The organism is Solimicrobium silvestre (genome assembly GCF_002976435.1).
Taxonomy (GTDB): Bacteria; Pseudomonadota; Gammaproteobacteria; order Burkholderiales; family Burkholderiaceae_D; genus Solimicrobium; species Solimicrobium silvestre.
Genome location: NZ_PUGF01000013.1, coordinates 1 through 57,671 on the forward strand (window position 1 = coordinate 1; position 57,671 = coordinate 57,671).

At 45.4% G+C, this 57,671-nt stretch carries 54 protein-coding genes (1 of these 54 running past the window's edge); 26 read left to right on the plus strand and 28 right to left on the minus strand.

Going from position 1 to position 57,671, the window contains the following annotated elements; translation table 11 throughout:
* Window positions 1–224: 224 nt before the first annotated feature.
* From S2091_RS13745 to S2091_RS13760, 4 genes are all read right to left on the minus strand, one after another.
* A complete protein-coding gene (locus S2091_RS13745) occupies window positions 225–578 on the minus strand; it encodes a hypothetical protein (RefSeq protein ID WP_105532522.1) in 354 nt (117 codons plus the stop codon).
* 129 nt (window positions 579–707) lie between these two features.
* The gene (locus tag S2091_RS13750; RefSeq protein WP_165794989.1) at window positions 708–1,271 is read right to left on the minus strand and encodes an RDD family protein; all 564 of its coding nucleotides are present in this window, start codon (window positions 1,269–1,271) and stop codon (window positions 708–710) included.
* A gap of 69 nt (window positions 1,272–1,340) precedes the next feature.
* A complete protein-coding gene (locus S2091_RS13755) occupies window positions 1,341–1,778 on the minus strand; it encodes a hypothetical protein (protein WP_105532524.1) in 438 nt (145 codons plus the stop codon).
* Window positions 1,769–1,993 (minus strand): hypothetical protein, encoded by a 225-nt coding sequence (locus S2091_RS13760; RefSeq protein WP_105532525.1) that lies wholly within the window; start codon window positions 1,991–1,993, stop codon window positions 1,769–1,771. The genes S2091_RS13755 and S2091_RS13760 overlap by 10 nt, the downstream gene beginning before the upstream one ends.
* Before the next feature lie 600 nt (window positions 1,994–2,593).
* Between S2091_RS13760 and S2091_RS13765 the strand changes: the two genes are divergently transcribed.
* Complete coding sequence (locus S2091_RS13765; RefSeq protein ID WP_105532526.1) at window positions 2,594–3,715, plus strand: ATP-binding protein; 1,122 nt, start codon at window positions 2,594–2,596, stop codon at window positions 3,713–3,715.
* A 107-nt stretch (window positions 3,716–3,822) separates the two neighbouring features.
* Here S2091_RS13765 and aroG read toward each other — a convergent pair whose 3' ends face one another.
* Window positions 3,823–4,884 (minus strand): 3-deoxy-7-phosphoheptulonate synthase AroG, encoded by a 1,062-nt coding sequence (aroG, locus tag S2091_RS13770; RefSeq protein ID WP_105532647.1) that lies wholly within the window; start codon window positions 4,882–4,884, stop codon window positions 3,823–3,825.
* A gap of 317 nt (window positions 4,885–5,201) precedes the next feature.
* Between aroG and S2091_RS13775 the strand changes: the two genes are divergently transcribed.
* Window positions 5,202–5,669 (plus strand): GNAT family N-acetyltransferase, encoded by a 468-nt coding sequence (locus S2091_RS13775; protein ID WP_105532527.1) that lies wholly within the window; start codon window positions 5,202–5,204, stop codon window positions 5,667–5,669.
* A gap of 11 nt (window positions 5,670–5,680) precedes the next feature.
* Window positions 5,681–5,938 (plus strand): hypothetical protein, encoded by a 258-nt coding sequence (locus S2091_RS13780; RefSeq protein ID WP_105532528.1) that lies wholly within the window; start codon window positions 5,681–5,683, stop codon window positions 5,936–5,938.
* On the opposite strand, the gene msrA is transcribed toward S2091_RS13780, so the two are convergent.
* Window positions 5,925–6,446 carry a peptide-methionine (S)-S-oxide reductase MsrA gene (gene msrA / locus S2091_RS13785; protein WP_105532529.1) on the minus strand — a complete coding sequence of 174 codons (522 nt, stop codon included), beginning with the start codon at window positions 6,444–6,446 and terminating at the stop codon, window positions 5,925–5,927. The genes S2091_RS13780 and msrA overlap by 14 nt on opposite strands.
* Before the next feature lie 49 nt (window positions 6,447–6,495).
* Window positions 6,496–7,011: a cyclic pyranopterin monophosphate synthase MoaC gene (moaC, locus tag S2091_RS13790; RefSeq protein WP_105532530.1), complete on the minus strand. Its 516-nt coding sequence runs from the start codon at window positions 7,009–7,011 to the stop codon at window positions 6,496–6,498.
* Window positions 7,012–7,083: 72 nt separating this feature from the next.
* Here moaC and S2091_RS13795 point away from each other — a divergent pair, with 72 nt between their 5' ends.
* A complete protein-coding gene (locus S2091_RS13795) occupies window positions 7,084–8,622 on the plus strand; it encodes a M48 family metallopeptidase (protein ID WP_105532531.1) in 1,539 nt (512 codons plus the stop codon).
* Window positions 8,623–8,640: 18 nt separating this feature from the next.
* On the opposite strand, the gene S2091_RS13800 is transcribed toward S2091_RS13795, so the two are convergent.
* From S2091_RS13800 to S2091_RS13815, 4 genes are read right to left on the minus strand one after another with little or no spacing between them, the layout of a single operon-like run.
* Window positions 8,641–9,228 carry a DUF2946 family protein gene (locus S2091_RS13800; RefSeq protein ID WP_105532532.1) on the minus strand — a complete coding sequence of 196 codons (588 nt, stop codon included), beginning with the start codon at window positions 9,226–9,228 and terminating at the stop codon, window positions 8,641–8,643.
* 21 nt (window positions 9,229–9,249) lie between these two features.
* Window positions 9,250–10,206, minus strand: coding sequence for a hydrolase (locus S2091_RS13805; RefSeq protein ID WP_105532533.1), 957 nt, complete (start codon window positions 10,204–10,206; stop codon window positions 9,250–9,252).
* Window positions 10,207–10,215: 9 nt separating this feature from the next.
* Window positions 10,216–10,641 (minus strand): YybH family protein, encoded by a 426-nt coding sequence (locus tag S2091_RS13810; protein ID WP_105532534.1) that lies wholly within the window; start codon window positions 10,639–10,641, stop codon window positions 10,216–10,218.
* 42 nt (window positions 10,642–10,683) lie between these two features.
* Window positions 10,684–10,872, minus strand: coding sequence for a zinc-finger domain-containing protein (locus tag S2091_RS13815; protein ID WP_105532535.1), 189 nt, complete (start codon window positions 10,870–10,872; stop codon window positions 10,684–10,686).
* A gap of 128 nt (window positions 10,873–11,000) precedes the next feature.
* Between S2091_RS13815 and S2091_RS13820 the strand changes: the two genes are divergently transcribed.
* From S2091_RS13820 to S2091_RS13865, 10 genes are all read left to right on the plus strand, one after another.
* Window positions 11,001–11,792 (plus strand): AzlC family ABC transporter permease, encoded by a 792-nt coding sequence (locus S2091_RS13820; RefSeq protein ID WP_105532536.1) that lies wholly within the window; start codon window positions 11,001–11,003, stop codon window positions 11,790–11,792.
* Window positions 11,789–12,112, plus strand: coding sequence for an AzlD domain-containing protein (locus S2091_RS13825; RefSeq protein ID WP_105532537.1), 324 nt, complete (start codon window positions 11,789–11,791; stop codon window positions 12,110–12,112). Before S2091_RS13820 ends, S2091_RS13825 begins: the two co-directional genes overlap by 4 nt.
* 417 nt (window positions 12,113–12,529) lie before the next feature.
* A complete protein-coding gene (locus S2091_RS13830) occupies window positions 12,530–13,723 on the plus strand; it encodes a phosphoglycerate kinase (protein WP_105532648.1) in 1,194 nt (397 codons plus the stop codon).
* Window positions 13,724–13,758: 35 nt separating this feature from the next.
* The gene (gene pyk, locus S2091_RS13835; protein ID WP_105532538.1) at window positions 13,759–15,189 is read left to right on the plus strand and encodes a pyruvate kinase; all 1,431 of its coding nucleotides are present in this window, start codon (window positions 13,759–13,761) and stop codon (window positions 15,187–15,189) included.
* An 82-nt stretch (window positions 15,190–15,271) separates the two neighbouring features.
* Window positions 15,272–16,336 (plus strand): class II fructose-bisphosphate aldolase, encoded by a 1,065-nt coding sequence (gene fba, locus S2091_RS13840; RefSeq protein ID WP_105532539.1) that lies wholly within the window; start codon window positions 15,272–15,274, stop codon window positions 16,334–16,336.
* Window positions 16,337–16,374: 38 nt separating this feature from the next.
* A complete protein-coding gene (gene purE / locus S2091_RS13845; protein ID WP_105532540.1) occupies window positions 16,375–16,863 on the plus strand; it encodes a 5-(carboxyamino)imidazole ribonucleotide mutase in 489 nt (162 codons plus the stop codon).
* Window positions 16,864–16,885: 22 nt separating this feature from the next.
* Window positions 16,886–17,767, plus strand: a complete 882-nt coding sequence (locus S2091_RS13850; RefSeq protein ID WP_105532541.1) for a phosphoribosylaminoimidazolesuccinocarboxamide synthase — start codon at window positions 16,886–16,888, stop codon at window positions 17,765–17,767.
* Between the two features lie 460 nt (window positions 17,768–18,227).
* On the plus strand, window positions 18,228–19,283 hold the full coding sequence (locus S2091_RS13855) for an L-threonylcarbamoyladenylate synthase (RefSeq protein WP_105532542.1): 1,056 nt from the start codon (window positions 18,228–18,230) through the stop codon (window positions 19,281–19,283).
* 102 nt (window positions 19,284–19,385) lie between these two features.
* Window positions 19,386–19,811, plus strand: a complete 426-nt coding sequence (locus S2091_RS13860) for a hypothetical protein (RefSeq protein ID WP_105532543.1) — start codon at window positions 19,386–19,388, stop codon at window positions 19,809–19,811.
* On the plus strand, window positions 19,801–20,091 hold the full coding sequence (locus S2091_RS13865; RefSeq protein WP_105532544.1) for a type II toxin-antitoxin system RelE/ParE family toxin: 291 nt from the start codon (window positions 19,801–19,803) through the stop codon (window positions 20,089–20,091). The genes S2091_RS13860 and S2091_RS13865 overlap by 11 nt, the downstream gene beginning before the upstream one ends.
* Before the next feature lie 40 nt (window positions 20,092–20,131).
* Here the strand turns inward: S2091_RS13865 and S2091_RS13870 are convergent, their stop codons facing one another.
* From S2091_RS13870 to S2091_RS13890, 5 genes are all read right to left on the minus strand, one after another.
* Window positions 20,132–22,231 (minus strand): tetratricopeptide repeat-containing diguanylate cyclase, encoded by a 2,100-nt coding sequence (locus S2091_RS13870; protein WP_105532545.1) that lies wholly within the window; start codon window positions 22,229–22,231, stop codon window positions 20,132–20,134.
* 389 nt (window positions 22,232–22,620) lie between these two features.
* On the minus strand, window positions 22,621–24,705 hold the full coding sequence (locus S2091_RS13875) for a M13 family metallopeptidase (RefSeq protein ID WP_105532546.1): 2,085 nt from the start codon (window positions 24,703–24,705) through the stop codon (window positions 22,621–22,623).
* Between the two features lie 155 nt (window positions 24,706–24,860).
* Window positions 24,861–26,213 (minus strand): CoA-disulfide reductase, encoded by a 1,353-nt coding sequence (locus S2091_RS13880; RefSeq protein WP_207769709.1) that lies wholly within the window; start codon window positions 26,211–26,213, stop codon window positions 24,861–24,863.
* Complete coding sequence (locus S2091_RS13885; protein WP_105532548.1) at window positions 26,203–27,621, minus strand: cation:dicarboxylate symporter family transporter; 1,419 nt, start codon at window positions 27,619–27,621, stop codon at window positions 26,203–26,205. The genes S2091_RS13880 and S2091_RS13885 overlap by 11 nt, the downstream gene beginning before the upstream one ends.
* 201 nt (window positions 27,622–27,822) lie before the next feature.
* Window positions 27,823–29,124 (minus strand): MFS transporter, encoded by a 1,302-nt coding sequence (locus S2091_RS13890; protein ID WP_105532549.1) that lies wholly within the window; start codon window positions 29,122–29,124, stop codon window positions 27,823–27,825.
* A 224-nt stretch (window positions 29,125–29,348) separates the two neighbouring features.
* Here S2091_RS13890 and S2091_RS13895 point away from each other — a divergent pair, with 224 nt between their 5' ends.
* The 3 genes from S2091_RS13895 to S2091_RS13905 all read left to right on the plus strand — a co-directional run bounded on the left by S2091_RS13895 (window position 29,349) and on the right by S2091_RS13905 (window position 31,269).
* Window positions 29,349–29,783, plus strand: a complete 435-nt coding sequence (locus tag S2091_RS13895; protein ID WP_105532550.1) for a hypothetical protein — start codon at window positions 29,349–29,351, stop codon at window positions 29,781–29,783.
* A gap of 218 nt (window positions 29,784–30,001) precedes the next feature.
* Window positions 30,002–30,490, plus strand: a complete 489-nt coding sequence (locus S2091_RS13900) for a hypothetical protein (RefSeq protein ID WP_105532551.1) — start codon at window positions 30,002–30,004, stop codon at window positions 30,488–30,490.
* 293 nt (window positions 30,491–30,783) lie between these two features.
* Window positions 30,784–31,269, plus strand: coding sequence for a hypothetical protein (locus tag S2091_RS13905; RefSeq protein WP_105532552.1), 486 nt, complete (start codon window positions 30,784–30,786; stop codon window positions 31,267–31,269).
* Between the two features lie 37 nt (window positions 31,270–31,306).
* Here the strand turns inward: S2091_RS13905 and S2091_RS13910 are convergent, their stop codons facing one another.
* From S2091_RS13910 to S2091_RS13930, 5 genes are read right to left on the minus strand one after another with little or no spacing between them, the layout of a single operon-like run.
* The gene (locus S2091_RS13910; protein WP_105532553.1) at window positions 31,307–31,570 is read right to left on the minus strand and encodes a SemiSWEET transporter; all 264 of its coding nucleotides are present in this window, start codon (window positions 31,568–31,570) and stop codon (window positions 31,307–31,309) included.
* A complete protein-coding gene (locus S2091_RS13915) occupies window positions 31,570–32,073 on the minus strand; it encodes a flavin reductase family protein (RefSeq protein ID WP_105532649.1) in 504 nt (167 codons plus the stop codon). The genes S2091_RS13910 and S2091_RS13915 overlap by 1 nt, the downstream gene beginning before the upstream one ends.
* Window positions 32,074–32,100: 27 nt before the next feature.
* The gene (locus S2091_RS13920) at window positions 32,101–34,932 is read right to left on the minus strand and encodes an ATP-binding protein (protein ID WP_105532554.1); all 2,832 of its coding nucleotides are present in this window, start codon (window positions 34,930–34,932) and stop codon (window positions 32,101–32,103) included.
* A 10-nt stretch (window positions 34,933–34,942) separates the two neighbouring features.
* Window positions 34,943–35,575 carry a hypothetical protein gene (locus S2091_RS13925; protein WP_243405422.1) on the minus strand — a complete coding sequence of 211 codons (633 nt, stop codon included), beginning with the start codon at window positions 35,573–35,575 and terminating at the stop codon, window positions 34,943–34,945.
* Window positions 35,576–35,587: 12 nt separating this feature from the next.
* A complete protein-coding gene (locus S2091_RS13930; RefSeq protein WP_105532555.1) occupies window positions 35,588–36,922 on the minus strand; it encodes a hypothetical protein in 1,335 nt (444 codons plus the stop codon).
* 451 nt (window positions 36,923–37,373) lie between these two features.
* Here S2091_RS13930 and S2091_RS13935 point away from each other — a divergent pair, with 451 nt between their 5' ends.
* Complete coding sequence (locus S2091_RS13935) at window positions 37,374–38,669, plus strand: hypothetical protein (protein WP_133166917.1); 1,296 nt, start codon at window positions 37,374–37,376, stop codon at window positions 38,667–38,669.
* Window positions 38,670–38,774: 105 nt separating this feature from the next.
* On the opposite strand, the gene S2091_RS13940 is transcribed toward S2091_RS13935, so the two are convergent.
* From S2091_RS13940 to S2091_RS13950, 3 genes are all read right to left on the minus strand, one after another.
* A complete protein-coding gene (locus S2091_RS13940) occupies window positions 38,775–40,358 on the minus strand; it encodes a carboxylesterase/lipase family protein (protein ID WP_105532557.1) in 1,584 nt (527 codons plus the stop codon).
* 156 nt (window positions 40,359–40,514) lie between these two features.
* Complete coding sequence (locus tag S2091_RS13945) at window positions 40,515–41,675, minus strand: glycosyltransferase family 2 protein (protein ID WP_105532558.1); 1,161 nt, start codon at window positions 41,673–41,675, stop codon at window positions 40,515–40,517.
* On the minus strand, window positions 41,675–42,277 hold the full coding sequence (locus S2091_RS13950) for a glutathione peroxidase (protein WP_105532559.1): 603 nt from the start codon (window positions 42,275–42,277) through the stop codon (window positions 41,675–41,677). The genes S2091_RS13945 and S2091_RS13950 overlap by 1 nt, the downstream gene beginning before the upstream one ends.
* A 184-nt stretch (window positions 42,278–42,461) precedes the next feature.
* Here S2091_RS13950 and S2091_RS13955 point away from each other — a divergent pair, with 184 nt between their 5' ends.
* A complete protein-coding gene (locus S2091_RS13955; RefSeq protein WP_243405423.1) occupies window positions 42,462–43,349 on the plus strand; it encodes an MBL fold metallo-hydrolase in 888 nt (295 codons plus the stop codon).
* A 29-nt stretch (window positions 43,350–43,378) separates the two neighbouring features.
* Here S2091_RS13955 and S2091_RS13960 read toward each other — a convergent pair whose 3' ends face one another.
* The 3 genes from S2091_RS13960 to S2091_RS13970 all read right to left on the minus strand — a co-directional run bounded on the left by S2091_RS13960 (window position 43,379) and on the right by S2091_RS13970 (window position 47,667).
* Window positions 43,379–44,611: a hypothetical protein gene (locus S2091_RS13960; RefSeq protein WP_133166918.1), complete on the minus strand. Its 1,233-nt coding sequence runs from the start codon at window positions 44,609–44,611 to the stop codon at window positions 43,379–43,381.
* A 254-nt stretch (window positions 44,612–44,865) separates the two neighbouring features.
* Window positions 44,866–45,924, minus strand: a complete 1,059-nt coding sequence (locus S2091_RS13965; protein ID WP_165794990.1) for a tetratricopeptide repeat protein — start codon at window positions 45,922–45,924, stop codon at window positions 44,866–44,868.
* A 756-nt stretch (window positions 45,925–46,680) separates the two neighbouring features.
* Window positions 46,681–47,667 carry a DUF4265 domain-containing protein gene (locus S2091_RS13970; RefSeq protein ID WP_105532562.1) on the minus strand — a complete coding sequence of 329 codons (987 nt, stop codon included), beginning with the start codon at window positions 47,665–47,667 and terminating at the stop codon, window positions 46,681–46,683.
* 872 nt (window positions 47,668–48,539) lie between these two features.
* Between S2091_RS13970 and S2091_RS13975 the strand changes: the two genes are divergently transcribed.
* On the plus strand, window positions 48,540–50,735 hold the full coding sequence (locus tag S2091_RS13975) for a S46 family peptidase (protein ID WP_105532563.1): 2,196 nt from the start codon (window positions 48,540–48,542) through the stop codon (window positions 50,733–50,735).
* Between the two features lie 212 nt (window positions 50,736–50,947).
* Here S2091_RS13975 and S2091_RS13980 read toward each other — a convergent pair whose 3' ends face one another.
* Complete coding sequence (locus tag S2091_RS13980; protein WP_105532564.1) at window positions 50,948–51,928, minus strand: zinc-binding dehydrogenase; 981 nt, start codon at window positions 51,926–51,928, stop codon at window positions 50,948–50,950.
* Between the two features lie 94 nt (window positions 51,929–52,022).
* Here S2091_RS13980 and S2091_RS13985 point away from each other — a divergent pair, with 94 nt between their 5' ends.
* The 6 genes from S2091_RS13985 to S2091_RS14005 form a co-directional block, all read left to right on the plus strand.
* A complete protein-coding gene (locus tag S2091_RS13985) occupies window positions 52,023–52,925 on the plus strand; it encodes a LysR family transcriptional regulator (protein ID WP_243405424.1) in 903 nt (300 codons plus the stop codon).
* 148 nt (window positions 52,926–53,073) lie between these two features.
* Complete coding sequence (waaA, locus tag S2091_RS13990; protein WP_105532565.1) at window positions 53,074–54,348, plus strand: lipid IV(A) 3-deoxy-D-manno-octulosonic acid transferase; 1,275 nt, start codon at window positions 53,074–53,076, stop codon at window positions 54,346–54,348.
* Between the two features lie 107 nt (window positions 54,349–54,455).
* On the plus strand, window positions 54,456–54,770 hold the full coding sequence (locus S2091_RS13995; RefSeq protein WP_105532566.1) for a hypothetical protein: 315 nt from the start codon (window positions 54,456–54,458) through the stop codon (window positions 54,768–54,770).
* 7 nt (window positions 54,771–54,777) lie between these two features.
* Window positions 54,778–55,353 (plus strand): GNAT family N-acetyltransferase, encoded by a 576-nt coding sequence (locus S2091_RS24310; protein WP_207769710.1) that lies wholly within the window; start codon window positions 54,778–54,780, stop codon window positions 55,351–55,353.
* Window positions 55,292–55,879, plus strand: coding sequence for a peptidase C39 family protein (locus tag S2091_RS24315; protein ID WP_207769711.1), 588 nt, complete (start codon window positions 55,292–55,294; stop codon window positions 55,877–55,879). The genes S2091_RS24310 and S2091_RS24315 overlap by 62 nt, the downstream gene beginning before the upstream one ends.
* Window positions 55,880–56,068: 189 nt before the next feature.
* On the plus strand, window positions 56,069–57,671 hold the 5' portion of the coding sequence (locus S2091_RS14005) for a RimK family protein (protein ID WP_207769712.1). Its footprint extends 41 nt past the window's final position; 1,603 of the gene's 1,644 nt are visible here — the first part of the coding sequence; its start codon is at window positions 56,069–56,071; its stop codon lies beyond the right edge, outside the window.

A 57,671-nucleotide genomic window follows, 5' to 3' on the forward strand; every position in this document is an offset into this window, starting at 1 on the left:
CTCTTCGGTCACATAATCATCCAGCACCTCCGGCAGCAGCGTGCTTTGGGTGCGGTGCTCTCCTTGGATAAATCGCTTCATCAACGCTCCTTAACGTGGATTCGACTTTTTATATAACGCTTGAGAGATATTTCTGTTTACCTCGTTGACAGATTTTTTGAATTATTTTTTATTGCTTTTTAGGGTGCGTTTTTACACAGCCTCTGCCGAGTACGGCCACCTGATTAAGCGTCAATAGCCGACATTAAATCTTCAATTGATTGAAAATTTCTAAGATCAACGTCGAAGCTATACTCCATATCGATGGCATGAAGTGCGCAAGACATCATTCGTTGAAACTCCAATGCAAAATTTAATGATTCAACTCCAAGCCCTTCGACAGTTACGGTTTTTAATTCTTCCGAGATTCGCACGATTGTAGTTCTGTCCTGAAAAGTGTAATTGCACTCAAAAATCGCACCTATAAAATTTTCGAGTTTAGCATCCGATGTCCCAACAATAGAAGAAATCACTTCAGTTGTCCTAGCGACATCGAACTTTTCATTTTCGCCAATATAAATCAAAAGCTTGCTACTCATTTCGGCCTATCCTTTTCAGAAACCCGTTACGTACAACTTGAAGACCTTGTCAAATATTGAAGCTCTCGATGAACGACAGCAAAGTGCCGGATTGCGATGGCTAACCTGGCAAATCGGATTTTAATGTGACTACTTTAAAGTTGAATTACGAATAACGATTGTAGATCCAATTAAATCGTGAATCGTTTGTCGTTTCTTGGTAATGAACATAATCATTAACTCCATGAAGATTAGAGCAGCGAAGACTATTTGAACCGTGTTATGCCAATCTGGCCTAAGGCTTTCTAAGGTTATGCTATATAATTTTGGTTGAAGAAATAGTGAATGAAATTGCTCATTGGAGATCTGAGAAAGTGCAAACAGCGTTCCAATAATCCAAGGCAAACTTTCAAAAAATAACGGGATATTTCGGCGAAAGCTTTTTTGAAAACCAATTGGCTTTCCATCGTCGGAAACAACTTTTATACCCATTATTCGCTTGCCAAATGTTTGGCCATAGCTTGCGTGAAAAAATAGTGTGTATAAATAATAAGTCATCCCTTGAAACACAACAATTAATGCGGCTAATGACTTAATGCCCCCGCTCAACGAATCTGTAATCCAAAAGAAAACAACGATAAATATAACATCTAGAACATGCCCACTAAGTCTGCGCCAATAGCCAGAATAGATTATTGAATTTTCTTCCAACATTAACCTCATTTAAATTTGAAAAATCTACATACGTACGCAACGTGCCGCAATCAATCTTAAATAAGACTGTTAGGATTCAATTACAACATCTTTCGCAATTACCTCTAATGAACCAAATTCATTCACATAAGTTATGAAGTGATTCAAATCGAAGCTATTTTTGTGTTCGAGTTGAGTGACAGAACGCAATTCAATTACCCAGTCAGATTCAACAACCAGAGAAACATTATCAAAAACGTCCTTCACATGCCAACTTGTGCAATGACTCTCTGCCCTTTGTCGATAAGCACAAACATTAATAAATCGAACAGTAACGATCCTCTCACTACCTTCGACATCAAAGGGAATTTTTAGGTAAATGTCTGCCCCGATGCTTCTTAACTCTGTTCCATCAAGAACTGGTGAAGTTGGATACGGCAGCATGAGAACTTTTTGCTTGTTCATATTATTAATTATTTCGAATTCGTTTGGAATATCTGCGAGGTGCCGCAATGCGCCTATTGGCATTCATCAAATCCGAATTTGCTGCACAGCCACCCGACAAATGCGATCAATGCTCCAAATATTATCATCGAGCAGGCGGCCAAGATACCACCGTGCATCCCCTCTATAAGACCGGCAATTCCAAATCCTGTCACAAGCACACCAACCAGTAAAATACCAATTCCAAAGATAAGTGAAACAATTTCAAGCGCCTTGTTAATAGGATTTTGATTTTCCATTTGTACTCCTCAATGACACTTTTCGTACGGCGAATTGGACTTTCATTTAATTGAATACTTTATAGCGCCAGGTTAATTTGGTCTATGCCCAAAATAGAGCATTTGTGGCATCGTTTAGTGAAAATTGGTGGGCGTTGCGACTGGCGGAAATGTGCCGCCTACTGGCAGTCGCCCTCCGAGCTGGAACGGCTTCTAACCCAGCATTGCAGCCAAATCTTAACAAAAAGAATAACACAAAATTAACTTATGGAAACAAACACAGCGTGAGAAATACGGACTTTATTCCACCGATACAGACTTTATTTATCCGATCGCTAAAACAAATGCCCAACCAAAGAATTTGGTTGGGCAATTTTTGCGATGTCAATTTACGACTATATTGTTCTATTTACGACTTTAATGGCAAGGAATAATATATCGCCTGCAGACGGAACGAACTTCCCGTTAAGGGAAGTTTCCTTGGCGACCTAAGAGTGTTCAGCCTTGCTGAAGCAATTTTGCGAAAGCCCAAAAACGGATAAATCACCACTGGTATTTTGTAGTATTAACCAGTATTACAAAATATAATACTTACTAAATTTTAAAATAGTGAGTAATACCATGTCGATTAAGATTGCGCACAATAACTGGCATTTCGCCCGACCGCAGCTAGCGGATGCCTACCTGAACTCCTTTGAATTAGGGCTTTCTTCAGCACGCGGCCTGTTTGCACGGCGACGCATGGGTAAAACCGAATTTTTAAAACAGGACTTAATTCCGGCAGCGCAAACCAAAGGCTATGTCTGCGTGTATGTCAATTTATGGGAAATCCAAACCGATCCGGCCATCAGTTTGCTAGCCGCCATCCATAGCGCACTGAGTCCACGCGGCATCAGCAAAATGTGGAACAACTTGAGCGCACCACTTAAGAAAATCAAGGCATCGGCGAAAATGGCCGGAATCGAGGGTTCGCTGGAAGCCGAATTAAACGAAGCAAAACAACAGGCCGGTTCCTTATTGGTAGAAGCAATGGCCTTGTTTGACGCGGGCAAAGCCAACATGCTGCTAATTATTGATGAGGCCCAAGTGTTGGCCGACCCGCAACACAGTATTTTCACCCACGCGCTACGGGCCGCGCTGGACATACGCAAAGAGCGCATTAAAGTCGTCTTTGCCGGCAGTTCCGAATCCACTCTGCGACGTATGTTTGGCGTATCTTCCGAGCCGTTTTACAACTGGGCGCCGCTTGAACCATTCCCGCTATTAGGTGATGAATTCATTAAAGCCATGGTCAAAAAAGTGGCGACCATTTCCAAATTTCCGCTACCCTTACCTGACGCCTTAAACGCATTTGAAGAATTAAATCGCACCCCAGAATTTTTCCGTCGCTACTTAGATAATTACCTGACCAACCCGCTACCGGGCGCGCAACATGCGCTGGAACACACCAAAAATCTGCTGTTTAATGACGATGGGTTTATAACGCAATGGAATGAGTTACTGGCTACCGACCAATACCTGCTACTACAAATCGCCCATGACAACACCGATATGTATAGCGCCAAAGCGCTCCTGCAACTGGGTCAGCAACTCGGCTTGGATAAACCGGCCAGCAAAAGTACCGTACAAAATGCCTTAACCCGCCTGGCAAAGAAAAACATCGTCACCAAGATGGAGCGCAACTATCAATTTGAAGATATTGCGTTTGCTGAATGGTTGAAGAAAAGTGATTTTTTCGATTGAAAATTCCCTGCACAGTTCCTTGCAAACAAGGGCCCCCACAAGGGGTGCCCCTACATGGCATCAGAACTAAAACCAGATTTTCCACATTTTCCAGCACTTAAAACGACTTATTCATCGTCCTTTAAGCGGCGCTGTTTAACCGCCGCCGCCAACCCTTCCAAAACTTGCAAACTATCTTCCCAATGTATACAACCATCAGTGACCGATTGCCCGTACACCAACTCACGTCCGGCAATTAAATCCTGACGACCAGCCACCAAATTAGACTCAATCATCACACCTACAATACGACGATCGCCACCGGCAATTTGCTCAGCAATATTTGCGCACACGGGAATTTGATTTTGCGGATTTTTTGAGCTATTGGCGTGCGAAGCATCGATCATCAAACGCGAAGCAATTCCACTTCCGGCAATTTCTTTACAAGCCAGATCCACACTCGCTGCATCAAAATTCGGCGTTTTACCACCGCGTAAAATCACGTGACAATCTTCGTTACCGTTAGTCGACACAATCGCAGAATGGCCGCCCTTGGTCACCGATAAAAAGTGATGCGGTTGCGAAGCGGCTTTCATCGCATCAATCGCAATTTTAATATTACCGTCGGTGCCGTTTTTAAAACCAACCGGACAAGACAAACCAGAAGCCAATTCACGGTGTACTTGCGATTCGGTCGTGCGTGCGCCAATCGCACCCCAGCTAATTAAGTCAGCAATATACTGCGGACTAATCACGTCCAGATATTCGGTCCCGGCGGGCAAACCCAGTTGATTAATATTGAGCAGCAACTCACGGGCAATCCGCAAACCATCATTAATGCGGAAGCTGTTGTCCATGTAAGGATCGTTTATCAACCCCTTCCAACCGACGGTAGTACGCGGCTTTTCAAAATAAACCCGCATGACGATTTCCAACTCACCAGCAAAGCGTACCCGCTCTTGCGCCAACCGCTGGGCATATTCCATGGCGGCTTTAGTGTCATGAATTGAACAAGGGCCGATTACGACCATAACGCGATCATCTTGCCCGTGCAAAATCCGGTGCAAAGCGGTGCGTGAATTAGCGACCGTATTTGAGGCTAGATCGGTACACGCAAATTCACGAATCAGATGCGACGGTGGAACCAGTTCTTTCATTTCCCGGATACGTAAATCATCAGTGCGTAGCATATTTTCTCCAGATCGTATAACGTTCGAATTAACAATTAAATTAAGTAAAAAAAAACCGCCAACTTTGGCGGTTTTAGGAATTTGGTCTAGCACCTCGCGCGCTTACCTCTGTTCCACCGCCTTTGGGCAGGAATAGAAAAAGGTAAAATAAAAGAAGGAATGGTTCATTTGTGCGGTGCGAGGTAAATTTGTGTGGACTAATAATGCATTAATTCAACTGGCTTGGCAAGTTTTTTACAGAACATAATACCGAGCTCACATTAGCCGCAATTTGCTACTATGCTTAACGTAAATAACCTTTAAATCTAAACTACTTCATGACACAAATAATAAAATGGCAATGCGCCAGCTTTAATGAACTCACTGGAGCACAAATTTACGCCATTCTTCAAGCTCGTAGCGAAGTGTTTATCATGGAACAAAACTGCGTTTATCAGGATATGGACGGGCTTGATTTATCAACCCTGCACGTCATCGGATGGGCTGAAGATGAAAAAGTAGCTGCCTATTTACGGATAGTCGCGCCCAACATAAAATTCCCGGAACCGTCTATTGGACGTGTAATAAGCACTTCTGCATTTCGCGGCAGTGGCATTGGTCGGCAATTGATTACGGAAGGTTTAAAGCAATTGGAAGCGCATTATCCAAGCCAAGCCGTCAGAATTAGCGCACAAGCCTATTTACAGGAATTTTATAAATCGTTTGGTTTTGTCGCCGTTTCTGAAGAATACCTGGAAGATGATATTCCGCACATTGAAATGCTAAGGCCAGTTTCATCCAATTAGGAGCATATCCCATGAAATACGCGACCATCCTTTTCGTAGCAACGACTACTTTAAGCGGATGTTCGCTTATTTCCGGCCTATCCAACTCCTGCATGGAGAACAAAACCGATGGCAGCAAAATTTGCACCATGATCGACAGTAATCAAAATATAACTACCCGCAGCATAGAGCGCGATCACCGATTATTCATTTCCACCTGTAGCAATGGCAATTGCACGGAATTTAAAGAAGTGGACGGAAAAACCGTCGATAGCATCAACCAGAAATGAACATTTTGCGGAATTTGGCCACTTTGGTTGCCACCACAAAAGCGCAATAACCCTGATCGGGATGTTGCCGGTAATAGTTTTGGTGATAGGCTTCCGCGCTATAAAATGTCGGGACAGGGCTGAGTTCAGTCACTAACGGCGCATCCCAAACGCTGGCCATTTCGGCGATAACGTGTTTAGCCATTTCATGCTGTTCGTCCGCATGGTAAAACACCACCGACCGATATTGTGTGCCGACGTCATTGCCCTGTCGGTTCAAGGTAGTTGGGTCATGAATCGTAAAAAATACTTCCAGAATTTTGCGATAACTCACCACATCAGTATCAAAGCTAAGTTGCACCACTTCAGCGTGCCCGGTGGTTCCAGTACAAACTTGCTCATAAGTCGGATTAAGCACCGAGCCACCCGCGTAACCGGAAATAATCTGGGTTACGCCCTTTAATTCTTGGTACACGGCCTCGGTACACCAAAAACAGCCACCACCAATTGTTGCGATCTCGATTGCCATACATTCCTCAATAAATTTAGTGCTGTAAAAATCAGTATATATCAGTCAATTAAACTTGGGTATGAGGAATTTCAGCAACCCAATCGCCCGATTTTCCGCCATGCTTTTCCAGCACCCGGATATTCGTCATCACCATGCCGCGGTCAACAGCTTTGGTCATATCGTAAATTGTGAGCAAACCTATCTGCACGGCGGTCAGTGCTTCCATTTCCACCCCGGTTGGCCCGATAGTTTCAACTTGGGCGGTGCAGATGACACTATTATCAACAAGCTCAAAATCAACCGTAACACGCGTAATTGCCAAAGGATGGCAGAGCGGGATTAAGTCGCTGGTGCGTTTGGCGGCCATGATGGCGGCTATTTTTGCTACGCCTAAGACATCACCTTTTTTTGCGCTACCACTGGCAATCAGCGCGAAGGTAGCCGGTTGCATGGTGATGCTGCCGCTAGCTCGGGCGACTCGGTGCGTGGCGGCTTTGCTGCTTACATCGACCATGTGCGCTTGACCGCTGGCATCAAAATGAGTTAGTTCACTTTGGTCAGATTTAATGGGGGAATTTGACATGATGAGATTTAAATGCGTGAAAAAATTCAAAGGGAATAGTGAAAGAATACGCTAGAAGAGTATCATAGCGGGATGAAAAAAACCTCATTCAAAACACAGCTACCACGGTTAACCTTGGTAGCTGTTTTATTGGCGGGTAGCTACCTGACAGCACCCGCGCTACATGCTCAAAACTTACCGACTTTAGGCGACACTGGCCGCGAAGATCTTTCGCCGGTAATGGAACGCAAACTGGGTGAAGAAATCATGCTTGGCATTCGTGCCGACCCCGATTATATCGACGATGAAGTGGCCGCTGAATACTTAAATGATTTTGGTTCCAGGCTGCTAGAAGTGCATCAGGAAGCACGTGGCGATGCCAATTTTGATTTTTACTTTTTCACCGTGCGCGACCCAATGATTAACGCATTCGCTTTGCCCGGTGGATTTATTGCGGTGCATTCGGCGCTGGTTGTCCTGGCACAAAACGAATCTGAATTGGCATCGGTACTTGCTCATGAAATTGGCCACATTGCGCAGCGCCACATTGCCCGCATGATAGGTAACCAGAAACAAGATTTTTTAATCCCGATTGCCTCACTCATCCTAGCGGCATTAACCATGCGCTCTAATCCCGATGCAGCAATGGCAGTGGCCATTGGCGGCGAGGGATTAGCCGTACAGCGGCAATTGGATTTTAGCCAGAATGCGGAACGTGAAGCGGATCGGGTTGGACTACAGATTTTACGCGACGGTGGTTATGACCCAAGCGGAATGGTGGCGTTTTTTGAACGCATGCAAAGCTCCAGCCGCGGCTATTCGGATAATTTCCCGGCATTTCTGCGCACCCATCCAATGACCTCGGAACGGATTGCTGATATTCAATCCCGAATTCAATCTGAGACGTTCAAAAAACATATCGACAGCCCAGATTTCCAATTATTCCGCTCGCGTATCCGCGTATTACAAGACGAATCTGCACAAGCTCTATTAGAGACCAAAAGCTATTTTGAAGACCAGATAACACACGCAATTTCCTTAAAAAAGCCCTATCCTGCGGCCGAATACGGGCTGGCATTTATCGCCTTCAAACAGAATAATTTTAAAGAGGCGCAAGTTTATTTGGATAAGGCGCGTAAAGAATCGGGCAGAGAAACCGGCAACGATGTTTCGAGCCTATTTTTTACCAGTTTGCAGTTAGATATTTTATTGCGAAGCAAACAAAACCCAGCGGCATTAAAAGCGGCCGAGTTAGCCTTGCAGGAATTTCCTGTTTCGCGTGGAATTGGTCGTCAATATACTGATGCGCTGATCGCCAATCAACACGGCGAACAAGCCATTACGTATTTGCGCGATCAAACATTGTTGTATCGCAAAGACTTTGGTTTGCAAGAGCAACTTGCCAAGGCTTATGCAGCAGAAGGAAAAGAAGCATTGCAGCATTTGGCACTCGCCGAATCTTATGCGCTGTCCGGTGCAATTTCTCCTGCGTTAGATCAGCTTGACATAGCACGACGCTCGCCAGATGCCACTTATTATGACCACGCCATCATCGACGCACGCGAACGTGACTTAAGGGAACGCTATAAAGACGAATTGGAAGCGCTTAAAAAACAAGGTGATAAAAAATAAGTGCGAATAAACGCAAGATTACGGCTGCGGATGTGCCACAAAGGGATGTGTTTTAGCCAGCTCGGTCAAACTAGTTAGCGTGATCGGAATGGACTGCTGTTGAAAGCGAAATGTTAAGCCAGCATGCGGATTTTCCAGCCACGCCAAAACTTGTTCGTCGGATGCTGGCTGGTCATTTAAATAAACACAGGCCATTGCGTCAACCATATCTCTATCATCGACCTGCGCCAAAATCGCAGCACTTTGAAGCAGTAAATGACCGTCACTGGTCATCCACACCGCATCGCAATTTGTGAGCGCGGTTCCGGTATGCAGTACCCAGCCAGATTGGGGATCTGAATGCGCGATGTAAGGTGTACTTTGCAATTCAACATAAACCCGCTGCGGACCGTTTTGAAAAAAATAACGTCCTGCATCATCGGACTGATAATTTCTATCTATAAAACCACGCAGAATAACGTTGGCGATTTTACTTCCCAATAAATCCGACTCTTGCGCGTGCTGGTCACGCATCCGCCAGGCACCGCGCGCATCCAAACCTAGCCAACCGTAGCAATGCGGTACATTCGGCCATTTAGCCATGGCAAGTTGTACTTGTTTATCCATTAGGCAGTTGTCCTTAACGGCTTACGCGGGTTGGTACTGCTCAAAAAAATGTAGCACACGCTTAGGCAACCACATATTATCGGCTCGCCAGCTACCGCCGGCAAAACCAACGTGGCCGCCATGTTGCGGGTATTCCAAGGTGACGCACGACGCGGCATTTTCAGGCAAATAGCGACCAGGTAGAAATGGATCGTTTTTTGCGTTTAACACTAAGGTCGGTAACGTAATGTCACCCAAGATGTGTTTGGCGCTGGCGCGATTCCAATAGTCTTCGGTGTTTTTATAACCATGCAAAGGCGCGGTGACTACGTTATCAAACTCATATAAATTTTTTGCGTCCAGCATTGTTTGGCGATTGAATAAGTCAGGGTATTGCGCTAACTTTGCCAGACACTTCGGTTTTAAGGTGCGCAAAAATACCGTTGTATACAGCATATTAAAACCACTACCTAACGCAACGCCTCCCTGCGTTAAATCTAAAGGGGCAGAAACCGCGCAAGCTGCTTGTACGAAGCTGGCCTGGTTTTGACTCTCTCCCAACCAGCGCAATAAAGCATTACCACCAAGTGAAACTCCACACACAAATAAAGAACGTTGCGGATGTTGCTGATGAATTCGACGTAGCACCCAATTAATTTCTGTCGAATCGCCAGAATGATAAAAGCGTGGCCCTTGATTCATTTCGCCTGAACAGCCGCGAAAATGCACGACAACTCCAGCCCAGCCACGGCTTTTTACTTCCGCCATTAAAGCTCGCGCATAGTGACTATTGGAATTACCTTCCAGACCGTGAAATAGCACAACCAACGGCGCATCTGCTACGGCATCGACAAAATCAAGGTCAATAAAATCGTTATCGGGAGAGTTCCATCGCTCGCGCCGGTAACTCACCGTTGGTATGGTGAGTAACTTGGCGGGAATGATGGTTTGCAGATGTCCATTGGACATCCAAGCGGGTGAAACATAATTGGTCTGCATAATAAAACCTTAGTGCAGCATGCTTGCGCGGAACAATTCGCTTGGCGCACGCCCTGGCGCAACGGAGGCATGATGCAGCGTAATGCGCCAGCCTAAAGCAGTTTTAATATACACATTGGTGCACAAAATATGAATGTCTTGCGTCATTTCCGGCGTGCGCTGCACTTCTTCAATAATGTTATGTACTGCGGTCATCATGTTACGGCTGGCGTGCAATTGCACCGGTTGAATGTTGACCGAACCGCGTTCAAAGATAGCTTCAAACGAGGCGCGTATCGTTGCATGTCCAACCAAACGGGATGAACCGGGATGAACGCAAACAATTTCTTCATCTTCAGCCCAAAGAGCCATGAGCGCTTCAATATCGGCGCGGCTTAATGCGTCGTAAAAAGCCGCTTCAGTTTCATCCGCCGAACTAAGCAGTGGTGCGTGCATATTTTTCCTGTCTGGAATTGCCGTGGTAAATCACGGTGTAAATCAATGCGCTTTGAGCACAACACCGGCTTTTAATTGGTACTCGGTGCTGCAATAAGGGCAAGTTGCGTGGCCATTGTGCGATAAATCCAAAAATACCTTCGGGTGCGAAGACCATAAAGGCATGGCAGGATTTGGGCAATGTGCTGGCAAATCGGTTAAATCTAATTCAACAATATTTTTAGTTTGCATGTGGATAATCCGTAAAAATTCATAACTGAACGATACTAAGGCTCGATTTTAACGGATTCGCCCTGTGAATAAAATAATTACTCGGTAAAATACTGCCTTTAGTGAATCTGTAAATCAATTAAGTGCCAATGAATGCCTATTTAACTGCATCAAACCCGTCCAATTTACCTCCAGAACAGTTAGCAGAAGTCGAACAAAATGCTTTTCGCTCTGGAGTCAAAGCCTGCTCACCAACCTTAATCGGGATTGCTGCGTGGGGTCTGGTGGTGGGTGTGGCAATGATTAAAACCCACTTTACGATTATGCAGGCACTGGGTATGACGCTGTTTGTATTTGCCGGTTCGGCTCAATTAGCCGCCCTGCCCTTAATTGCGGTTGGTGCGCCGGTTTGGGTAATTTTTGTAACTGGCCTGGTTGTCAACCTGCGCTTTGTTATTTTTTCGGTAATTTTAGCGCCACACTTCGCCCATCTCTCATTCCGCCAGCGTGCTTTTTGGGGCTATATGACGGGCGATGTCTCCATGGTTTACTTCATGCAGCGCTATCCGACTGAGCAAGCGGAAGCCGGCAAATTTGCATATTTAAAAGGACTATTAATTCCCAATTGGGCAGCTTGGCAAATTGGTTCGATTGCGGGAATTTTTTTAGGCAGCCAAATCCCGGAAGAATGGGGCGTGGGCTTTGCCGGCAGTTTAGCTATTTTATGTATTTTATTGCCAATGGTGATGAACCGCTCAACTCTGATCGGCGTGATCGTCGCGGGTGCTATCGCTTTGCTAACCATCCACTGGCCGTATAAATTAGGCATGTTATTGGCGGTACTAATTGGCATGGCCGCTGCGATGATTTGGGAAGAATGGCATGAAAAAAGCAGTGCCGACAAAAAGCAGAATCAGGGAACGAATAAGGGAAACTCATGAGCGACTTAACACTCTGGATTGTCATCGCGCTACTAACGTTAAGTACTTTTATAACGCGCGCTACATTTTGGCTAATCGGTCATCACATCAATCTGCCTAAGCGGGTACATGAAGCATTACGTTTTGCTCCGGCCTGCGCATTAGCGGCGATTTTAATTCCTGATTTTTTAACTAATCATCATCAGATTGAGCTGAGTATCACTAATCCGCAATTAGTCGCTGGCGTCTGTGCTTCGGTATTTTTCCTGATAAAACCGAGTATGTTAGGAACGATATTCTTTGGCATGGCAGTGTTTACGACGGTTAGATTGCTCGCTTAATTCCCGGAATTTTCATTTTTTATGGCAATTTATAGCAGCCCTCACATACTCCGGCTATTTTTTTGAAAATTCCAACGCATCCAATGGGATTCCCATCGATAAAAAATCACTATTTAGATAGTATCTTTTAACTGCAAGGTAAATATTTACTAAAACTGACAAGAATAAAAAATAATACTAGGGTATTCATAATCTTAAATCTTAGTTTACTCACGCTTTCTTAGCTTACTTCGCATTATTTTTCCTGCTAACAATCATCTTTTTACCGCTCACAGGCTTACAGCTGCAACCCACAGTACGGTAAAATAGATGGTTTTCTATTTCGCTGAATTTCAATTTATTTTTACAGCGCGAATTAATCCAACTTTCTACCCCAATTTTTCACTCCACCTTTTATCTCTTTTACATCACTCTGACATGCAATTTATACGATTTAGCGATCTGGTCGCGCAAGGTAGTTTAGCTGGCAAACGTGTTTTTATTCGTGCTGATTTAAATGTGCCTCAAGACGATCAAGGCAATATCACCGAAGACACCCGCATCCGCGCTTCCGTTCCGGCCATTCAACAAGCGTTACAAGCTGGCGCCGCTGTCATGGTGACATCCCATTTAGGCCGCCCAACCGAAGGCACATTGCGCGCCGAAGATAGTTTGGCACCCGTCGCACATCGCTTATCTGAACTTCTTGGTCAGCCAGTTACATTGCTGCAAAACTGGTTAGACGGCGTACAAGTGCAACCCGGTCAAGTCGTGTTATTAGAGAATTGCCGCGTAAATATCGGTGAAAAGAAAAATAACCTTGAACTCGCCAAAAAAATGGCAGCACTGTGCGATGTGTATGTCAACGACGCTTTCGGCACGGCTCATCGCGCTGAAGCCACCACCCACGGCATCGCGCAATTTGCGCCGGTTGCCTGTGCTGGCCCGTTGCTCACCGCTGAATTAGATGCATTAGGCCGCGCACTTGGCCAACCGGCCCGTCCATTAGTGGCGATTGTGGCGGGTTCCAAAGTGTCTTCCAAACTGACCATTTTAAAATCACTGGCTGACAAGGTAGATAACCTGATCGTCGGCGGCGGCATTGCCAATACATTCATGCTGGCAGCTGGTTTGAATATCGGCAAATCATTGGCAGAAGCCGATTTACTCGACGAAGCCCGCGCCATTATGGAGATCATGAGCAAACGCGGCGCAACGGTACCAATCCCAGTTGACGTCGTCTGCGCTAAAGAATTTTCACCAAACGCAGTCGCCACCGTTAAATTAGTCGCCGACGTAGAAGCCGACGACATGATTTTAGATATCGGCCCGCAAACTGCTGCGCAATTAGCCACGCAAATTAGCACTGCTGGCACCATCGTCTGGAACGGCCCGGTTGGCGTGTTTGAGTTTGATCAATTCGGTCACGGCACCAAAACGTTGGCATTAGCCATTGCCAATGGCGCAGGTTTTTCTGTCGCTGGCGGCGGCGATACTTTAGCGGCAATTGCTAAATACGAGATCGCCGACAAAATCGGCTACATCTCAACCGGTGGCGGCGCATTCTTAGAATTTTTAGAAGGAAAAACACTTCCGGCAGTTGAAGTGTTGATGCAACGAGCGGCGAAATAAAGATTAATAAATAATCTAAAAACTTGGAGACACGAATGTATCGCGGAACAAAAATAGTTGCCACAGTAGGTCCTGCTTCAAATACCGTAGAAATCTTGACTCGCATGTTGCAAGCGGGTGTGAATGTGGTGCGCTTAAATTTTTCGCATGGCAAAGCGCAAGATCATATTGATCGCGCTGCCATGGTCCGCGAAGCCGCGTTAAGTTGCGGGCGAGAAGTGGCAATTATGGCCGATTTGCAAGGTCCAAAAATCCGTATTGGTAAATTTGAAAACGGCAAAATTGAACTGCAAAACGGCGAAAAATTTATTCTCGATGCTGAATGTACTTTAGGTAACCAAGGCCGCGTTGGTTTAGATTACAAAGCCTTACCGCGTGATGTGAAACCGAACGATCTCTTGCTATTAAACGACGGCTTGATTGTGTTGGTGGTTGATAAAATTGTTGGCGCTGAAATTTTCACCACCGTCAAAATCGGTGGTGAGTTGTCCAACAATAAAGGCATTAACCGCCAAGGCGGCGGCTTAACTGCGCCAGCGCTAACGTCCAAAGACATGGAAGACATTAAAACCGCCATGAGTTTTCAGGCTGATTACCTGGCGGTTTCCTTCCCTAAAAACGCTACCGACATGGAAATGGCGCGTCAATTAGCGAACATTGCTGGCGAGCCGTACAACCATAAGCCGATGATGATCGCCAAGATCGAACGTGCTGAAGCGATTCCGTTATTGCAAGAAATTTTAAATGCGTCCGATGGCATCATGGTCGCGCGTGGCGATTTGGCGGTGGAAGTCGGCAACGCTACCGTGCCAGCTTTGCAAAAACGCATGATCAAAATGGCACGGGCTTCCAACAAGCTAACCATTACTGCGACGCAAATGATGGAGTCGATGATCTTCAACGCAGTACCAACCCGTGCCGAAGTTTCTGACGTAGCGAATGCCGTGTTAGACGGCACCGACGCCGTGATGTTGTCGGCCGAAACCGCCTCCGGTAAATATCCGGTGGAAACGGTAGAAATGATGGCAGCGGTGTGCTTCGAGGCAGAAAAATCATACGAGTGCGAACTCGATGCTGACTTTTTAAATGCTCGCTTTACCCGCATCGACCAATCCATCGCTTACGGCGCGTTATTCACCGCTTACCACTTGCGAGTTAAAGCGATTGTGGCATTAACGGAATCCGGCTCCACCACACTGTGGATGAGCCGCCACAATATCGACATTCCTTTAATCGCACTTACCCCAAGTCGCACAACCCAACGTAAAATCGCGCTTTACCGAAATGTGCGCACTTACGAATTACCGTATCACTGCGACAAGGACACCATGTTAAACAACGTGGAACAGATTTTATTAGATAACAACGTAGTACAAAAAGGCGACACCATTGTTGTCACCTGGGGCGAACCAATGGGGCAAGTCGGTGGCACCAACGCACTGAGAATTGTGCGGGTCGGCGCTTAATTATTTAATGCATAGGCTGGGCTAGCGCATCACTTACCGAGCACTAACAAAAACAGATTTTATTTTTATCTTTGGAGGAAATATGGCACTCGTTTCAATGCGTCAATTACTTGACCACGCGGCTGAATACAGCTACGGCATACCCGCATTTAATGTCAATAACTTAGAACAAGTTAGCGCGATCATGCAAGCGGCCGACGAATCCGGTTCACCGGTGATTATGCAAGCGTCAGCTGGTGCACGTAAATATGCGGGCGAAGCATTTTTGCGCCATTTGATCTCTGCGGCCGTTGAAGCTTACCCACATATTCCGGTTGTAATGCACCAAGATCACGGCCAATCACCAGCAGTATGTATGGCAGCGATCAAATCCGGCTTTACTTCGGTCATGATGGACGGCTCTTTAATGCCAGATGGTAAAAGCGTCGCCAGCTATGAATACAACGTTGAAGTATCCCGCAAGGTAGTGGAATTTTCTCACTCAATCGGTGTAACGGTCGAAGCGGAATTAGGCGTACTCGGTTCATTGGAAACAATGATGGGCGATAAAGAAGACGGCCACGGCGCTGATGGCAAAATGACCCGCGAACAATTGCTGACCGATGTGACGCAAGCGGCTGACTTTGTTAAGCAAACCCAATGTGACGCATTAGCGATTGCTATTGGCACATCACACGGCGCGTATAAGTTTTCACGCAAGCCTACTGGCGATATTTTGGCGATTGATCGCATTCGCGAAATTCACGCCCGCATCCCAAATACGCATTTGGTCATGCACGGTTCCTCTTCAGTACCACAAGAATTACTGGCTGAAATTCGCCAGTTCGGTGGCGACATGAAAGAAACCTACGGCGTGCCGGTAGAAGAAATTCAAGAAGGTATCAAGCACGGAGTGCGCAAAATTAATATCGACACCGATATTCGTTTGGCAATGACTGGCGCAATTCGTCGTTATTTAATTGAAAACCCAACCAAATTTGATCCGCGTGATTATTTGAAACCAGCCAGAGAAGCAGCTATGCTGGTTTGTAAAGCGCGTTTCTTGTCGTTTGGTTGTGAGGGTCAGGCTGGCAAAATCAAGCCGATCCCATTAGAGAAAATTGCCGAGAAATACAAACAAGGCACTTTGGCACAAATCGTTAATTAATTTTTTTATTTATTTATTTATTTAGTAGGAGAATCTACATGGCTACTGTTGGAATCGTAATGGGCTCAACATCCGATTGGGATGTAATGAAAGAAGCCGCACAAATTTGCAAAGACTTTGGTATCAGCTACTCGGCACGTGCCTTGTCTGCGCACCGTACTCCGGTGGAATTAGAACAATGGATGGAAGAAATGGAAGCCTCCGGTTGCCAGGCATTTATCGCCGGCGCTGGTGCTGCTGCACATTTAGCTGGTGTCGTTGCAGCTAAAACTATTCTGCCTACCTTTGGCGTTCCAATTCCTTCCAAGTATTTAAAAGGCTTGGATTCGCTGTTGGCTATGGTGCAAATGCCTAAGGGTATTCCAGTTTCCACCTTGGCTATCGGTGAAGCTGGTGCAGCTAACGCTGGTTTGTCAGTGGTCGCTATTTTGGCGTTGCATGACGCTGATATGAAAGCAAAATTGATCAACTTCCGTGCTACACAAGCGGAAAAAGTACGCAATTCAGTACTGCCTGAATTGGCGTAATGGTTTAATTAAAGGAAATTGTATGTCAGGTATTTTAGAAACAAATTTAAAATCACTGCCGTTTTTACATCGCGGTAAAGTACGTGATATTTACGCAGTTGGCGAAGATCATTTACTGGTTGTTCAAACCGACCGTTTGTCCGCCTTCGACGTTATCTTGGATGATGCGATCCCAGACAAAGGTAAAGTTCTTACTACCATGTCTAATTTCTGGTTCAAAAAATTTGGTCACTTAATGCCAAATCATATGACCGATATTGATCCGTTGACCTTGGTTACCGCTGACGAACGCGCACAAGTTGAAGGCCGCGCTATTGTTGTCAAAAAATTCAAGCCATTGGCGATTGAAGCGATTGTACGTGGTTACATCATCGGTTCGGGCTGGAAGGACTATCAAAAAACCGGCATGGTATGCGGACATGTTTTGCCAGCTGGTTTGAAAGAAGGCCAGAAGTTGCCGGAAGTGTTGTTTACTCCGTCTACCAAAGCGCCGATGGGTCAGCACGATGAAAACATTTCTTTCGCTGAAGCGGAAGCAATTGTTGGTGCTGATATTGCTGCTAAGGTTCGCGATTTGGCGATTCAGTTGTATACCGAAGCGGCGGAATTTGCTGCTACTAAAGGTATTATTATTGCTGATACCAAGTTTGAATTTGGTTTGGATGCAGCAAATAACATTTATTTGATCGATGAAATTTTAACGCCGGATTCATCACGTTTTTGGCCTGCTGCTAGCTATCAGGTTGGGATTTCGCCGCCGTCATTTGATAAGCAATTTGTGCGCGACTGGTTGGAAACTCAGCCTTGGAATAAAAAAGCGCCAGCACCGCGTTTGCCGATTGAGGTTGCTCAGCAGACTGCGGATAAGTATGCTGAGGCATTGCGGTTGTTGACGGTAGCTTAATTGCTTCTTGCTTTACCGTTATACAAAAAACAGTGTTTATACACTGTTTTTTGTAAGAAAATCATTTTTCAGGCATTGAACGAATACGCTTAATTTCGTCATTCCCGCGTAGGCGGGAACCCAGTGGCACACAGTGCCGTTTTTGAATTGCCGTTTTAGTTCATTAAACGCCTGTAGGCCGGTGGTAGACCGGCGGCTACTTACCTTTTTTGCTTCGCCAAAAAAGTGTAAGCCAAAAAAGGCGACCCACTGCCGCTGAATTCCCGATTTTGTAGGCTAAAAATGGGAAAAGTTCGAAACTCGCTACGCTCAAACAGCGAACCTTTCTTATCCATTTTTAACCTACAAAAACGGCAGCGTCAGAATGGGAGTAGATCAACGTCAAAACCAACAACAAGTTCAAAAACAAATCAACTTCGATTAATCAACCATTCAACGCTCAAATAACTTTCAAATTTATATGCCCTCTCCTTCCCAAATAACCCAAGCTGCTGAAATTCTCGCTGCGGGTGGTTTAGTCGCCTTTCCTACTGAAACTGTGTACGGTTTAGGGGCGGATGCGGAGAATCCTTCTGCTGTAGCGGCTATTTATGCCGCTAAAGGGCGGCCGGCTAATCATCCGGTGATTGTGCATTTATCGCCGGAAGCTGATTTAAGTTATTGGGTTAAAGAGATACCAGAAGAAGCTAAAAAATTGATCGCGGCGTTTTGGCCTGGGCCACTTACGTTGATTTTAAAACGTGCTGACCATATTCCTGATGCAGTTTCTGGCGGTCAAGATAGTATCGGTGTGCGCTGTCCTTCCCATCCGGTTGCGCAAGCTTTATTGCGGGCTTTTAAAAATGGGCAAGGTGGGATTGCTGCACCTTCTGCGAATAAATTCGGGCGCGTTAGCCCGACTACCGCACAACATGTACGCGATGAATTTGCGACTGAATTACAAACAGGTGGATTGGTTAAAGCTGTGCTGGAAGGAGAACAAAGTGAAGTCGGGATTGAATCAACTATTTTAGATTTAACCCGCCTCGGTACGCACGGCCCCGTCTTACTACGCCCCGGTCATATCTGCATTGATCAATTAGCTGCAGTATTAGGTGCTATGCCGGTCTCTCCGGATGTCGCCAGCGACGTATCAACTCCACGTGCATCAGGCACATTAGAAGCGCATTACGCGCCGCATACGCCAGTTGTTATCGTCACGTCCGAACAACTAATCAGCACATTACAACAACTGCATAACGTCAATAAAAAAGTAGCGTTACTACATTACAGTACACAAAATCAGGGTAACTTATGTACTGAATTAAGCGCGGAAATTAATCTGCCAAATCATCCAGCAAAATATGCGCATGAACTCTACGCCAGCTTGCGCCAATTAGACGCCGCATCTGCTGATGTAATTGTGGTGCAAGCGCTGCCTGACACTACCGAGTGGCACGGAGTACGCGACCGCTTACGCCGCGCTGCGCATGATTCTTTAGGTGTATTAGCAAATTTATTAGCTAAGCAATCTTAAAATCTCCGACCTTATTTAAATAAAATACTGACAAAAATACAAATTTGACTCAGAAAATAAACGATTTATAATAAATCGTTTATTTTTAATTATTACACCCCCATGAAAACCTTCACTATTGAACAGGCACGCGCTGCTACTTCTTCTGGTGGCGTGTTATCAGTCAATTTAAAACCTATCGGCAGCATGTTTGCGCTTGAGTTCGTAACGCACAACGGACCGGCAATGCTGATTGCTGCGGTATCAAAGCAAGTACGTCGCTTTAGTAACCCAATTAAAGCATTCGAGATTGTCCGTGAATTAGGTTTGGAAGGCGGCCACTTTTCAGTCGCTGAGTGGCACCCAGAAGAAAAAGCGTTAGATCGACCAACTCGTCCCGACAAGGCCGCCGCGCTGAAAGCCGCGCATCAGGCAGCTGGACTGAAGCACTTATTGGATGAACGCGTCAACTTGGCTAATGCACCTGACGCAATCTGGCATGAAGCAGAAGATGTCTTTGCCGAGCTAGAAATCCGTAATGCGAATTAAGTTTCTTGAACAAGCCAAAGCGGATTTAGCGGAACACAACGACTACTACCGCAAGCTTGGTGGCGTGGCGCTCGCAAGCAAAATGATGGACAGAATTAAGGGACCCGTTTTAGCACTTAAAGACAATCCAGCAATAGCTCAGTCCTATGAACTTGCGCCCGACATGCGCCGACTCGTTGTTGCTCGTGGTGCATTCTTAGTATTCTATCGGGTAGATGTGGATATTGAAGTTCTCCACATCCTGCGAGCTGAACGCATCCCTCTCTCCGATCCGGAATAAAACTGCAAGAATGACAGGCGCCATATTGCGCCTCGCATAATCAACAAACAGCCTCTGCCTTTTGCAATGGCCCGGCAATTTGTTCGATGATGATTTTCCCCTGCTGGATCGCGTTCTCTAAATCACTCCGCAACAAAGCATCAAACTCTTCTTTTGGCACATTCACTTTTTTAATTCCGATCGCTTGATTACGGCCACGAGTTTTAGCCATGAACAACATTGAATCGGCAAGATTGAGTGATTTACCCCAGTTCAATTCCACGTCACTTGCCTCACCTTGATGTAATGAAATATAGCCTACAGAAATAGTGACTGGTATCGTATTTTTTTCAAACACAACCGGGCTTCCGCCAACGTTAATCAAGATACGTTCTATTACTTGTTGCAAGTTGCTAGTCGGCATGTGATTTAAAAAAATAAGGAATTCCTCGCCACCCCAGCGCATCAACATGTCGTTGTCGCGCATTACATGTGACAGCCGCTTACTCAACTCAACCAATACCTCATCGCCCGCAGCGTGACCATAATTGTCATTGATTCGTTTAAAGTGATCAATATCCAGCACCACCAAAGAATGTGGCGGAGTATCGCTGCTTAAAACGCGCCGATCGGTAATTTGTGTGCGGGATTGCATCGCGTCGTGGAAGGCACGACGATTTAATAAACCGGTTAAGGGATCACGATTCGATTGATGAGCTAACTTAGTGTTTGCTTGCTCCAAATTGCTATTAGCCTCTTTCAAATTGCGATTCGTTTCTCTCAACTTGCGATACAAGATAAGAATAGTCAACGCAACGGCGGCGGCAATGATGCTAAAAACTGTCGTGATTATCCATTGCAGGCTCTTATTTTTGATTTCGATACTTTGAATTTGATTTTTTTGTTCCAACACTTCAATTTGTTTTTCATGTTGGCTGGCATCATACCGGGCTTTCATTTCTGACACGACGCGATCGCGATCGGCATTAAACAGCTCAGTTGATAAAGCTAATTTTTCAACGATGACCTTATACGCTTCTTTATACATATTGGCTTTCTCAAAAGCCGTTGCCAACTGCCCCAGAATCTCCTCAATCGCAGGTTTAGCTTTAGATTGACGCAATATGTCTATGCCTTGATTAGCTTCCTTGGAACCCAAAATTACTTCGCCCAAACCCATGTGGCAGAGTCCAACATTAACAAGACTGTCAGCTTGAAGTACGCTATTTTCCAATTTATTTGCCAACTGCAGCGTTTGCTTCGCATAATGTAAACACAGGGAGTAATTTCCTAAGCCATAAGTGGCATCGGATAGGTTATTTAGCGCAGTAGCCTCACCGCGCCGATCAGCAATGTTACGAGAAATTTTCAGAGATTCCGCATAGGCTTTAACCGCGTCAGCTAATTTACCCTGATCGGAATACACATTGCCACGATTCAGATTCAGCATGGATAACATACTTTGCGCATCCCATTGTTCTGCCAGCTTGACGCCCTTATCGAAATACGCCAACGCCATTTGCGGATCTTTAAGTTTGGTATACAAATTACCAATATTATTTAGCGCATTGATACGGCGTAGATCGTCGTGCCTGGTGCCTTCGTCCAACGCCTCCATTGCGATCAAACGGTATTCCAGTGCCAATTGAAAATTGCCAAGTTCGCTGTTAATGACAGAAGCCGTGCTATAGACGCGACACGTTAACTTTTTTTGATTGACACTTTTTGCTAACTGCAACGCTTGCGCATTAACATCCTTAGCTTCATCCAGCTTTCCTTCAACTTTTAATATGGCAGCTTGAAAGTTCAGCGCAATCGCATTCGACCAGTTGTCATGATAGTGAACACCCAAACGACTAAGTTCCGCATTCAACTTACGCGCTTGCTCGGTTTGATCATCATTCAGATATAAACCAATCAATGTAATCAAGACTTCGCGCTGATCTTCCAACTTGGCATCAGGAGGCAAACTGCGTTGCAACGTGTTTAATTGTTGAATAGATTCTGCTACCTGGGTTTCTGCCAAATCTTGTATGCGGATAATTTCAGCAGAAATAGCTGAAGTGGCGGTTTCATCGGCTTGCGTTGTTCCAAAATTCAACAAAGCAAAGCCTGCAAAGCAGGCTCGAAGAAAGAAAGATCTATATACATGTATTTGCATAGGATGCTGCACCTTGGTAACACTTTATTTAACGATCCCGCTGTGCATACAAACACAGTATTTTTTGCACGCGCATAGAAACACATGATTTTTAGTTGCGTCTTAGTGACACCTTAATGTCGCCTCAGCTACTCCTTAACTACTTCTTACTTAGGCCACTTATCCCTTTGATGGAAATTTGATCTAAACCATAAAGGGCTAGCTTAGACAGCGTTAATCATTTCAAATCAGCAACAATGAACAATATCATCACTTACTGCACTGCACAACAAAAAACCAGCAAGCAATGTGATGAGGCAGACATATCAGCTTCTTACTTGAAGCCGCCACTCTAAAAAAAATCCCTCTGTTATTCAAATAACAGAGGGATTCACCTTCATCGCATCAACTTACCAGATCGTAATACGTTTCTCTGGCGCGACATACATAGCGTCGCCTTCTTTAACACCAAATGCCGAATAGAAGCCAGGCTGATTGGTCAACGTAGCATTACCGCGCACAGCGGCAGGTGAGTGCGGGTCGGTATTGATCAGACGGATGGTTTCCGCCTCACGGGCTTTACCACGCCAGACTTGTCCCCATCCCATATATAAACGCTGCTCGCCTGTATAGCCATCAATCACCGGGGCTGGTTTACCGCCGAGCGATATTTGATACGCTTTATACGCAATCGATAAGCCGGAATTGTCAGCAATGTTTTCACCCAAGGTCAACGCGCCATTCACGTTATAACCAGGTAACGGGCTATATGCGCTGTATTGCGCAGTCATGGCCGCCGTTAATTTACCGAAGTTGGCTTTATCTTCTTTAGTCCACCAATCACGCAAATTGCCGTCGCCATCCGACTGGCTGCCTGAGTCATCAAAACCGTGGCTGATTTCATGACCAATTACGGCGCCGATACCACCGTAGTTGACGGCATCATCGGCGGCAGGATTAAAGAATGGAGGTTGCAAAATTGCGGCAGGGAATACGATTTCATTACGACGTGAGTTGTAATACGCGTTCACCGTTTGTGGGCTCATCGACCATTCTTTAGTGTCAACCGGTTTGCCGAGTTTTGACAATTGACGCTGATGTTCAAATGCCCGTCCACGCATCACATTGCCAACCAAATCGTCTTTTTTAATCTCAAGTTTGCTGTAATCACGCCATTGGTCGGGGTAGCCGATTTTTGCAGTGAATTTAGATAATTTGATGAGCGCTTCTTTTTTGGTTTCAGGACTCATCCAATCCAACGTTTCGATACTTTGTTTGTAGGCGAGCGTCAGATTACTAACCAGTTTCTCCATACGCGCTTTATTCTCTGGTGGGAAGTATTTTTGAACATACAACTGCCCCAGCGCTTCAGACAGGTTGTCTTCAACGCGTGCCACACCACGCTTCCAGCGCGGTAAATTTTCAGGGATGCCGCGCAAGGTCACGCTTGTGAATGCAAAATCCTGATCAACAAAGCGTTTGGATAACAAGCTGGCATAAGCATCGAGCACTTTCCATTTGTAATACGTTTTCCATACGGCGACTGGTGTGTCGTTAATGATTTTGGTCAGGCCACTGATAAAATCAGGCTGGCGCACAATCACGTATGCAACTTTATTGCCCACGCCGGTGCCGACGAAATACGCATTCCAGTCAAAGTTAGGTAACAGTTCCGCCAATTTAGCGATTTCTACTTTGTTATAGGTTTTAACCGGATTACGATTTTCTACTTTACTCCATTGAATCTTTGCGAGCGCTGTTTCTAATGCCAGGATTTCTGCCGCAGATTTATCTGCATCTTTTTGCCCGCTCATTGCCAGCATTTTTTCCACATGCTTAACATAAGCATCGCGGAAGCCTTTCAGCTTGGCATCATCGTCTTTGAGATAGTAGTCACGATCAGGCAAACCGAGTCCGCCCTGGCCTACATAGACCGCATATTTACTTGAGTCGCGCGCATCTTGCCCAACATTAGACTGCACTGGCAATGACACGCCAAGCTTGCTTAATTCAGATATCAACGCTGGTAATTGTTCTTTTTTTGTCAGGCCGTCAATCCGTGCAAAAGTAGCATGCAAGGGTTTAATATCCAGTTTATCGGCATGCGCTTCATCCATATAACTGCTGTATAAATCAGCAATTTTTTGCTCATTACTACCAATTTTTTTGTGAGGTTCTGCCACCAATTCATCGATGATGGAATGTGAACGTTCTTCCGATAAGTCACGCAATTGATCGAAGGAACCAAATCTGGCGCGGTCAGCTGGAATCTCCACCGTTGCCAGCCACTTACCAGACATATATTGGAAAAAATCATTTTGCGGACGTACGCTGGTATCCAGCCATTGCAAATCTATGCCGGAGTTTATTGCGGCAATATTGCTTGTTTTATTAAGTGTTGCGCTAATTGGTGCGGGTGTTTGTGCGTAGCTGAGATTGGCGCCGCCGACAGAAATTGCGGCGAGAACGGCTATAGAAAGCAGTGTGCGTTGCATGTGAGAGTCCCTGGTTAGTTATTAAAATATGCAAAAGGTGCAGCGATGGGTGCAGCAAAGTCTCAGACACAAAAGCCAATAATTAGTTCGTTTGTGCAACAAATAACGTTCGATGTAGGGTGGGCACGGCATCATCGTGCCCACCCTACGCCCCTTCACTTAGCAACATTCCCCGCAATATTCAAAATTTCCCAAGTCCGTGCAAAAGGTGGGGCGTAAATAAAATCCATAAACCCTAACTCTTCTACAGTTAAACCGCTATACACCGCAACAGCTAAGGCATCAACCCGATGCACCGCGCCGCCCAAATAACGACCGCAAACCTGCCCACCCAATAATTTTCGCGACTGTTGTTCGTAAATCAGTTTCACCCACATATCGCTTTGCCCGGGCACATAATCGGTTTGGTTTTTATCTTTAATCACTACCGTGCCATAGTCGATGCCGAGCTGTTTGGCTTCTTCTTCGGTAATGCCGGTTCTGCCTGCTTCAACGTCAAATACTCGCACGCCGCTTGAGCCTAAAGTGCCGATGAAGCGACTGTCTTTACCCGCCATGACGTCACCGGCAATCCGGCCTAATTTATTTGCCGATGTAGCTAATGGAATATAGACATTGCCACTGATTTTATGCGGCACAGTGGCGCAATCGCCTGCGGCATAAATATCAGGGAGATTGGTTTTGCATTGATCATCAATGATAATCGCGCCTTCTTTAGAAAGCTTAATATCGGTGTTACGCAAAAACTCGGTATTTGGCTTAAATCCGGTTGCGACGATGACTAAATCCGCCGGATATTCATCCTTGTTGGTCAGGACAGAATGAGCAGCCCCATTTTCATGTTTAATTTCCAGCACGCTTTCATTCAGTTGCAAAGCTACGCTATGACGCTGCAAAGCATCTTCCACTTGCGGTGTGATTTCCGCATCAAAAGTACGTGCTAACACACGCTCGGCAAATTCAATTACCGTAACATTTTTCCCTTGCTCAGAAAAAGCCTCCGCCGCTTCCATCCCAATAAAACCAGCGCCAATAATCACCACATGCTGAATCTCGGGGAGCAAGTTTAAGATGGTGATTGCATCCGCTTTAGAATGCATAGTGTGGATATTTTTGGCAGCCAAACCTTTGATCGGTGGGGTTGTCGGTGAAGCACCCACTGCAATAAATAATTTATCGTAAGCCAAACTTACAGACTGATTAGTATTTCCGTTATGCGCTGTGACTTGTTTATTTAATGGATCAAGCCCGATTGCAGTATGGAAAAGTCGCACATCAATGCCGAGCTTAATAAAATCTTCTAATGGCCGCGCAGTCATTTGATTAATATCGTCAAATTCACCGGCGACATAATAAGGGATGCCGCACGAGCCGAACGACACCACATCGCTTTTCTCTAATACAGTAATTTTGGCTTGTTTATCCGACTTTAAAATGCGCACTGCCGCTGATAAACCGGACGCATTCGCACCGAGGATTAAGTAGTTTGTTGTAATCTTATTCATCATTATCCAATGTCGCATGCGGGTCATTAAAGACCGCCATATCCATAGTTCCCATCTCACGATCGGTAGCAATGGCCGCCGTCATGGTGCCGGAGACGTTAGTTAAGGTGCGCGCCATATCAATAATGGGATCAATCGCCAGTACCATACCAATCAGCGCAAAGTGTTCGCCCATGCCCATGCCAGAAAGCGCAATCGTCGCAGCAACAGTTGCCGTGCCGGGAATGCCGGCAATGCCAATTGAACCGATGGTGATGACGATTAACATCATGATATAAAACTGCGTATTAACTTCAATGCCAACCATGTGCGCCACCATCACCACGATCATGGCCGGGAAAAATCCTGCGCAGCCATTCATGCCGATGGTGCTGCCCAACGATCCAACTAAATTCGCTGTGCCATTATTCACGCCCATGCGGGTAGTTAAGGTTGCAATCGTCATTGGCAAAGTACCCACCGAAGAGCGACTGGTGAATGCCAATAACCATGTGCCCAAGGCTTTTTTTACATACATCAACGGCGAAACACCATGCAGTACGATGATGACAATGTGAATCGATACCATCACGGCAGTGGCAATGTAAATCGCCGCGACGAAACTGGAGACTTCAATGATGGCGGGAATGCCGTTAGAAATAATAGTGCGGGCCAGCAGTGCAACTACCGCATACGGCATGTATTTAATGATGGTCATGGCTATCGACATGACGATTTTGTACAGCGCTTGCATGAGTTTTTTGAATACGCCAATTGCCTCTGGATTTTTGTGTTCCATGCGGTTTGCCGCAATCCCGATCAATGCTGAAAAGATCACCAAGCCGACTATGTTTTCACCATTCATCGCCACAATAATATTGCTAGGGATGAGACGGATAAAGGTATCAACCAGGTTCGTATATTCGTTGACTTTCTCGGTAGGTGCCGAACTAACGCCAGCCCCTAAATGAAACAGGTTGGCTAAGATAATTCCTAAAACACAGGCAATGGCGGTCGTAAACAACAACCAGAAAATGCCGCGAACTGCAATTTGAGGTAAATCTCGTTTACCCGAAAAATCCAAAATCACTTTAACAATTGAAACAAAGATTAAAGGAATCACCAGCATACGAATAAAAGCGACAAAAGCACGCCCAACCAAACCGTACCAAATGGCTGTTTCTTTCATCCAGGTTGTTGCTTCTGCGGGAAAACCGACCAGTGCCTGAATACCCAAACCTAACAATGCACCGGCAACCAGGCCCACCAACATGCGAATTGAAAAATCAATTTTTTTATTTTGTAGTTGGTTCAAACCCCAAAAGCAAAGCAGCAATACGGCGATGCTAATTAAAGTTTGATAGTGCGTGATGGCTAAAAATTTTTCAAAAAAAACACCTTGAAACAGAGCAGGCTGCTGTGCATCGTTCATTAAAATTACCCCGTACTTTGATGATGTTGAGTGAATTAGACTAGATTTGCTATTTGGGAATATGTTACATGAAAACAATAAAAACTTGTTTGCGCAATTATTGCAAAAAAGAAATCGCCCTGCATGTTGCAGCCAGCATGCAGGGCGAAAACTTCGAAGTACGATGAAAAATTAATATGCAAATATCAAGAAAATCTAAAGCTACTTATTCACCATCTCCTTAGGAACCATCAGCGTCAACACAGCGCCGATAACTAACGATGCAGCCAGCAAATACATACCGGAGTCTGTGCTATGCGTCAGGTCTTTTAACCAGCCAACCAAATAAGGGCTAACAAAGCCGGCCAAATTACCCAAGGAATTGATTAACGCAATTCCAGCCGCTGCGGCCGCCCCGCCCAAGAACGCGGTTGGCAGACTCCAAAATAAGGGCAAGGTGGTTAATATACCGATGGTAGCCAGAGTTAAAGCGGCCATCGCCAATAGGGTGTTATGTCCATAAATGGTGCTTAGCAGCAGACCGGCACACCCTAATAAAGCGGGAATAACTACGTGCCAACGTCGTTCACGATTTTTGTCGGCGCTGCGACCGATCAGTACCATGCCTACTGCGGCGGCGGCATACGGAATTGCTGTGAGCAGGCCAATGTCTAAGGTGTCTTTGACGCCAGTGGCTTTAATAATGGTTGGCAGCCAAAAGCTGATGCCGTATAGGCCCATGATGAAGCTGAAGTAGATAAACGCCATGTGCCATATTTTGGGATGAGTCATCACTTGCTTAAAGCTCATTTCCTGTTTTGTAGCAGCTTCAGTTTGCACATTTTTTGCTAATAATTGCTTTTCATCTGCACTCAACCACTTTGCATCAACGATATGATTTTGCAGGTAAAAAATAACCACAACACCTAAAACCAGCGATGGTAGCGCTTCAATAATAAACATCCACTGCCATCCAGTTAAACCGTAAATGCCGGGCATGGAATGCATAACCCAGCCAGATACCGGTCCACCGACAACGCCAGAAATAGCAACGGCAGTCATGAACATGGCGGTTATTTTTCCGCGTCGTTCAGCTGGGTACCAATAGGTAAGGTAAAGAATCACGCCAGGAAAAAAACCTGCTTCTGCCACGCCGAGTAAAAATCGCATGAGATAAAACATAGTGGCTGAATTAACGAAGATCATCGCACCGGAAATAAGACCCCAGGTAATCATGATGCGAGCGATCCAAATTCGTGCACCGACTTTGTGCAGAATAATATTGCTGGGGATTTCAAACAAAAAATAACCGATGAAGAAAACGCCTGCACCTAAGCCATAAACCGTTTCGCTAAAATTCAAATCGGACAGCATTTGAAGCTTGGCGAAACCAACATTAACCCGATCCAAATACGCGGCTACATAACAGAGAAATAATATCGGCATTAAGCGCCAGGTCACCTTGGCATAAGTTGCCGCTTCAAACCCAGCAATATCGGCAGAATTTACGCGATTTTGATTCATGTTGCCCCCTTGATTATTAATATTTGAAGTGCTTAAGCGTGAAGCTTGACCTTACAGAGATTTACATCTAAAAATGGATCATCTTGCTTGAAATCGGACACAATATTGTGATGAATTATGGCAACTAGTTTAGGCGCTTTGAATTTAAGAGCAATAAATTAATTAAGTCAACGAATTACCCAGTCTCACGTTTAAGTATTAACACCTTATTTAGAAAGATCTCAATGAATCGTTTTTTAATCTCACTGGCGCTCCTAGCTTCGCCGTTACTAGCTAATGCAGGTCCTAATGTAGGTGTTTCTGTTAACATTGGGCAACCGGGATTTTATGGTCAGATTGAGCTAGGTAATGTGCCGCCACCGCCCGTCATGTATGGGACTCCGATGATTATTCAACCAGCACCGGTTGGTGTGGTTGTTCAACCGCTCTATTTGCGGGTTCCATCCAGCCATTACAGGAACTGGCGCCATTATTGCGGTAGATACAATGCCTGTGGCCGCCCTGTGTACTTTGTACAAGACAATTGGTATCGCAATACCTATGCGCCGCAATATCGCCATGAGCATGAGGGACGTGGGTACGAGCACCGTGACTACGATCACCATGATCATGACCGTCATGATGATCGCCATGAAGACCGTCACGATGACCGACGCTAAAACAAGGCTTGCAGTCTACTAAACCAACATGCCCAATGACTTGTCTTGGGCATGTTGCATTTGGAAGAGGAATAGAGAGTTCTTCTGTGAAATTTTGTAGCCGTAATGTAACTTACTTGCCGAATTACTCTCCAGTTGTAATACATTATGCCCAGTGTCAACGGCATAGAGGAAAATACCGTTTATTCACTATTAATATACTAAACAGGGATATTCAAATGAAACGCTTATTACTTGCCACATTACTTGCTGCATCGCCATTATTAAGCATGGCACAAGTTAGCGTAGGTGTGAACCTTAACATTGGCGACCCTAATTTTTACGGACAAGTTGATCTGGAAAATGGCCCGCCACCGCCGGTAATGTACTCGACTCCAGTGGTCGTTCAACCTGCGCCACCGGGCGTATATTATCCACCGGTGTATTTACGCGTACCGACAGTTTATTATCAAAATTGGCCGCAATATTGCGGTATGTACAACGCCTGTTACCAACCGGTTTTCTTTGTTCAAGAGAATTGGTATATGCACGTGTATGCACCGATGTATCGCAGCCGCTACCCACATGGCCGACCAGGATTTGCTCCGCGCGCTTTCTATAATCAACACGGCGGTCCAGGTCCACGTGTCGAAGAGCGCCGTGATGAACATGGCGGACAACGCCATGAAGACCGTCATGAGGAGCATCGGGAAGAAGATCACCGTTAATCAAGCTTAAACTCAAGCTGAAACTCAAGCTTGAGCATCAGACATAAACGGTTAAGTGCCAACCTTGCGGTTGGCATTTTTTTTAACTTAGTTATAGATAGTTTTCATGGCAAAAATAAATCCCGCCAACAATAAGGTAACGGCGTTGGAAATAATAATAGGCCAGGCTTGAATCAAGATGCCGTAGCACAGTCAGAGTGCAATTCCTACTGTAAAAATACATACTTCCCGTGTCAACGACATAGAAGAAAATAGCGTTTATTCACTTTCAACGACCCAACAGGAAGATTTAAATGAAACGCTTATTACTTGCCGCATTACTTGCTGCATCGCCATTATTAAGCATGGCTCAAGTCAATGTGGATGTGAACATCGGCGCCCCTAATTTTTATGGACAAGTTGACTTGGAAAACGACGCGCCACCGCCGGTCGTGTTCCTGACACCAGTCGTCGTTCAACAAGTGCCATCTGACGTATATTATCCACCGGTATATTTACGCGTGCCGGAAACTTATTACCAACATTGGCCGCAATATTGCGCTATGTACAACGCTTGTTATCAACCAGTTTTCTTCGTTCAGGAAAGTTGGTATTTGCAGGTATATGCGCCGATGTACCGTAGCCGTTATCCGTATGGCAGACCAGGATTTACTCCGCGCGCCTACTATGGAGCACCACGTTACGATTATGGACCACCACGCTACGATGATCGCCGGGATCACCGCAATGAGCGTCATGATGATCGCCGTGACGAACGTCGGGATGATGATCGACGTTAATCGCTGCAAAGTGCCAACCAACAGGTTGGCACTTTTTTTAGTTATAGATTATTTTCATAGCGAGAATAAAGCCCGCCAGCAGCAAGGTAATGGCGTTGGAAATGATGATGGGCCATACTTGAATTAAAATGCCGTAGCACAACCAAAGTGCAATCCCCACTGTAAAAATTACATACATGCCCAGCGATACTCCGTCCGCATGTTTATTTTTCCAGGTCAGCCAGGCTTGCGGAATAAATGCAGTAGTGGTTAATGAGGCGGCTAAATAACCCACCAGATCGGCATAATTAAGGTGGGTCATTAATTTCCTGATGAGAGTAATTGCCCACCGTGAAAAATCAGCGGCGTGCTTGGGTCAAATGCACAATCTTCGACTTCACCAACAAAAATCACATGATCACCTTCTGGATAGCGGCTGCGGTTATGGCATTCAAACCAAGCCGCTGCGCCCTTTAAAATCGGCAAACCGGTTGCCGACAAGGTAAATTCAACACCGGCAAAACGATCCGTGGCAGATTTGGAAAATTGCTCAGCCAACCAGGTCTGGTCAGCGGCCAACACGTTAATCACGTAATGACTATTGCCGGTAAATACCGGCAAACTATTGGCGCGCTCCGACAGGCTCCATAAAACCAGTGGCGGGTCTAACGACACGGAGTTAAACGAACTAGCGGTAATCCCCAAAAAACTGCCATTGGCTAAACGCGTCGTAATCACCGTCACACCCGTGGCAAATTGCGATAACGCGCTTTTAAAGTGGCGCGTATCGAAGGTTTTTTTGGAGCTTGGCTTAGATTTATTCATTGGCTTATGTGAGTTATCACTCTGCATTTAGGCTGCCGCTCCTTGCGGGCGACGCTGCAATACAAAAATAGGTTGCGCCCATTCCATTTCTTTTTTCTTTTTACTGGTAATTAACGTTAATTCAGAAGGATCGTACACATCCGTATTATGCGTCAATGGCGTGGTCATAAGATATTGCGCATCGGTGTTTTTTAAGAACTCACCCACCAATTGAATGTTACGAATATCCAAATGGGCGAAAGGTTCATCAATAAACACAAAACCGCCGCTGCCCTCTTCCGACTTTAACAACCCAATCAACAGAATTAACGATTTCATCACTTGCTGACCGCCGGACGCTTCGCCGTCATTCATGCCGATTACGCCTTTGCCGTCGAATTTAAACTTAACATGTAACCCTGCCTGGGCTAATTGCACATCATCGTTTTCCAAGCGTACCGGATCGGCATGCACTTCAATCCCAGCCAATTCGCCGAGTTGCTTAATGTTTTTAGCGTAGATTTTAATGGTATAGCGCAAACGTTCAATGTAAGCACCACGCGCATTCGACGTCGCTTCCATAGCGCGATTATTTTGATAACGACGCTCTTCGGTTTCTGCTTGCTGCCCAGCCAATTGATGATGCAAACGGTGATGTTGATCAACCACGGTGGCATCAGTCTCCCATTCCTCGCTGAGGATATCTTGCTGCAAACTTTTTAAACGTAATTCAACCTGACGCGCGTTATCGTATTTTTCAACCAGACTGTTCAGATAACCAGACTTCCGCCAACCCGCGGGCAGCTTGCTCCAGGTATGACGACTATCTTTAAGCACTTGAGCTTGTGCGCTGCGTTCTTGGGCCAATTTTTGTTCGTTATTCCGGCAATGCTGTTCTGAAACGCTCAAGTGCTTTTGAGCTTCTTGCCATGCAATTTCTGAGCGGGTTTTTGCAACAGTAGCTTGTTTTAATAAATCGCCTAATTCGCCCAATCTGCTGCCCACTTCAGTACGTAATTTTTTAAGCGGCACAACATTTCTGCTGGCTTCGGCAAATTCATCGATTCGTGCATGTAATTCTTTGGCGGCATCAACACCGGCCAAGCGGGTTTTCAAATTACTGACATTACTCGCCAATTTGCTAATGTCTAAAGTAAGCTGATCTTCTTGCTGCTCTAGCTTCAAACAACTTTTTTGCAAAGCGTCTAAACGTTGCGCACGACCTGCTTGCCCAAAACGATAACGCGCCACGTCCACAAATAAAGAACGTCCACCGCGTCGTTCGCTATGAAAGGCTTCTGGAGTAATCCATTCTTCCGCGCCAGACATTTGCATGCCTTGCGCAACAGTATCCACGCGCTGAATCCGTTTTAACTGATCAATTAACCAGCTCGGTACCGGCGCACTAAACTGCACTACGGCCAACAAACTTGCATCTTGTTTGCCATTGATTTTAGGTGCGGCAACCCGTTCCGGCACAATAAAATGCGGGTAACGCTGCTGCTCGGCTAACTTAAACGCTGCGGGTGCGTCGCTGGCATTTTCCAGCAACATCACATAAGAAAAACTTTTCAGAACACCCTCTACTGCGCCCTGCCAACGTGGTTCACTCACTTCGACAACATCGGCCAGCATCACATGCGCTATCTTGGCGTCAGCCATAGTGCGACGCATGCTGCGCACATTTTCAGGGTCAGGCAAACCGGTTTTACTCTGCAACGCAGCGATGGTGCTTTGTTGCTCTGAAATTTTTTCAGTAAGCTGCGCACGCTGTTGTTTTTGCTGGGCTAACTGGGTTTCCTGTTGTTCTAACTGCTGGGTAATTTCAGCAATATCGGTTCCAGAAACAGCGGTCAGTTTTTCTAAGCGCTGCTTTTGTTCCAGTAAATTTTCTTGCGGTTTTAATTGCGTGTTAATTTCGGACAAACGTTTTTGTAGTGCTTTTTCTTCTTGTTCCAGTGTGCCTTCTTGCTGCAAATTGGCCGTAAACTGACGTCCTTTTTCCGCTAATTCGGCACGTTGCGCACTGAGCTGCTGGTCTTGTTGCTGCGCATTCTGTTTGGCAGAACGCAAGCTTTGACTAATGTTTGAATAATGTTTTTTCGTTTCAAAATACTGCAAACTCGGCAAAATCTGTTCTTGCAGATCGCGCCGTTCGCTGTTTTTATTATCCCATTGATGGTAGTTGGCAACGCGCAAGCGCAAGCCTTCCAAATGGGATTGCGCGATGTCTAATTCAGCTTCAAATTGTTGCAGTTCCAGTTCGGTATCATGCTGATGCTGCTTGGCTTCGTCGTAGGCATCCAACACTTCTTTGTCGCCGAATACCTGGAAAACCAAATCCAGCAATTGGCGCGGTGCGTACTCGCATAACTTATCGGTTTCACCTTGCTCCAACGCCAAAACTTTAGCCATCGCGGGAGAAAGCCCGGCGCTGGCCAAACGTTTACGATAAGTTTCTACGCCCAACCAATCGGTTGCGCCCACAACTTCTTCAATTTCCACACAACCGGGACGCATTAGGTATTGACGCTTCCAGTCACCACCGTTTTTTTGAATTTGACAAAACAGCGTGACTTCATCTTCACTAAAAAATCCGGACGAGCGAAACGGCCGGTTAGACAATTGTCGACCAACTGGCTTATTGTCTACCACCGCACGCAGCCAGGCGATAGGCTGACCGGAGTGACGCGCGTAATGTTTATAGGTGCGGCCCATTGAACAATCAAGTCCAAACAAGGTACGCAAGGCATCCAACAAAGTAGTTTTGCCGGAACCGTTTTGTCCGGAGATGGTGATAATTTTGGCGTCGAGCGGAATATTTTTAATCCGCTGCCAATAATCCCAATGTACAAGTTCGAGTGATTTTATGTGGAACATGGTTTTATTCTTATTCTGTTGGATTTAATTTAAAAATATCAGCTAAAGCACCATTTACAATGCGCTCTTTCAGCAGGTCGGTGTCCATCATTAAATCCAGCAGCGGGCCTTCGCAAATCAGGTCGCCTTTGCGTTCAATAAAGCCGAGCCGGTTTAAGCTACCCAAGTTCATATCCATCTTGGTTTTTTTACCTAGCTTGTCGCCAAAGTCACTGAGCAAGGCTTTATAGGAAACACCTACCGAAGTTTCCGCTGCACGTGGCATCGGCTTTTCTTTACCAAACATTTCGGATTGGTCAACGTCGCCATATTGGTGCGAAGCTTGTCTTTCACGCTTAGGCAAAATAATCATCGCCCACAGCACAACCAGCAACGCAACGCCGTCACGTGCCAAACCAAAATTATTGTTTTGCCAGCTGTCGCGTGCGCCAAATACTTTGGATTCCACATCACGCAGCAAGGCTAGCGTGACGTGATCGGCATACACGTTGTCGACAAATTTCATGCCGCAGGCAAGTAAGCGGGCATCGACATCGGCGCGAAACAGTTCATCGGTGATAGCGCGTTTAACTAACTTATCTTCACGTTTTAAGGTTTGATGGGTGATTAAGCGCGCAATTAATATTTGTGATTCTTGATTCATACGAGGCTTATATTAGTTATCTTGTGTTTGGAAAATCAGTTGAGCGTCCGATAAACCAGCCACTTCACTATCTTTAATTGGAATCAATTTATCCGTGAGCACAAACTGCATGGGCAAGCTTGATAAGCGCGCCGCTGCACCTTGCGAAGTGCCCGCGTCCTGGTCGCCGATTAATGGCAACAGTGAAGCGCGATACGACGCGATGGCAAAACTGTTCGGCAGCAAAATCTGCTGTACATCGACGCCTGTTGGCAGCTCTGAATTACTTGGCACACTAAGCTGGTTCAAGCTCGACAACCATGCGTCCAGCTGTGTGTATAAAACCGCGTCATCTTGCACTTGGAATTGGGTGTCAGTGCCGCTTGGCAGCTCTGAGCTTTGCTGGTTGCGCTCCGCAAATAATTCGGCTTCTGCCACATCAATCATTTCTGCCGGGGTCGCAAACAACGGCGTTACCGGCATATCAATTGCGCCATCTGCCAAAGCGGCCAAATCGTCTTGCGCCATCAGCCAGCTCTTAATATCGGTAGTAGACAAACCCGATTGCCCTAGATGCACGCGCTGCCGCTCAATTTGATTCAGCGCGCGAGAAAACATGCCTTGCATATTCAACAGTGCACTTTGTGCCCGGCCGATAGCTTGCGCGGCACGTTGCGTTGCTGCATCTGCGTTGCCATCAGTAGTGATGGCGTAAATAATTTTGGTGCCTTTTTCTACCCAGTCGCAGGCGTTGTTCCATTTGCTTTGCGAAGCACGTAGCCGATATTCAGAACCGGACGCAATCGCATCACGAAACTCTTCCGTCAAATCAACCAGGCGACCTAACAAATGCTGTAGCTGTTCTACCGTAACGCCGCCCAAAGCTTGTGCGCCAGCGACTTGGGTGAGCAAGAACCCCATATCGGCGGGATCTTCGCCCTGCTCGGCACTCTGTTGCGTGCTCAGCAAACTATCTAAGGCAGACAACACATTACGCGCCATCGGTGCCACGCGGTAGACCGAGGTAGCGGCTTCCCATATTAATAATTGGTGCGAGCGCAAACGCGCCAGCACAGTATCTAAACTGTCTGCTTGGAGATACGCCAGTTTGGCGTTAATGTCGGCACGGCTGAAGCTGGATGATTGCGCATCACTCGCCAATTCGCGTAGCACTAATAAACGCACCAATACGCTATCAAAGCCACCGTGAAAAAGTGCGGTGAATGCTTGCAATAAAGGTTGGGCGCGTTTTAACTGATAAACCTGTTCAATATCATCAAAAGAGATCTCAGGTTTAAAGTAGGCTTGCAGTGAACTGCTCGTGTCTTCAGGCTCGTGGCTGTCTATGTGTTCGGTACTATTTTGCATGGACGGTATTTTAAGGTATTTTGCTTGCTGAATTGAAATTGAAAAGCATTAAATTTATTCTAGAATACCCCAGTATTTATATTAAAAATACCAAGTGGAATCAAATTAATACAATGCAAAAATACAATACTACCTAATGTCGATCAAAAAACCATCCTAATAACCACTGGATACGTTAAATATTTTTAAAAACATTAGGGGTATATAAAAACCAGTAATTCCTAAGCGAATATGGCGATATTTTATGCATTTTTCAGAGCAATGATTGTATTTTCAAGATCATCTCCTATAACTAAGCAATAGAAGCAATTCAATTTCCAGAAGGAAATTGACGCAATATCTTATGCCTACATTAATTTAAAACAACATCACTTCATGCATTTCTGCAAAGCCTTACTGTAGTTCCGGTTATCGCCCTTTAGCTATTTGAGTCATTTTTCATCCGGACAAAATGATGCCTAATTCACGCCGATTCGAATACCGCCTTACCACAAGCCAACTTCACGAGCCACAAAACAAACACGTATTGCGACTAGTTTATGGATTAATAATCGTCGCTTTTGCGGCACTTTTTTACTTGATATTCCAAAAAATAGGTATTGAAAACCTGGATGCCTATCAAGTCGTAAAAAAGACAGCCGACAACGTACTGCACAACCCAGCCGTTTTATTCAAATTTGCCACCTATTCCCCATACATCCATTTAATCTTTTATTTGTTTATCCTTGTTACGGTCAATTGGTGGGTTTATATTTTACCTACAAGCTATTCACTTACATTAACCGACGATGAATTAATTTCAAATCATCAATTACCGTTCGGCCTCAATGCCTTAATTCCCGCCATTAGTCCCTTCAATTGGCACATTTCCCTACATGACATAACAGCGGTGGAACTCATTCAAATTCCACTTTTTGGGAAGGCGATGCAGAGACTAACAACGCCAACTTTTGCATTTGTCCGATTACGCATCAGTCAGCGTTCCGGCCCCGTCCGCACCATCAATCCGGCCATGTGGGTTGTTCCTGGCAGTCTTGGGCGTACACCTTTAAAACCAGTTGGTAAGCGAGACTTGTTAGCCGATTTTTTTTCCAATGTCGCCAATAGATGGTTAAAGCCAGAAAATCAGGCTATTTTGCGCGCCGGCTTACTTGATTTACCCATTGCTCACGCACTCAGTGAACGCGGGGTAACGATGTCAGAAGCGGCGCCACACAATATAAAAGAGCACGATTTATTTGCCTGCCGCTCAATCAAGTTTGGCATTATCACTGCGCTGACATTGAGCTCTGCCGCACTGGGAATTTTGCTGCTATGTAAATATCAACACCTGAAATTCGATTTCCCGTTATCGCTTCACTTACTCATTTGCACTACGATCTTATGCGCATTTTTCTTACTCAACCAAAACGATAAATCACGCCCTCCGCTATTGCATACCGTCCTTACTGCACTATGTTTGGTTGGGAGCATGGCAATAGGTGCGCAACCGATAGCCATGTTCTTAAATGGATTTGGCGTTACATCAAATCAATCACAAGACTTTGTAATTCGAGCTGGGAAACTTGAACCGATAGCAAACTTCAGTGGCATCGGTTCAATCAAATTACCTGGAAAAGAAAGTCGTCAGGGTTGGTTGCAAAGCGGCACTAAAGTCACACTGAAAGTCACACAGGGTCATTTCGGCTTATGGGAATATAACGATGAGCCTTTGCGGCAACTAGTTGATGCTCAGGGTATTGAATAGCTGAATAAAAAAAGCGACACTAAGGTCGCTTTTAGCGTCGTCCCTTGCAGGAAAAATCTAGGGATTCACACCTTTAGAGTTGAAGCTAATTCACAACTATTATCATCAAAATCCCACATCGCTAGGAAGCCAGATCGAACAATGGTGAGCAGCAGCAAAAGAAGTGCTGGTAGCGACAGCGCTTGGCGCCAAAGTTAAATAGGTATCGTTGGCAACGGTATAAGCTGGCCAAGCACTGCTGCCTGCTGCGTTAGGATTTCCGGTTTTAGCAAACTGCGACCAAAAACCGATCATTTGAGTTGATAACGCAGTTTGTGCTGCGGTAAAGGGCGAGCCATAGTAAGCAGTGCCACTTGATCCCGGAAATAAATAAGCCAGTTCAGCCGCATGGTAAGCACCAAAACCATCGGTACGCGGCGGCACGTTGAAAAACATCGGCGCATTCGCATCCGCAAATTCATAGGTATAGACAGGTACAACAGTGCTCATCACCTGCGCAATAGAACGACCATTACAAGAAAACAAAAAGTCTGTCATGAGGTCATCAAAAGTCCAGGCTGGCGTAACGGACGAAGTTAATGGATAGACGTACTGAATTAATTCAGCACCGATCGTCGATCCAAAAATACCATTCACGTAGTTAGGATATTCACTGGCCGTCATCTGCCCACCCAGCGTGACATCGATAGAGGTATCAGACAAAACACTATATTCGTGCTGATTAGTACCTTCAATCATCGGCACTTTATTAAAGTTACCGCTAGTCAGCGCACTGGCTATCGTGGTCGGCAACAGCACCAGATCGACGGTGGGCAATTGAGATCCATTGCTTTGAATTGCACTGGCGTTCGCTAGAATTGTGCTAACCGGCAAAGCCAGCAGGCACGCCGCAGTCTGACTGGAACAACCGGCATTGGTCGCAAAACTTTGCCCAGCTGTTTCAGCAGCAGTTAAGGTCAGCGGTTGTAAGCTATAAGAGCCGCTTTCAACAATCGCTTTTTGAAATAGTCCAGCGGCCAGCGGCGAGGCAATTTGCGACAAGGTTGATAATCCGCCCGCAGACTGGCCAAATAACGTGACATTTTTCGGGTCACCACCAAATCCAGAAATGTTGGTTTGCACCCATTTGAGGGCCGCCTGTTGATCCATCAAACCATAATTGCCAGCACTCCCATTTGATGCTGCCAGTGCTGGATGGGTTAAAAAACCTAACACGCCCAGACGGTAATCCACTGTCACCACAATCACACCTGAATTAACCAATGCAGTCGGATCATAATCACTGGCTTCGCCGGTAATCAATGCTCCGCCATGTATCCAAACCATCACGGGGAATGGACCGGAACCCGTCGGCGCAAATACATTCAAGTGCAGGCAATCTTCCGATGTACTCGCTTGTCCAAAAAAAGAAACTGATTGCACGCAGGGAGCGCCAAATGCCGTCGCGGCAAAAGGAGTACTCCAGGCCGTTGCCGGTTGCGGCGCTTGCCAGCGTAAATTTCCGACAGGCGGTGCGGCATAGGAAATGCCCAGAAATTTATTCACGGTACCAGTTGTCGTCCCAACGACAACCCCTTTATCGGTTTGTACCGAAGGTAAAGATCCATTGCTTCCTGACTTACCGCCACAAGAAACTAATAGCAGGCTCGCTAAAAAAAGTGACAACACCACCGACAAATTGATTTTCATACAGTCTCCCTATTTTAATTATTAATCTATTGCACGTAAGGAACATGGATCTCTTCAACCACATTGCTTACTTGCATTTTTTTAAAGAGACTATAGCTACACAAGGCATTTGTCTATGTAACATTTAGAGTGCTTAATCCTAATCTGTCTCCCAGCTTAAATCTTCAACTGCGCTTGCCTCAAGTCACGCAGCGGATAGTGAGTACCGCGCCAATCAATTCCACCACGCAGCAAGGTCAACAAACAACTGCGCCACCACATCAACAGCTCTACCGACATGGCAATTGGGGCAAACAAAAGGCAACGGTATTCCCATTCGTTACGGCGAATAATATCAACACAAAGAGCGCAACTGGCCAGCACAGAAGCTGCGTTTAGCATCCGGGTTACACCATCAGTAACAAACAAGCCGACCAAGGGCCAAAAGCGCAACACCAGGATAAACAGTGTCATTCCGATGAGCTGACTGATCTGGTATGCAAATGCGCAAAAAATATTTTTCTGCAGCCCTTTCACCATCCCCGGCGTATTTTGATACCACTCAACGGTAATTAATTTACTGGTACTTAATACATGCTGGCAATAACCTTTAGCTTTAATCAACTTCCCCAGCATGAGGTCATCCAACACCTGCAACGCAAGCGCTGCATGACCGCCGGACTCTTCATACGCGCTTTTACGCACCATGTTAAACCCGCCAATACCGAGAAAATGCTTAGTCGACGTAGCTACCTTCCAGGGTTTATAGCGCGCTAACACGCCGATCTGAAAAAGAACCAACAGCATTCTCAATAGCTGCGTTTTCGCAATAACTTTAAACAGAATGGCGAGATGATCAACCTGAAACAGCTCACAATAATTGACCGCGCGACTGATTGAACTTGGCTCAAATATGACATCGGCGTCGGTAAACAGCAGATAGCTACCGCTGGCTAATTGCGCACCTTGATAAAGCGCATGATTTTTGCCTAGCCATCCAGGAGGTAATGTGCTCAGATGCAGCACCCGCAAACCGGGGTGCGTCTTTGCAATACGATCCAGAATTTCCGGCGTTGCGTCGGTGGAGCGGTCATTGATGGCGATGATCTCCAGATTCGGATAATCAATCGCCAGTAGTGATAACAATGCAGGCTCTATCGTTTCCGCCTCATTAAGCGCCGACACAATAATCGAGACTTTGGGCGCGTCACCTGCAGGTGCAGATACTGGCGCGGTGTCTTCTAACTGTTTTATTTTCCTGACGCCGATGACTATCTCAAGCGAGATAGCAACGGTAATAAGAAAAACCGTGAGAGAAAGCCAAAATTCAACGCCCATTAATTCACCAGCGCTTTTTCAATCGGGCCGACCAACGTTTCACTTTCTGGCGTAGTAACACTGGTATAGCTGTCGACGATATTGCCTTTGCGGTCGATCAGGTATTTATAGAAGTTCCACTTTGGCGTAGTGCCAGTGGCTTTGATTAATGCTTGGTAAAGCGGATTCGCTTCGTCGCCTTTTACCGAGGATTTGGCGAACATGGGGAATTTCACACCGTACGTGTTATAGCAAAAGTCGGCTATTTCTTTGGACGAACCGGGTTCTTGTTTACCGAAGTCGTTAGAAGGGAAACCCAATACCACCAAGCCTTTATCGGCATATTTGGCATACAACGCTTCCAGGCCTTCGTACTGTTTGGTAAAGCCGCAAAAACTGGCCGTGTTGACGACTAACACGACTTTTCCGGCGTATTGGCACAAATCCTGTTTTGAATCGTCTTGCAGGCGGTTAAATGTGTAATGCAGAATTGCAGGGCAAGATTGCGGTGCCGACTGCGCTGGCGTTGGCGTTTGTGCTGACGGCGTTTGAGCAAAAATGCCAATTGAAAAGAGTGTGATGGCGCAGGCTAAACAGAATTTGACCTTATTGAATATCAGCATAATGTGTCCTTTTTAGACTTGGCTAACAAAGGTGTATAGCTTAGCACTACTCGTATTACTACGTACATTAAGCGTGCATTAAAACAATATTTCAAAAATTGATGCCAGGGGCTACGACCAAAGCAAAATCAAAGAGTTGTTCAGTTACATACTTCATGGTATTTTTTGAACTCACAATAAAATAATGCAACAAACCATTATGACGCCACTTCAACCCCAAATTCATCCCATCTACGACGAAGCCACCGCCACCATCACTTACGTCGTATTCGATGCGCCAAATGGTCACGCTGCAATTATCGACCCGGTTCTCAACTTCCAGGCCAATTCCGCCACTACCGATACCAAATCGGCTGATCTGGCGCTGGCCTTCATTGCGCAACAAGGGCTAACGGTTGACTGGATATTAGAAACCCATGCCCACGCCGACCACCTTTCTGCGGCGCATTACCTGCAGAGCAAAGCAGGCGGAAAAATAGCGATTGGCGAACATATCTGTCAGGTTCAAAAGGTATTTAAAGACTTGTTTAATTTAGAGCCAGAATTCGCGGTCGACGGTTCACAGTTTGATCATTTATTTACTGAAAATGAGATTTTTAAGATAGGCGACTTAAGCGCCAAAGCATTGTTTGTACCCGGACATACACCGGCCGATATGGCGTATCAGATCGGCGACGTAATTTTTGTAGGCGACACTTTATTCATGCCCGATGTCGGCACCGCGCGCTGTGACTTTCCCGGCGGAGACGCGCATATGCTGTATCAGTCGATACAAAAATTACTGGCCTTCCCAGAAAATACCCGACTCTTCATGTGTCACGATTACCCCACCGCGGACCGTTCGGCACAATGGGAATCTTCCGTTGCACAGCAACGCCAGTACAATATTCATGTGAATGAAACTATCGATGAAGCCACCTTCGTGGCTCGCAGAAAAGCCCGCGACGCGACCCTTTCCATGCCGCAGTTAATTCTTACTGCTATCCAGATAAACATTCGCGCAGGGCAATTGCCAACACCGGAAAATAATGGCGTGAGCTATTTAAAAATTCCGTTGAATGCTGTTAGGTAAACAAAGTTGCAACCATAATCTGCCGAAACTCAATCTTCGAAAGCATAGCGAAAATTTCCTTTTGGCAGCATCAATTTCGGTATCGGCTTACCCGCCTCAACCAATACAACATCAACCGGCACGGCATCCGCAGGTTCTTTTGAAGAGTAAGCGTAAATAAGGCGTTTACCTTTTTTGGGGATTAGTTTTGACGGAATATTTTCCGGATTAAGTCCAGCCATAGATTCAAGCCAACTGGCCCGGCCGGTTTCAGGGTTATTTTCGTAAGTTGGATAAATAACCTGAATATCGTATGCCTCACCCGAAAGGAAATTATGGCCCAATTTTAAATAAGTGTTTTGTGGCGTTATTAATACCGATGGCTTTTCGATTTGATGACTCTTAACTGCTTCGTTATACGCCGCAATTTGAATTTTATTGACGTACTGCTGGAACAACGTAGTTTGGTCGATCGTTAGTGGATTAATACCGGTCATTTTTTGTAATTGTGCGGCCATCATCGAGCGATCATTTTCGTCTTCCGATTTAGGTAATTTATTTCCGTGAGCATAGCCAACATAAATAAAAACCTTAGCTTTTGGATTTTGTTTAAAAATACGATCAACCAAATTCTTTGCCATGTAATATTCCCTGGCTCTTTCGGTCGGTTCGTAGCTGATAAATTTCCAATGCGACTGAATCGCTTCCCTCAAAAAATCCGCATACATAGATTCACGGGTATATATTCCAGAATCTTCACTAACATAGCCTTTGGCTAACGGCGGTGTTGACCCCAAATTGGTAAAAGCTTCGCATGCCAAATAGTCGTACCCGATCTTTTTTAATTCTCTTGCCAATAACATAGCAAAGGCGCGGTGCATAGGGACGTGATGCGCTTCATTTAAAATGACGATTTGCCTATGCTTAGCCTCGTTCACTATTACCTCAATCGCATCTTGGACAGTTGCCTCTTGTATTTGATGCTGAATGTCTTCAGTGACCGATGTCTCTCTGGAATTTAAGTTTGATCTGCTATTACTTTTTTTAAGTTCCCTTTCTTCCAGATATTTATTGTATTTTCCATATTGATTCATCGCGCCAAAAACGTCGCCTATCATTGATTCATCACTAGCAACAGATTCAAAGTTTTGGGAAACGATAAAATATTTTTGTCTATCATCCAACGTTTTTGATGCATTAATATCTTCGGCATATTTAATGCTTTTGTTTAAGTCTTTTAGTCGGTCAGTTTTTGGCGATACTTGAAGCGGAGTATCGGGCATTGATTCTGCATGAGTGATTGAAATACTTGTTAGCATCAAGAATAAAAGAGACGCCACACATCGCAAATACTGAGTAGTTTTTGGTAGCGTTTGAAAAAACTGCATTAGTTATTCCCTTAAATAAAATTCAAGCTGATTTGATGTTAAAAAATTGACTGTCTGCCGTTATTTTTATTGCAGCCACCTAAACTCAAAAACATAAACCGTTTTCTAATCGCCGTGATGAAATCATCTTGCCAGATTGCTGGATCAATTTAGGATGCAGATAACTCCATTACATATTTAAGAAAATTAACTGGCGTTTCACTAGTTAACGTTCCTGCCACTTTCGTCACGCGAACCTTCCAAATAAATCCTTTTGCAATCCAAATATATAAATTGTCATTCGTAGCGCGCCCTTGCGGATACACAATAAAAGCATCAGACAATAAATCAATTTTTCCGTTAGCGGTTGGCCAGGATCCTGCAAGACTAATCGTTTTTCTGGGCAAGACTGCTCCTGGCCCGCCAACCGACTTAGCCTGGTTTAAAAGTGAGTCAACCTCTTTGTTTCTTAAATTTTGAATAGCTGGATCGGTAGCTGAGGTAGGCATAGGTGTCAGGCCAGAATTGAACACTGAAATTTCCGCATTAAAATTATCCGGATTCACATAGCTAATTTTTATGCCTTGCCCTGGTTGAGAAAGTTCCAGGTTTTGAATTTGACTGAGTTGATAGTTTTCAACTTTAACTGGAAAAACGATACCGGTCGGCATATGCGTATAAGGCACAAGATTCTGCAACCCAGCATGTTTGGCTTTCAATCCACGGACATATTTTAACTCTCTGGCCGCAGCACTATCGGCGCTACTTAATTCCAAACATTTGAGATAAATAGCCTCTGCCTCATCAAGCCGATTTTGCTCTACATAGACAAAAGCCAATCCACGCCATGCCTGCCCTAAATCTATTTTTTTTGAATTCTCCGGCGAAAATCCCTTTGCGGCCTCTTCTGCCAGTTGGTATGTTTCAAGTGCTTTAGTCCAATTTTTTTGGTTTTGATATCGATTGCCAAGTTCTGATAAAAAATGCGAATTCTTAGGAGACATTTCTAGCGCTTTATCTAAAAACGGATAGGAATCTGCTGGTCGGTGGATTTCAATCAGCGCATATGATTTTAAAAAGAAAGCCATGGACCAGACCGAAGAAACCACTTTAGCGGAGACCTTGTTATTTGCTGCTTCCAGCATGTAGGCTAGCGATTCTGTCGAACTGCGTGCAGAATATATTTTTATTTTTGAATTTCCATATTTTGCTTCGTAGGTAGCGATCACTTTGTCAAAATAATTGCTTATCGCTTCCGCAGATTTCCCGGACGCTACGAGTTTTGCGCCTTCATTGACTAATTGCAGTTGTAGGTTGTCTTCAGCCGAATCACTTTGCGCAACCGCGCTTGCAGGATCAGACGTCGGCACATCTTGAGCCCAGCCAGTATTAAAAAAACAAAAACCGCAAACAGACAGAATTAAGCATTTAATTTTCATAACTTCCTTTAAATTTTAAAGATAACCACATCATCTTTGAAAGCGTGAATATCTCCAGCCTCAAAAATTTCCCTATTTAGAACATTTAGGGCGAAAGAATAGGATTGCTATCGTTTGTCCGAATTTGGCTGTGAGTTCTCATTCACCAAAGCACCCTGACCGCCCGTTCCTTGAATATTGCCGCCACTAATAAAGTTGCATATTCGCATTTCAAATAAGCCACCAATTTGCATACATCAAACCAGCAGCCAACTTAAATGTTCACCATTGTGAAAATGATCGATTGAATCCTTAACTCTAAAAAATACTTTTTTAAACAATGCGTGAATGTTCTGGTGAGGAACGGCGGATTCAACGGGTTGCTGCTGCCAGATGGATTATTACTGCTATGAGTGCCGAGTGCCCTAAACAGCCAGATGGGGTTGCCGACAACGGTCATTCATTTGCTGGATGTAACCTGGGATAAAGTCCCAGCATCAACGGTTACTCTGCCGGGATTTCATTCCAGCCAAGCAGCACATCAAACCTAATCTGATTTTTAACAACTTAATTTAAAGAATCATCAAAGCTACCTTCTATTCGCGACTCACAAGTTTCAACTACCAAAATTATTTTCAGTTCTAAGGCTTTTAGGTCACTAAATAAGGTGCCGTAATCGCCACCGGGCGCAACATCCAGTGCATATAAATCCGAATCATTTCCTTCGTATGTAATGTATTCAGTTTGAACAGATTTAATTACTTCTAAGCGTTCTTCCTTTGTTCCAATGCCCAAAAAAGTTACACGCAAAGTTTGATGCCCTTTTGCTTCTACTAAATTCTTAATAACGGGTATTTCACTAACTGGCGAAATCTCAGCACGAACGATGTCATCAAAGTTCAAGCCAAAGGCACAAAAGGGAATATTTTTTATTTGATAATTCCCATTTCCTAAATTTTTCGCCCAAAATGATTCCGCTCCAATTGTCGCCCGATTCGGCAAATTAACTCTAATCTTAATGAGGCCATTTCTAGTTTCTGTTGAAATAGTTTTACCGGGCTCATTTCTAGTGCTTACTGACATAGACTTCTTATTTGATATTTCCAAACAGTTCGCAGATAAAACCGCTAAAACCATACTTATCAACCATAAAAAAAACCCAATATTCACAGTTATGTTTGACCAATTTTGCCCCGGTTCACCTGTTGGTAATTGATTGATAGAAAGGAATGTGAGGCTCAATATAATTGCCGTCACAGCTGTAAATATTGAGATGGTTTTCGCCTTTTGGCTTATCCCGATCCACGCAATAAAAATTAAAGGATTGGACAGCCACGCAAAACAACCTAAGCCATCAAAAGTTCCTTTTCCTTGCGGAATTGATATTAGCTCAAAAAGAAGTGGAAACCAGCCAATCAATAGGGGATAAAAACCCTGACAATATTGTGCATATGGATTTTGTCCTAGGTGGTATGAAAATGCTGGAGTTACTAGAGAAATTATATAAGAAATGATGCTGATTATTACTAACTTTGATGCGGAAGACTGAGCCATCTAATTTCCTTTTTTTAAATCACTCCAACGGTTAGGTAATCCGAATTTTGTAAATTTAGGAGATGTTATCGTACGTCTGCAAAGTGCCGATTTTGTTGAAAAACTCTTTTTTGGGCGTACTTAAAAATATTTTAGGCGATTAGAACCGTTTAAAAAAATTCCATGTCTGCCCAGACGTCATCGACAATATAAATTTACTGTGTGCTTGCATTTGGATTTAATCGAATATTTATGATCGGTTTTCATGCGTATTTTAATTTGGCCAAAATTTTGATTAACCCGAATTTTGAGTTTTTCAACAAAATCTGCCGGGCGCAGGCAATCACCCTAAAACCGGAACGACTACTTACCTAGCACTCTCGCCCTCCATCAAGCGAACACAGTAATTTAAAAATTAACAAATAGCAACTTTTCTATTTATGAAACCGATATGTGGCACAACTGACCCAAAACTCAGCCAGAAAGCCAGTCATAAACTTAATTACTAACGAACTGACTCGGTCGCATTTAAATCCATTATTAAAATACGAAGTGGTCGTTTTCAACGTCGATTTATCGCTTTTTTGATACGAATGCACATTAAAAAAACGTACACTCTGAAACAACACGGCCCTCCCATAATTTATCTTTTTAATAAAACAAAAAAGAAAGTTCCGTTCTAGAGAAAATATAATTCACTGCCAAATATTGCATGGCATTTCCCCATAATTCAAAACATCATCAACTCAAATTCACCAATACCAACATTATTCATTGCGCAACGAAAACTAGTTGACAGTAGCCCACAACTTCTCTACTTTCCTATGTCCGGGACACGTTTATAACGACACTATTTCCGCCCTTTAACCTATGAAGCTTGGAAAATAAATCTAATGAAAAAATCACTATTACTGTTAGGCGCATTGAGCACCTTAAGTACCTTTGGCAGCATCGCGTTTGCCGATGAAGGCATGTGGATGCCGCAACAACTTCCTCAAATTGCCAAACAACTCAAAGCAGATGGCTTGCAACTTGACCCAAACACATTAACCAAATTAACTGAATTCCCGATGGGTGCCATCGTTAGTTTGGGCGGCTGCTCAGCGTCGTTCGTATCGCCACAAGGTTTGGTGATTACTAACCACCATTGCGCTTACAGCAGCGTTTCGCACAACTCATCACCTGAGCATAATTACCTCGCGAATGGCTTTTTAGCGAAAACGTTGAGCGATGAATTGCCGGCATCACCAGGCTTCCGCGTTTTTGTGACCACAGATGTCAATAACGTGAGCAGCAAAGTTATCTCCTCCAGCGTGGCTAAATTAAACGGCAAAAAACGCGTCGATGCGATTGAAAAAAATCAAAAAGATTTAGTCGCCGCCTGCGAAAAAGAAGCTGGTACACGCTGCAACGTGGCAAGCTATTACGGCGGTTTAGAATTTTATTTAATCAAACAATTAGAAATTCGCGATGTGCGCTTAGTGCATGCGCCTGCCGAAGGCGTTGGTAAATTTGGTGGCGATACCGATAACTGGATGTGGCCACGCCACACCGGCGACTACAGCTTTTTCCGCGCTTATGTGAACAAAGACGGTAAACCGGCTGACTTCAGCAAAGACAACGTGCCGTACGTTCCTAAGCACTATTTGCGCTTAGCGTCGCAAGCATTAAAAGAAGGTGATTTCGTGATGGTCACCGGCTACCCAGGCCGCACCAACCGCCATCGCTTACCGTCTGAAATTGAACAGACATTTAACTGGAGCTACCCTGCTTTTGTTAAAGCATCCGGCGAACAGTTAGCGATTATTGCGCAGGCTACGAGCGGTAATGAAGACCTCAAATTGAAATACGCCAGCGCAGTTGCCAGCGTAAATAACTACTACAAAAACCGTCAGGGAATGTTAGATAGTTATGCCGGCAGCGATATTTTGCCGCGCAAAGAAAAGCAGTTAGCCGATTTAAAAACCTGGGTAAATGCCGATCCAAAGCGTAAGCAAGAATATGCTCACGATATCGATCAGGTTGAACAACTGATGGCTGAACGTGATGCACAGGCTAAAAAAGACTTTTTGATCAGCTATTCCACACCGCGATTGCTCACAGTAGCCAAAGGCATGCTGCGCTTCTCGCACGAATCTGAAAAAGCCGATATCGACCGCAAAATCGGTTATCAGGAACATGACATGGCGCGTTTCAGAGCGTCAACAGAAGGTCTGGATCGTAGCTACGACGCCAATGTCGACCAAGCTTTAGCGCTGCACTTCTTAACGCAATACATTGCGCAACCTAAAGATCAACGCAATGCCAATTTTGATGCGGCGTTAAATCTGCACGATGGCATGACAGAAACCGATTTAAAAACCATGCTCACCAATTTGTACGCCAGCAGTAAATTGGGCACCAAAGAAGCACGCGTTACCTGGTTAGATAAAAAACCGGCTGACTTCAACAGCAGTGATGACGGCTTTATCAAAGCAGCAGTCGCCTTGTACGACGAAAACATGAAGCGCGAAGACCGCGACAATGAATTGGCCGGAAAAATTCAGCAAACTTATGCGAACTACATGAAGGCAAAAATCGCTTACATGAACAGCATCGGGCAAGCAATTTATCCTGACGCGAACAGCACTTTACGGGTTACTTTCGGTAAAGTCGCTGGCCGTGAACAAGGTGCAGATGGCACTAGCTGGACAGCATTCACCAGCTTGCGCGGTATTTTGGCTAAAAACACCGGCAGCGGTGAATTCAATGCACCAACAGCGCAATTGACGGCAATTAAAGAAGCCAATCAAGAAGCACTGAAAACCGGTAACTTTGGAAAATACGGCGACGCTAAACTGAATTCCGTACCAGTCAATTTCTTGGCAACCTTAGATATTACTGGCGGCAATTCGGGTTCAGCGGCGTTAAATGCCAAAGGCGAATTAGTTGGCTTGGCGTTTGACGGTACGTTAGATTCGATTATTTCGGATTGGGATTACAACAAAACCAAGTCCCGTTCGATTCAAGTCGATTTGCGCTACATTTTGTGGGAAATGACGAATGTAGATCATGCGGATAATTTACTTAAAGAATTAAAAGTAAAATAATCTGAAATTGGGGTAACTAGTGGGGCAACTGTAGCGGTTGCCCCACTTTGCATATTCGCATCAAGAAAATCACCATTTGGTCTTTGAAAAAAACCGGTGAGTCACATTTCAAATCGGCTTTATATACCTTTAAATATTAAGAATTCCTCGCAAAAAAAGGGATCACCATTCCTTACCACTTATCCAATTTTCGCTTTAAAAAGTGATTAGTCTTAGACACGAATCACAATCTTGCCATTGGCCTGACCCGACTCGACCAAACGATGGGCTTCTCGGATTTCGCTAAACGCAAACACGTGAGCCGGCGCCGCCCTGTATACACCTTGTGCAACACGATCAACGATGTCTTGGAACGGAATTTCCATGATTGGGAACTCAGCGCTGCCGATCACCAGTGCGCTGGCAAACACGCTGAAATGACGCCCACTAGGGATCTGGAACACAGGTTCCAGATTGGCGATCGGGCCGCCGCCACCGAGAAAACCGGCCAGACAGACGCGCCCGTCCCGACAAACCATAGCAAGTGAATCCAATATTGTGCTGTTACCTATCAGATCCAGCACAGCGTCAATTCCACCCGGATGACGTTCACGCACGCGGTCTTGCAGGTCTGGCGCCTCAATCAATACTTCTTTTGCTCCAATTGCTTCGAGTCCGGCGGCGCGTTCTGCATTACGCGTTGTGGCAATGACGCGTGCCCCAAGGTGGGCTGCAATATTGACAGCCGCTTGCCCCAGAGCCGAAGTGGCACCACGGATAAGTACTGTCTGATCAGGTTTCAACGCTAGATTACCGTGCAGGCAGCTCCACGCGGTGGCGTACGATTCCGGGATCGCGGCTAGTTCTTCCCAAGACAGGTCGGTGGAGACAGTCGCTACGTTGCTTGCTGGCACCACGGTGTATTCCGAATAACTGCCGTTGATGCTGCGCCCCATACCGCCGACAATAGCAATGACCTTTTGCTCAACTTGGAATTGGCCGGATGGGTCCGCCTTGACTACGCCGACACACTCGATACCGCTTATCTCCGCCACGTCACCCCAGGCACCCTGACGGAAATAGATCTCGGCGTGGTTGACGCCAAACGCTTTTACCTCAATCAATATCTGCCCCATTTTCGCCTCAGGTATTGGGCGCTCTTCCACCGTCAGCACTTCTGGTCCACCGTATTGCTTGATAACAATTGCTTTCATTTCACACACTCCTTTTTGTTGGTGAATAGCACTTTACCCATGTAGTTAATTCATTTATATTTTTAAATTCTTATAAACATAATTCAGTTTATCTATGATTAATAATCTTACGCTCCACCAACTGCGCTGTTTCGACGCCGTCGTAACCCAAGGAAGTTTTCAGGCTGCGGCGAACCAATTGTTTCGCTCGCAGCCCACCGTCTTCGCAGCCGTCAAAAGTCTGGAGGCGCAGGTGGGTGTTAACCTTCTGGATCGAAGTAGCTATCGTGTAAAGGTGACGGACGCGGGGCGCTCATTTCATGCCCGAACCCGTGTGTTTCTTCAGGAATACGGTAAGTTGGAGAATCACGTCACCCAACTTTCAATGGGCGTGGAGAGCGAGCTGCGTGTGGTGATTGGGGATTTGTGTCCACTGACGGAAACTCTGAATTTGCTGCGACGATTTTTTGACAACTGCCCGGGCACGCGCCTTCACCTACATTTTGAAGCCATTTCTGGCCCGTGGGAACGGCTGAACGATGGTGACGCTGATTTGATCTTCCATCATATAGACACGAGCGACCCAAGCCTGGAGTACATCAACTTGCAAAATGTAAAATTGATTCCTGTCGTTGCACCCAACTTCCTTTCATTCCCGATTACAGATGCTATATCGCCAGAACAAATGCGTGACTACGTACAGTGCGTCATCCGTGATTCGGCCCGACACTCGGCGCCACGGGACTACTATGTGATGGAAGGCACTCGCAGTTGGACAGTGAGCGACCAGTTAATGAAGAAGGAGGTTATTGTTCAGGGAATGGGATGGGGACACATGCCGGACTTCCTGATCGAAGACGAGTTGCGTTCGGGTAGCCTGCTCTCCATCGCAGGCAAGTATCTGCGTGGGGGACAAGTTGGCCTTGTAGCGGCTCGGAATCGTAATATCCCTCACGGACCGGTAGCTGAATTGCTATGGAGCTACATCGAAGATCATTTGCATTCGACAAATAGATAGATCAATCCATAATTATCAAAAATGCTTTATGGTGCATGTCTCATCAATCAAAATAATGATTCTCAAAAACAACTATTCAGTATTCCTCATCCCTACCTGAAACAAAAATCGGTGATAATGCGGCTTCTCTGCAGATCACACTCAAGCTATGCGCATTTTGTACACCTTTGTCTGGATTTTAGCCCTGCCGCTAGTGCTAGCCAGATTGTTTTGGCGTGGTCGTTTAGAACCAGGTTATCGGCAACATATTGCTGAGCGATTTGGTTTTTATAGCGCCGCCAGCAAACCAAAACAAGCCGTTATTTGGGTGCATGCCGTGTCCGTTGGGGAAACCCGCGCAGCCGAGCCACTGATCAAGCAATTAATGCAAGCTTACCCGCAGCACCGTATTTTACTCAGCCACATGACGCCAACCGGGCGCGCTACCGGAGCACTGCTGTTTGCCAACGAACTCAGTAACAACACCGTGCAACAGTGTTTTTTACCGTATGACATTCCATATTTAGTCCGTCGCTTGCTAACTCACTTCAAACCTACGATTTGTATTTTGATGGAAACTGAAGTGTGGCCGAATTTGATTTACGCTTGCCGGCAGCAAGCCGTTCCGGTCACTCTGGTGAATGCCCGGCTTTCACCAAAGTCTTTAAAAAAAGCCGAACGCTTATCGAGCTTAATTCTTCCAGCCAGTGCTGCATTGACTTGCGTGGCAGCCCAAACCGAAGCCGATGCCAAACGGATACTTCAACTAGGCGCGCCCAAGGTACTAGTGACTGGCAACAGCAAATTTGATGTCAGCCTGAATCCCGAACAAATTAGCGCCGGCCACACGCTGCGCGAGCAATTTGGTTCACGTCCCGTGTTGCTGTGCGCTTCTACCCGAGAAGGCGAAGAAGATTTAATTTTGGATGCCTTCATGCAGGTACAAAATTCCAACCTGTTATTAATCATCGTACCGCGCCATCCACAACGGTTTGACCTGGTAGAGCAACTAATTAAACAGCGCGGTTTAACCATGGAACGCCGCACCACATTAGCCCAAAACAAGTTAGCAGACGAAGTGCGGGTGGTTTTAGGCGACACCATGGGTGAAATGGCCAGCTACTACGTCAGTAGCGATATCGCATTTATTGGCGGCAGTTTATTGCCCTTAGGCGGTCAAAATTTAATTGAAGCGTGTGCCGTAGAAAAACCGGTACTGATCGGCCCGCACACGTTTAATTTTGAAGCAATTAGCGTCGATGCGATTGAAGCGAAAGGTGCGCTGCGCATCTACAATGCAGCTCAATTATTTGAAGAAACCGGCAAGCTAATTCAAGACCGCGAGCGTAAAACCACTATGGGAAAATGCGCCCTCGCCTTCGCCGAACAACACCGCGGAGCCACCGCACGAACCCTGGCTTTATTGCGCGAATATATACATTAGCGCCATCCCTATATATTTTATTTACACCTCAGCTGTGTATCTATAGAAGGTTTTTACAGCAAGATTGCTAATCTACCGCTAACGAGTTGAAAAAGCGGTGGATATCAATGAATCACATCTCAGCAGACCCAAGACTATGGGATAAGCATGCGCCTACCCATGAAAATGGTGCCGCTAAACATACAGTCAGAATAACGCCGCGCGGCGTTAAGATGCATTTTTCTGTTAACACAAATCACATTACTGAATTACGACATCTGATCATGACTACATGCGGAGATCTGCTGATATTTATGCAGATTCAGCCAGTTGAACATGCCACCAGAATGCAGGTGGAGTTATGCATGAAAATACCCGCGCTACAGCGAGTTACGGCTGCAATTCAGCATACCAGCATGAATGTAGCATTGACGTGCATTTAGCAAATCGATGATCCGGGCAGCTATTTCTGCCGACATAACGGCACTACTTGCGATAGAAAATAGTAGCTTTCAAGGTGACAGGCTTACCCAGCGTAGCTTCCGTCATTTATTAATGCATGGGAACTCAATTACCCTGGTTGATGAGCACAATGGCCAGTTACGCGGCTATGTCACCTTACTTTTTCGCCGCAACAATTCGCGATCGCGGCTGTATTCAATTGCAACGCATCCCCATTTTCTAGGCCAAGGTGTCGCGGCCATGTTGTTGATTGCGGCAGAACAAGCTGCCTTATCAAGCAATTGCGTCACCATGCGATTAGAAATCCGCAAAGACAATCAAGCTTCGTTACAGCTATTCCAACATCGTGGCTATCGTATTTTTGATGAATACTCAGGCTACTATCAAGATGGAATGTCCGCATTTCGATTAGAAAAATCACTGACCCATCTGTTGCGCCCCGAACCGGTTCGTGCGCCCTATTACCGGCAAACACTTGGTTTCAGCTTGTCTGATGATGGCGATGAAAGCATTCAAACCCAATCTCGATCTAAATCGCACACTAGAGCTACAACTTTGGCGTGAGGCAACCACGATTTTTATGACAGCGGGGCATGGTGGTTGCGGCCCGCACGGCCTTGCGCTAGCCGCTTTGCAGCGTGGTTTTCCCTGCGAGATATTCGTCAATGGAACCGGGGTTTTGTTTCAGGATTCTGTGCGCAGCCCAGAGAAGCGCGAAGTGATCCAACTCGTTCACGAAGACTTTGTTGAACAGGTGCTACGGCATAAAATTCCACTACATTACAAGCTTGCCGGTTCGGCTGAGTTAATGCGCAGCTTCAGCGCAGGAGGAATCCCACTGGTACTGATTTCGACGTATCGCCTGACACGCGAACGTGCACCGCATTGGGTCATTATTACCGGCTGCGATGATCTCTATTTTTACATTCATGATCCGGATAATTCCGATGCGCGAGAAGGCGATGACCGTATCAATATAGCGGTTCTTAAAAAGGATTTTGAACGCATGGCACGCTATGGTCGTCAAGGCAGCAAGGCGGTTGTGATAGTTTACCCGCCCCAAAATCCAACGCCACTTACAAAAAATTGATGCGCAACTCATTACTATTTACAGTTTTTATATTTCATTCAGTTCACACTGAATTGACGTTAGGACTGACGAAAAATTGTTCCGGCAAGACGCGACGACGCAGACAGTACGCCTGCACGGCAAGGAGGAGCAACGCAACTGGAGCGGTTTTACGTAAATCCAAACCACATTGTCAACGACAGGACTTCTATGCCCAAAGCTAAAGCAACCACTCCCCCCACACGTAGTTTTAATTTGCAGCAGTTGTTGGCAAGCGATGCAGAACTCTCTTCCGGCAGTACGATGCTAAACCTTGCCCGTTTTTCCCGAAAACGTACCGCGGATTTTTTGATTATTGTTGAAAACAACAAGGACTGGATACCCCGCTCAGACTATGAACAGGTTGTATCCGCTTCCGACTATCTTGGCTCCGATGCAGCGTATGCAAAGCCGGGAACAATAGTCATTAACCTATGCCGCAGCTACAAATATCTTTCAATCGGCTACTACTGCTCACTCTTGGCAGAAGCACGTTCGCAGCAGGTGATTCCTTCGGTAAAAACGGTCAACGATTTATCGCACAAAGCAATTTACAGCTTGGACATGAGTGATCTGGATTATGCCCTGAATGGTATTTTTTCAAAAAATGCTAACCAACCGCTGCCAGTTGAGTTTGCTATGGATATTTTCTTTGGCATGACGGACTACACACCGCTTGCGCAATTGGCCCAGCAACTATTCGATATTTTCCCTGCTCCACTCATACGAGTTGAATTTGAACATCGCAGTGACTGGAAAATCCGCTCAGTCAAAGTACAAAATATTTCTTCACTCTGCGCATATCAAAAAGAGATCTTCATTCAGGCTTTTGATACATTTCATGGCAAGGCCTGGCTGCAAAACTATGCTGGTAAAAAGCACCGATATAACATCGCGATATTGCACAATCCAGAAGAGCTGCTACCACCTAGCAACAACGCCGCACTCGCCAAATTTGTACAGGTTGGGCGAGAATTGGGTATCGACGTTACTTTAGTTGAGAAAAAACATTACTCGCATATTGCAGAATATGACGCGCTATTCATCCGCGAAACGACCGCTATCAATCATCACACCTATCGCTTTGCTAAAAAAGCGGAAAGTGAAGGCCTGGTTGTCATTGACGACCCGGTTTCTATTTTGCGCTGTACCAATAAAATTTACTTAGCGGACTTGATGCGCGTCAACGGCATCGCTACGCCGCGCACCTATGTGCTGCAAGAGAGTGATATTGATGACATAACGGAACTGGAGCAAGAAATTGCTTACCCGATGGTCATGAAAATTCCCGATGGAGCCTTTTCGCGTGGCGTTTCCAAGGTGGTGAATCGGCATGAATTTGAATCTACCGCACGCGAACTCCTAAAACATTCATCGCTCATTTTGATACAGGAATACCTGTACACCGAGTTTGACTGGCGCATCGGCGTATTGAATAAGCAGGTAATTTTTGCTAGCCAATATTTCATGTCAACAGGTCACTGGCAGGTAGCCAAGCGTGATGCCGATGGCAAAGCTGAATTTGGTATGAGCCGGGCCGTGTCACTGGATAAAGTACCACCCGATTTATTAGCGCAAGCAGTACGTGCAGCCAATTTAATTGGTGATAGTTTGTATGGAGTCGATATGAAAATGACTGAGAAAGGCCCGGTAGTCATTGAGGTCAACGATAACCCGAATATTGATCAAGGCATTGAAGATGGGGTATTGGGCGACGAGTTATATCGCATGATTCTGCAAGATTTTGTCAGGAGATTACGCGTTCAACATCAGC

Bases quoted from the DNA above. Each gene is read 5' to 3' on its own strand.
- S2091_RS13815 (WP_105532535.1), bottom strand. From the start codon at position 10,872: ATGCAAACTAAAAATATTGTTGAATTAGATTTAACCGATTTGCCAGCA.
- S2091_RS13910 (WP_105532553.1), bottom strand. From the start codon at position 31,570: ATGACCCACCTTAATTATGCCGATCTGGTGGGTTATTTAGCCGCCTCA.
- S2091_RS13830 (WP_105532648.1), top strand. From the start codon at position 12,530: ATGCAATTTATACGATTTAGCGATCTGGTCGCGCAAGGTAGTTTAGCT.
- S2091_RS13800 (WP_105532532.1), bottom strand. From the start codon at position 9,228: ATGGATAAACAAGTACAACTTGCCATGGCTAAATGGCCGAATGTACCG.
- S2091_RS13995 (WP_105532566.1), top strand. From the start codon at position 54,456: ATGAATCACATCTCAGCAGACCCAAGACTATGGGATAAGCATGCGCCT.
- S2091_RS13970 (WP_105532562.1), bottom strand. From the start codon at position 47,667: ATGGCTCAGTCTTCCGCATCAAAGTTAGTAATAATCAGCATCATTTCT.
- S2091_RS24315 (WP_207769711.1), top strand. From the start codon at position 55,292: ATGAAAGCATTCAAACCCAATCTCGATCTAAATCGCACACTAGAGCTA.
- msrA (WP_105532529.1), bottom strand. From the start codon at position 6,446: ATGGCAATCGAGATCGCAACAATTGGTGGTGGCTGTTTTTGGTGTACC.
- pyk (WP_105532538.1), top strand. From the start codon at position 13,759: ATGTATCGCGGAACAAAAATAGTTGCCACAGTAGGTCCTGCTTCAAAT.
- S2091_RS13935 (WP_133166917.1), top strand. From the start codon at position 37,374: ATGATGCCTAATTCACGCCGATTCGAATACCGCCTTACCACAAGCCAA.
- S2091_RS13960 (WP_133166918.1), bottom strand. From the start codon at position 44,611: ATGCCCGATACTCCGCTTCAAGTATCGCCAAAAACTGACCGACTAAAA.
- waaA (WP_105532565.1), top strand. From the start codon at position 53,074: ATGCGCATTTTGTACACCTTTGTCTGGATTTTAGCCCTGCCGCTAGTG.
- S2091_RS13945 (WP_105532558.1), bottom strand. From the start codon at position 41,675: ATGGGCGTTGAATTTTGGCTTTCTCTCACGGTTTTTCTTATTACCGTT.
- S2091_RS13780 (WP_105532528.1), top strand. From the start codon at position 5,681: ATGAAATACGCGACCATCCTTTTCGTAGCAACGACTACTTTAAGCGGA.
- S2091_RS13810 (WP_105532534.1), bottom strand. From the start codon at position 10,641: ATGCACGCACCACTGCTTAGTTCGGCGGATGAAACTGAAGCGGCTTTT.
- S2091_RS13900 (WP_105532551.1), top strand. From the start codon at position 30,002: ATGAAACGCTTATTACTTGCCACATTACTTGCTGCATCGCCATTATTA.
- S2091_RS13885 (WP_105532548.1), bottom strand. From the start codon at position 27,621: ATGAACGATGCACAGCAGCCTGCTCTGTTTCAAGGTGTTTTTTTTGAA.
- S2091_RS13915 (WP_105532649.1), bottom strand. From the start codon at position 32,073: ATGAATAAATCTAAGCCAAGCTCCAAAAAAACCTTCGATACGCGCCAC.
- S2091_RS13985 (WP_243405424.1), top strand. From the start codon at position 52,023: ATGATTAATAATCTTACGCTCCACCAACTGCGCTGTTTCGACGCCGTC.
- S2091_RS13760 (WP_105532525.1), bottom strand. From the start codon at position 1,993: ATGGAAAATCAAAATCCTATTAACAAGGCGCTTGAAATTGTTTCACTT.
- S2091_RS13755 (WP_105532524.1), bottom strand. From the start codon at position 1,778: ATGCCAATAGGCGCATTGCGGCACCTCGCAGATATTCCAAACGAATTC.
- S2091_RS13890 (WP_105532549.1), bottom strand. From the start codon at position 29,124: ATGAATCAAAATCGCGTAAATTCTGCCGATATTGCTGGGTTTGAAGCG.
- fba (WP_105532539.1), top strand. From the start codon at position 15,272: ATGGCACTCGTTTCAATGCGTCAATTACTTGACCACGCGGCTGAATAC.
- S2091_RS13870 (WP_105532545.1), bottom strand. From the start codon at position 22,231: ATGCAAATACATGTATATAGATCTTTCTTTCTTCGAGCCTGCTTTGCA.
- S2091_RS13980 (WP_105532564.1), bottom strand. From the start codon at position 51,928: ATGAAAGCAATTGTTATCAAGCAATACGGTGGACCAGAAGTGCTGACG.
- S2091_RS13895 (WP_105532550.1), top strand. From the start codon at position 29,349: ATGAATCGTTTTTTAATCTCACTGGCGCTCCTAGCTTCGCCGTTACTA.
- S2091_RS13750 (WP_165794989.1), bottom strand. From the start codon at position 1,271: ATGTTGGAAGAAAATTCAATAATCTATTCTGGCTATTGGCGCAGACTT.
- S2091_RS13930 (WP_105532555.1), bottom strand. From the start codon at position 36,922: ATGCAAAATAGTACCGAACACATAGACAGCCACGAGCCTGAAGACACG.
- aroG (WP_105532647.1), bottom strand. From the start codon at position 4,884: ATGCTACGCACTGATGATTTACGTATCCGGGAAATGAAAGAACTGGTT.
- S2091_RS13950 (WP_105532559.1), bottom strand. From the start codon at position 42,277: ATGCTGATATTCAATAAGGTCAAATTCTGTTTAGCCTGCGCCATCACA.
- S2091_RS13940 (WP_105532557.1), bottom strand. From the start codon at position 40,358: ATGAAAATCAATTTGTCGGTGGTGTTGTCACTTTTTTTAGCGAGCCTG.
- S2091_RS13820 (WP_105532536.1), top strand. From the start codon at position 11,001: ATGAATGCCTATTTAACTGCATCAAACCCGTCCAATTTACCTCCAGAA.
- S2091_RS13925 (WP_243405422.1), bottom strand. From the start codon at position 35,575: ATGAATCAAGAATCACAAATATTAATTGCGCGCTTAATCACCCATCAA.
- S2091_RS13825 (WP_105532537.1), top strand. From the start codon at position 11,789: ATGAGCGACTTAACACTCTGGATTGTCATCGCGCTACTAACGTTAAGT.
- S2091_RS13775 (WP_105532527.1), top strand. From the start codon at position 5,202: ATGACACAAATAATAAAATGGCAATGCGCCAGCTTTAATGAACTCACT.
- S2091_RS13920 (WP_105532554.1), bottom strand. From the start codon at position 34,932: ATGTTCCACATAAAATCACTCGAACTTGTACATTGGGATTATTGGCAG.
- S2091_RS13795 (WP_105532531.1), top strand. From the start codon at position 7,084: ATGAAAAAAACCTCATTCAAAACACAGCTACCACGGTTAACCTTGGTA.
- S2091_RS13955 (WP_243405423.1), top strand. From the start codon at position 42,462: ATGCAACAAACCATTATGACGCCACTTCAACCCCAAATTCATCCCATC.
- S2091_RS13855 (WP_105532542.1), top strand. From the start codon at position 18,228: ATGCCCTCTCCTTCCCAAATAACCCAAGCTGCTGAAATTCTCGCTGCG.
- S2091_RS13880 (WP_207769709.1), bottom strand. From the start codon at position 26,213: ATGATGAATAAGATTACAACAAACTACTTAATCCTCGGTGCGAATGCG.
- S2091_RS13805 (WP_105532533.1), bottom strand. From the start codon at position 10,206: ATGCAGACCAATTATGTTTCACCCGCTTGGATGTCCAATGGACATCTG.
- S2091_RS13875 (WP_105532546.1), bottom strand. From the start codon at position 24,705: ATGCAACGCACACTGCTTTCTATAGCCGTTCTCGCCGCAATTTCTGTC.
- S2091_RS13860 (WP_105532543.1), top strand. From the start codon at position 19,386: ATGAAAACCTTCACTATTGAACAGGCACGCGCTGCTACTTCTTCTGGT.
- S2091_RS13850 (WP_105532541.1), top strand. From the start codon at position 16,886: ATGTCAGGTATTTTAGAAACAAATTTAAAATCACTGCCGTTTTTACAT.
- S2091_RS13905 (WP_105532552.1), top strand. From the start codon at position 30,784: ATGAAACGCTTATTACTTGCCGCATTACTTGCTGCATCGCCATTATTA.
- S2091_RS13975 (WP_105532563.1), top strand. From the start codon at position 48,540: ATGAAAAAATCACTATTACTGTTAGGCGCATTGAGCACCTTAAGTACC.
- S2091_RS13765 (WP_105532526.1), top strand. From the start codon at position 2,594: ATGTCGATTAAGATTGCGCACAATAACTGGCATTTCGCCCGACCGCAG.
- S2091_RS13745 (WP_105532522.1), bottom strand. From the start codon at position 578: ATGAGTAGCAAGCTTTTGATTTATATTGGCGAAAATGAAAAGTTCGAT.
- S2091_RS13865 (WP_105532544.1), top strand. From the start codon at position 19,801: ATGCGAATTAAGTTTCTTGAACAAGCCAAAGCGGATTTAGCGGAACAC.
- S2091_RS24310 (WP_207769710.1), top strand. From the start codon at position 54,778: ATGATCCGGGCAGCTATTTCTGCCGACATAACGGCACTACTTGCGATA.
- moaC (WP_105532530.1), bottom strand. From the start codon at position 7,011: ATGTCAAATTCCCCCATTAAATCTGACCAAAGTGAACTAACTCATTTT.
- purE (WP_105532540.1), top strand. From the start codon at position 16,375: ATGGCTACTGTTGGAATCGTAATGGGCTCAACATCCGATTGGGATGTA.